50 protein-coding genes (2 of these 50 running past the window's edge) are annotated in these 56,788 nt (G+C 64.3%); 20 read left to right on the forward strand and 30 right to left on the reverse strand.

From position 1 onward, the window contains the following. Both BHD07_RS17255 and BHD07_RS17260 read right to left on the reverse strand, forming a co-directional pair. Positions 1–236 carry the 5' end (the start) of an isobutyryl-CoA dehydrogenase gene (locus BHD07_RS17255; protein ID WP_338281941.1) on the reverse strand. 907 nt of this gene lie to the left of the window's left edge, so 236 of the gene's 1,143 nt are visible here — the first part of the coding sequence; it begins with the start codon at positions 234–236; the stop codon falls past the left edge of the window. A gap of 123 nt (positions 237–359) precedes the next feature. Further along, a complete protein-coding gene (locus BHD07_RS17260) occupies positions 360–1,778 on the reverse strand; it encodes a helix-turn-helix domain-containing protein (RefSeq protein ID WP_338281942.1) in 1,419 nt (472 codons plus the stop codon). Positions 1,779–1,929: 151 nt separating this feature from the next. Here BHD07_RS17260 and BHD07_RS17265 point away from each other — a divergent pair, with 151 nt between their 5' ends. The 3 genes from BHD07_RS17265 to scpA all read left to right on the forward strand — a co-directional run bounded on the left by BHD07_RS17265 (position 1,930) and on the right by scpA (position 7,851). After that, a complete protein-coding gene (locus BHD07_RS17265; RefSeq protein ID WP_338281944.1) occupies positions 1,930–3,462 on the forward strand; it encodes an acyl-CoA carboxylase subunit beta in 1,533 nt (510 codons plus the stop codon). Positions 3,463–3,474: 12 nt separating this feature from the next. Then, the gene (locus BHD07_RS17270) at positions 3,475–5,487 is read left to right on the forward strand and encodes an acetyl/propionyl/methylcrotonyl-CoA carboxylase subunit alpha (RefSeq protein ID WP_338281945.1); all 2,013 of its coding nucleotides are present in this window, start codon (positions 3,475–3,477) and stop codon (positions 5,485–5,487) included. 225 nt (positions 5,488–5,712) lie between these two features. Further along, positions 5,713–7,851: a methylmalonyl-CoA mutase gene (gene scpA, locus BHD07_RS17275; protein ID WP_338281947.1), complete on the forward strand. Its 2,139-nt coding sequence runs from the start codon at positions 5,713–5,715 to the stop codon at positions 7,849–7,851. Between the two features lie 20 nt (positions 7,852–7,871). Here the strand turns inward: scpA and phnF are convergent, their stop codons facing one another. After that, positions 7,872–8,606, reverse strand: a complete 735-nt coding sequence (phnF, locus tag BHD07_RS17280; RefSeq protein ID WP_338281949.1) for a phosphonate metabolism transcriptional regulator PhnF — start codon at positions 8,604–8,606, stop codon at positions 7,872–7,874. A 126-nt stretch (positions 8,607–8,732) separates the two neighbouring features. Here phnF and phnG point away from each other — a divergent pair, with 126 nt between their 5' ends. From phnG to BHD07_RS17315, 7 genes are read left to right on the forward strand one after another with little or no spacing between them, the layout of a single operon-like run. Continuing rightward, entirely contained in the window at positions 8,733–9,197 is a 465-nt protein-coding gene (gene phnG, locus BHD07_RS17285; protein WP_338281951.1) for a phosphonate C-P lyase system protein PhnG, read from the forward strand. Next, the gene (gene phnH, locus BHD07_RS17290; protein ID WP_100671266.1) at positions 9,197–9,799 is read left to right on the forward strand and encodes a phosphonate C-P lyase system protein PhnH; all 603 of its coding nucleotides are present in this window, start codon (positions 9,197–9,199) and stop codon (positions 9,797–9,799) included. The genes phnG and phnH overlap by 1 nt, the downstream gene beginning before the upstream one ends. Positions 9,800–9,803: 4 nt before the next feature. After that, entirely contained in the window at positions 9,804–10,910 is a 1,107-nt protein-coding gene (locus tag BHD07_RS17295; RefSeq protein WP_338281954.1) for a carbon-phosphorus lyase complex subunit PhnI, read from the forward strand. Further along, complete coding sequence (locus BHD07_RS17300; RefSeq protein WP_100671262.1) at positions 10,907–11,800, forward strand: alpha-D-ribose 1-methylphosphonate 5-phosphate C-P-lyase PhnJ; 894 nt, start codon at positions 10,907–10,909, stop codon at positions 11,798–11,800. Before BHD07_RS17295 ends, BHD07_RS17300 begins: the two co-directional genes overlap by 4 nt. After that, positions 11,797–12,573, forward strand: coding sequence for a phosphonate C-P lyase system protein PhnK (phnK, locus tag BHD07_RS17305; protein WP_338281957.1), 777 nt, complete (start codon positions 11,797–11,799; stop codon positions 12,571–12,573). The genes BHD07_RS17300 and phnK overlap by 4 nt, the downstream gene beginning before the upstream one ends. Positions 12,574–12,606: 33 nt before the next feature. Continuing rightward, positions 12,607–13,314 carry a phosphonate C-P lyase system protein PhnL gene (gene phnL, locus BHD07_RS17310; protein WP_018096168.1) on the forward strand — a complete coding sequence of 236 codons (708 nt, stop codon included), beginning with the start codon at positions 12,607–12,609 and terminating at the stop codon, positions 13,312–13,314. Then, positions 13,311–13,925 (forward strand): DapH/DapD/GlmU-related protein, encoded by a 615-nt coding sequence (locus tag BHD07_RS17315; protein WP_338281960.1) that lies wholly within the window; start codon positions 13,311–13,313, stop codon positions 13,923–13,925. Before phnL ends, BHD07_RS17315 begins: the two co-directional genes overlap by 4 nt. Positions 13,926–14,031: 106 nt before the next feature. On the opposite strand, the gene BHD07_RS17320 is transcribed toward BHD07_RS17315, so the two are convergent. From BHD07_RS17320 to BHD07_RS17345, 6 genes are all read right to left on the reverse strand, one after another. Next, complete coding sequence (locus tag BHD07_RS17320; protein WP_338281961.1) at positions 14,032–15,750, reverse strand: dihydroxyacetone kinase family protein; 1,719 nt, start codon at positions 15,748–15,750, stop codon at positions 14,032–14,034. A gap of 16 nt (positions 15,751–15,766) precedes the next feature. Beyond that, positions 15,767–16,708, reverse strand: coding sequence for a sugar phosphate isomerase/epimerase family protein (locus BHD07_RS17325; RefSeq protein ID WP_100671256.1), 942 nt, complete (start codon positions 16,706–16,708; stop codon positions 15,767–15,769). A gap of 58 nt (positions 16,709–16,766) precedes the next feature. Beyond that, on the reverse strand, positions 16,767–18,305 hold the full coding sequence (locus BHD07_RS17330) for a tripartite tricarboxylate transporter permease (protein WP_018096164.1): 1,539 nt from the start codon (positions 18,303–18,305) through the stop codon (positions 16,767–16,769). A 34-nt stretch (positions 18,306–18,339) separates the two neighbouring features. Continuing rightward, complete coding sequence (locus tag BHD07_RS17335; RefSeq protein ID WP_338281966.1) at positions 18,340–18,840, reverse strand: tripartite tricarboxylate transporter TctB family protein; 501 nt, start codon at positions 18,838–18,840, stop codon at positions 18,340–18,342. A 107-nt stretch (positions 18,841–18,947) separates the two neighbouring features. Beyond that, positions 18,948–19,934: a tripartite tricarboxylate transporter substrate binding protein gene (locus tag BHD07_RS17340; protein ID WP_018096162.1), complete on the reverse strand. Its 987-nt coding sequence runs from the start codon at positions 19,932–19,934 to the stop codon at positions 18,948–18,950. A gap of 75 nt (positions 19,935–20,009) precedes the next feature. Next, positions 20,010–21,056, reverse strand: a complete 1,047-nt coding sequence (locus BHD07_RS17345) for a 4-hydroxythreonine-4-phosphate dehydrogenase PdxA (protein WP_324764524.1) — start codon at positions 21,054–21,056, stop codon at positions 20,010–20,012. A gap of 198 nt (positions 21,057–21,254) precedes the next feature. Here BHD07_RS17345 and BHD07_RS17350 point away from each other — a divergent pair, with 198 nt between their 5' ends. Further along, positions 21,255–21,941, forward strand: a complete 687-nt coding sequence (locus tag BHD07_RS17350; RefSeq protein ID WP_275599450.1) for a GntR family transcriptional regulator — start codon at positions 21,255–21,257, stop codon at positions 21,939–21,941. Positions 21,942–22,010: 69 nt separating this feature from the next. Here BHD07_RS17350 and BHD07_RS17355 read toward each other — a convergent pair whose 3' ends face one another. Then, entirely contained in the window at positions 22,011–22,556 is a 546-nt protein-coding gene (locus BHD07_RS17355; protein WP_338281971.1) for a Pycsar system effector family protein, read from the reverse strand. 129 nt (positions 22,557–22,685) lie between these two features. Here BHD07_RS17355 and BHD07_RS17360 point away from each other — a divergent pair, with 129 nt between their 5' ends. Together BHD07_RS17360 and BHD07_RS17365 are read left to right on the forward strand one after the other, a co-directional pair. Then, positions 22,686–26,303, forward strand: a complete 3,618-nt coding sequence (locus BHD07_RS17360; protein ID WP_338281973.1) for a FecR domain-containing protein — start codon at positions 22,686–22,688, stop codon at positions 26,301–26,303. Beyond that, complete coding sequence (locus tag BHD07_RS17365) at positions 26,303–28,252, forward strand: CHASE2 domain-containing protein (RefSeq protein ID WP_338281975.1); 1,950 nt, start codon at positions 26,303–26,305, stop codon at positions 28,250–28,252. The genes BHD07_RS17360 and BHD07_RS17365 overlap by 1 nt, the downstream gene beginning before the upstream one ends. A gap of 30 nt (positions 28,253–28,282) precedes the next feature. Here BHD07_RS17365 and BHD07_RS17370 read toward each other — a convergent pair whose 3' ends face one another. From BHD07_RS17370 to msuE, 10 genes are all read right to left on the reverse strand, one after another. Next, entirely contained in the window at positions 28,283–28,999 is a 717-nt protein-coding gene (locus BHD07_RS17370) for an ABC transporter ATP-binding protein (protein ID WP_338281977.1), read from the reverse strand. Further along, the gene (locus tag BHD07_RS17375) at positions 28,980–29,744 is read right to left on the reverse strand and encodes an ABC transporter ATP-binding protein (RefSeq protein ID WP_338281979.1); all 765 of its coding nucleotides are present in this window, start codon (positions 29,742–29,744) and stop codon (positions 28,980–28,982) included. The genes BHD07_RS17370 and BHD07_RS17375 overlap by 20 nt, the downstream gene beginning before the upstream one ends. After that, positions 29,741–30,742: a branched-chain amino acid ABC transporter permease gene (locus BHD07_RS17380; RefSeq protein ID WP_338282313.1), complete on the reverse strand. Its 1,002-nt coding sequence runs from the start codon at positions 30,740–30,742 to the stop codon at positions 29,741–29,743. The genes BHD07_RS17375 and BHD07_RS17380 overlap by 4 nt, the downstream gene beginning before the upstream one ends. 6 nt (positions 30,743–30,748) lie before the next feature. Beyond that, complete coding sequence (locus BHD07_RS17385) at positions 30,749–31,612, reverse strand: branched-chain amino acid ABC transporter permease (RefSeq protein WP_100671240.1); 864 nt, start codon at positions 31,610–31,612, stop codon at positions 30,749–30,751. Positions 31,613–31,738: 126 nt separating this feature from the next. Further along, positions 31,739–32,911, reverse strand: a complete 1,173-nt coding sequence (locus BHD07_RS17390; RefSeq protein WP_338281981.1) for an ABC transporter substrate-binding protein — start codon at positions 32,909–32,911, stop codon at positions 31,739–31,741. 177 nt (positions 32,912–33,088) lie between these two features. Beyond that, positions 33,089–33,859, reverse strand: coding sequence for an ABC transporter ATP-binding protein (locus BHD07_RS17395; RefSeq protein ID WP_275599458.1), 771 nt, complete (start codon positions 33,857–33,859; stop codon positions 33,089–33,091). Between the two features lie 10 nt (positions 33,860–33,869). Further along, entirely contained in the window at positions 33,870–34,862 is a 993-nt protein-coding gene (locus BHD07_RS17400) for an ABC transporter substrate-binding protein (protein ID WP_338281983.1), read from the reverse strand. Between the two features lie 96 nt (positions 34,863–34,958). Further along, the gene (locus BHD07_RS17405; protein WP_100671232.1) at positions 34,959–35,804 is read right to left on the reverse strand and encodes an ABC transporter permease; all 846 of its coding nucleotides are present in this window, start codon (positions 35,802–35,804) and stop codon (positions 34,959–34,961) included. A 16-nt stretch (positions 35,805–35,820) separates the two neighbouring features. After that, complete coding sequence (locus BHD07_RS17410; RefSeq protein ID WP_275600122.1) at positions 35,821–37,170, reverse strand: LLM class flavin-dependent oxidoreductase; 1,350 nt, start codon at positions 37,168–37,170, stop codon at positions 35,821–35,823. An 83-nt stretch (positions 37,171–37,253) separates the two neighbouring features. Next, positions 37,254–37,811 carry an FMN reductase gene (gene msuE, locus BHD07_RS17415; RefSeq protein ID WP_275599460.1) on the reverse strand — a complete coding sequence of 186 codons (558 nt, stop codon included), beginning with the start codon at positions 37,809–37,811 and terminating at the stop codon, positions 37,254–37,256. A gap of 180 nt (positions 37,812–37,991) precedes the next feature. On the opposite strand from msuE, the gene BHD07_RS17420 reads away from it, so the two are divergent. Continuing rightward, positions 37,992–40,613 (forward strand): malto-oligosyltrehalose synthase, encoded by a 2,622-nt coding sequence (locus BHD07_RS17420; RefSeq protein WP_338281987.1) that lies wholly within the window; start codon positions 37,992–37,994, stop codon positions 40,611–40,613. 10 nt (positions 40,614–40,623) lie between these two features. Here the strand turns inward: BHD07_RS17420 and BHD07_RS17425 are convergent, their stop codons facing one another. The 5 genes from BHD07_RS17425 to pcaD form a co-directional block, all read right to left on the reverse strand. Next, positions 40,624–41,679, reverse strand: a complete 1,056-nt coding sequence (locus BHD07_RS17425) for a 3-carboxy-cis,cis-muconate cycloisomerase (RefSeq protein ID WP_100671224.1) — start codon at positions 41,677–41,679, stop codon at positions 40,624–40,626. An 82-nt stretch (positions 41,680–41,761) separates the two neighbouring features. After that, positions 41,762–42,376, reverse strand: a complete 615-nt coding sequence (pcaG, locus tag BHD07_RS17430) for a protocatechuate 3,4-dioxygenase subunit alpha (RefSeq protein WP_338281991.1) — start codon at positions 42,374–42,376, stop codon at positions 41,762–41,764. 10 nt (positions 42,377–42,386) lie between these two features. Continuing rightward, positions 42,387–43,148, reverse strand: a complete 762-nt coding sequence (pcaH, locus tag BHD07_RS17435) for a protocatechuate 3,4-dioxygenase subunit beta (protein WP_275599464.1) — start codon at positions 43,146–43,148, stop codon at positions 42,387–42,389. A gap of 18 nt (positions 43,149–43,166) precedes the next feature. After that, positions 43,167–43,574 carry a 4-carboxymuconolactone decarboxylase gene (gene pcaC / locus BHD07_RS17440; protein WP_018096140.1) on the reverse strand — a complete coding sequence of 136 codons (408 nt, stop codon included), beginning with the start codon at positions 43,572–43,574 and terminating at the stop codon, positions 43,167–43,169. After that, positions 43,571–44,377 carry a 3-oxoadipate enol-lactonase gene (gene pcaD, locus BHD07_RS17445; protein WP_338281993.1) on the reverse strand — a complete coding sequence of 269 codons (807 nt, stop codon included), beginning with the start codon at positions 44,375–44,377 and terminating at the stop codon, positions 43,571–43,573. Before pcaD ends, pcaC begins: the two co-directional genes overlap by 4 nt. 93 nt (positions 44,378–44,470) lie before the next feature. On the opposite strand from pcaD, the gene pcaQ reads away from it, so the two are divergent. After that, a complete protein-coding gene (gene pcaQ / locus BHD07_RS17450) occupies positions 44,471–45,412 on the forward strand; it encodes a pca operon transcription factor PcaQ (RefSeq protein ID WP_026168720.1) in 942 nt (313 codons plus the stop codon). Positions 45,413–45,441: 29 nt separating this feature from the next. Here pcaQ and BHD07_RS17455 read toward each other — a convergent pair whose 3' ends face one another. The 3 genes from BHD07_RS17455 to pobA all read right to left on the reverse strand — a co-directional run bounded on the left by BHD07_RS17455 (position 45,442) and on the right by pobA (position 49,665). After that, entirely contained in the window at positions 45,442–47,331 is a 1,890-nt protein-coding gene (locus tag BHD07_RS17455; RefSeq protein ID WP_338281996.1) for a bifunctional sugar phosphate isomerase/epimerase/4-hydroxyphenylpyruvate dioxygenase family protein, read from the reverse strand. Between the two features lie 150 nt (positions 47,332–47,481). Then, positions 47,482–48,402, reverse strand: coding sequence for a LysR family transcriptional regulator (locus tag BHD07_RS17460; RefSeq protein WP_338281998.1), 921 nt, complete (start codon positions 48,400–48,402; stop codon positions 47,482–47,484). Positions 48,403–48,492: 90 nt separating this feature from the next. After that, positions 48,493–49,665 (reverse strand): 4-hydroxybenzoate 3-monooxygenase, encoded by a 1,173-nt coding sequence (gene pobA, locus BHD07_RS17465; RefSeq protein ID WP_338282000.1) that lies wholly within the window; start codon positions 49,663–49,665, stop codon positions 48,493–48,495. Between the two features lie 172 nt (positions 49,666–49,837). On the opposite strand from pobA, the gene BHD07_RS17470 reads away from it, so the two are divergent. Continuing rightward, positions 49,838–50,500, forward strand: a complete 663-nt coding sequence (locus BHD07_RS17470; protein WP_100671208.1) for a sulfite oxidase-like oxidoreductase — start codon at positions 49,838–49,840, stop codon at positions 50,498–50,500. 209 nt (positions 50,501–50,709) lie between these two features. Further along, positions 50,710–52,455 carry a gamma-glutamyltransferase gene (ggt, locus tag BHD07_RS17475; protein ID WP_338282002.1) on the forward strand — a complete coding sequence of 582 codons (1,746 nt, stop codon included), beginning with the start codon at positions 50,710–50,712 and terminating at the stop codon, positions 52,453–52,455. Positions 52,456–52,962: 507 nt separating this feature from the next. On the opposite strand, the gene BHD07_RS17480 is transcribed toward ggt, so the two are convergent. Further along, entirely contained in the window at positions 52,963–53,718 is a 756-nt protein-coding gene (locus BHD07_RS17480) for an IclR family transcriptional regulator (RefSeq protein WP_275600120.1), read from the reverse strand. 130 nt (positions 53,719–53,848) lie between these two features. Between BHD07_RS17480 and BHD07_RS17485 the strand changes: the two genes are divergently transcribed. The 3 genes from BHD07_RS17485 to pcaF are packed head-to-tail and all read left to right on the forward strand — an operon-like array spanning position 53,849 to position 56,711. Continuing rightward, the gene (locus BHD07_RS17485) at positions 53,849–54,709 is read left to right on the forward strand and encodes a CoA transferase subunit A (protein WP_338282005.1); all 861 of its coding nucleotides are present in this window, start codon (positions 53,849–53,851) and stop codon (positions 54,707–54,709) included. Between the two features lie 14 nt (positions 54,710–54,723). Continuing rightward, positions 54,724–55,509, forward strand: coding sequence for a CoA-transferase subunit beta (locus BHD07_RS17490; protein WP_338282008.1), 786 nt, complete (start codon positions 54,724–54,726; stop codon positions 55,507–55,509). Continuing rightward, positions 55,509–56,711 (forward strand): 3-oxoadipyl-CoA thiolase, encoded by a 1,203-nt coding sequence (pcaF, locus tag BHD07_RS17495; RefSeq protein WP_338282010.1) that lies wholly within the window; start codon positions 55,509–55,511, stop codon positions 56,709–56,711. The genes BHD07_RS17490 and pcaF overlap by 1 nt, the downstream gene beginning before the upstream one ends. Here pcaF and BHD07_RS17500 read toward each other — a convergent pair whose 3' ends face one another. Beyond that, on the reverse strand, positions 56,712–56,788 hold the final stretch of the coding sequence (locus tag BHD07_RS17500) for an acylphosphatase (protein WP_100671198.1). Its footprint extends 208 nt past the window's final position; the window shows 77 of its 285 coding nt (coding positions 209–285); its start codon lies off the right edge, out of view; the stop codon is at positions 56,712–56,714.

The raw sequence follows: 56,788 nt of genomic DNA on the forward strand, positions 1-56,788 counted from the left end.
CCGGTCGCGAGCGCCTCGATGATCATTGCCGCGTCGAGACGGGTAAGTCCCGTTCCGCCGACGTCGTCGCGGACATAGATGCCGGCCATTCCGAGCGCGGCCGCCGCGCGCAAAGTCTCCACCGGAAAATGCTTCTGCTGGTCCCAGTCGATTGCGTGGGGCGCGATCTCGTCCCGGGCAAAATCGAGCGCCATCGTGCGGATGGCCTGCTGTTCCTCGGAAAGGCGAAAATCCATATGCATGTCCTCCCTGACCCGCATATCGCTGCTGCAATGCTTAGTTACAGCAAAACCCGCACAGGCACAGACGCAAATGCACACAGTATCTGTTCAGAAACGAACAGGACGCTAGGCGCGGCTCTACGTCTCGCTAAGACGATACGGCAGAGCGCCGCGCATGTCATGATCGACGATGAGCTTGCGCTTCAGCGGCGGCACGGCACGGCTCGCACATCTGGTGCGCTCGCAGATGCGGCAGGAAATGCCGATCGGATCGTAGGCGGCGCGGTTCCCGAGATCCATATCGTCGGCATAAACGAAGGCATCGGCGTAGGAGATTTCGCAGCCCAGCGCCAAGGCATAGCGGGGATGCGCGGCCCGGTAACCGCCGCCGCCCTTGGTGATCTGGGTCGCGAGACAGAGGTAGCGCACGCCGTCCGGCGTCTCGGCAAGCTGGCGGATGATGCTTCCCGGTGTCTCGAAGGCCTGATGCACGTTCCAGAGCGGGCAGGCTGCGCCGAAGCGGGCGAATTGCAGCTTGGCGGCACTGTGGCGCTTGGTGATGTTGCCGGCCCGGTCGATCCGCGCGAAGAAGATCGGAATACCCTTCTGCCCCGGCCGCTGCAGCGTCGAAAGCCGGTGGCAGACCTGCTCCAGCGAGGCACCGAAACGGGCAGCGAGAAGCTCGACATCGTGGCGCAGGTCGCGTGCGGCTTTCGAGAACGGCTGGTAGGGGAAGATCAAGGCGCCCGCAAAATAGTTCTGCAGACCGATGCGGCAGATCTCATAGGCTTCCTCCGTTCGGAAGCCGGCGCTTCCCGCCACCCGGTCGATCTCCTCGCGGGCGTGCATCTGTGCGATCTGCAATGCGAGCTGGAAGTCGCGTGTCGCCGCCGGCGCGTAAGGATTGAGCGTGAGTAGGCGGGCGCGGGGATCGAAACGGCGGATCGCCTCGTCGCCCGCTGCCCCGCGCACGACACGTATTCCGTGGCGCGCCTCCAGATAGGCGGCGAGGGCCGCATGGTTGTCGCCATCGCCGAGGCCGAGCTCGCCCGCAAGCGTCTCGGCGAGCGTATCGATTTCATGAATATAGTTGTCGACGAAATGGAAGAAGTCGCGCACCTCTTCATAGGGCGTCGTCTCCACCAGGGACGCACCACGACCGATCGTGTCGTCGATGCTGGCGAGCTGCTCGCTGTTGCGCCGATAGGCCTGATGACAGGAGATCAGCGCATGGGCGAGCCCCGGCGCATTCTGGGCGACGAGCTTCAGCTCCTGCAGGCTCGGCGAATAGGTTTCGAAGAGCGGGTCGCTCAGAGCTTCCGACAGTGCCGAGAGCAATCGGTCGCTCTCGCCCGAGGAAAGTTCGGCGATGTCGATCTGGAACTTCTCCGCCAGTGCGAGCAGCACCGCCGCGGACACGGGACGCTGATTGTTCTCGATCTGATTGAGATAGCTCGTCGAAATTCCGATGCGCTCGGCGAACTGCCCCTGCGTCAGTCGCTTGCCATCCCTGAGATCCCTGACCTTGCGGCCGATATAGAGCTTCCCGATCGCCATCTTTGCACTCGTATTCGCAACTTTGCAGTTTGCGCTTCGCAATTTTATATATTCCACATTTGCACATCATCGGCGGTTTTTCCATCAGGCCTTCGGCGCTATTGCGAAGGCAGGCAAGCCTCTGCACAATCAGCAAAAATGGAGGAGAGCGATGCGCGCCGTACTTGAACAGGTGGAAGCCCGCCGGGCCGAAGCGAGGGCGGGCGGCGGTGAACGCCGCGTGGCCGCGCAGCACGGCAAGGGCAAGCTGACGGCACGCGAGCGCATCGACGTGCTTCTCGACGAGGGCTCCTTCGAAGAATACGACATGTATGTGACGCATCGCAGCGTCGATTTCGGCATGGCTGGCCAGAAGATCCCCGGCGACGGCGTTGTCACCGGCTGGGGCACCATCAACGGCCGCCAGGTCTATGTCTTCAGCCAGGACTTCACGGTCCTCGGCGGCTCCCTCTCCGAGACGCATGCCCAAAAGATCTGCAAGATCATGGACATGGCGGCGCGCAACGGTGCGCCGGTGATCGGCCTCAACGATTCCGGCGGCGCGCGCATCCAGGAGGGCGTGGCGTCGCTCGCCGGCTATGCCGAGGTCTTCCGCCGCAATGCGGAGGTGTCGGGCGTCATTCCGCAGATCTCGGTGATCATGGGCCCCTGCGCCGGTGGTGCGGTCTACTCGCCTGCGATGACCGACTTCATCTTCATGGTCCGCGACAGTTCCTACATGTTCGTGACCGGTCCCGACGTCGTGAAGACGGTCACCAATGAGATCGTCACCGCGGAAGAGCTCGGTGGCGCCCGCACGCACACGACGAAATCCTCGGTCGCCGACGGCGCCTACGAAAACGATGTCGAGGCGCTCGAGCACGTCCGCCTGCTCTTCGATTTCCTGCCGCTGAACAACCGCGAGAAGCCGCCGGTGCGGCCGTTCCATGACGATCCGGGACGCATTGAGATGCGGCTCGACAGCCTGATCCCGGACAGTGCCGCCAAGCCATACGACATGAAGGAATTGATCCTCGCCATTGCCGACGAGGGCGATTTCTTTGAACTCCAGGCAAGCTTCGCCCGCAACATCATCACCGGCTTCATCCGCATCGAAGGCCAGACCGTCGGCGTCGTCGCCAACCAGCCGATGGTTCTCGCCGGCTGCCTCGACATCGACTCCTCGCGCAAGGCGGCGCGTTTCGTCCGCTTCTGCGACGCCTTCTCAATCCCGATTCTGACGCTCGTCGACGTGCCCGGCTTCCTGCCCGGCACCGCCCAGGAATATGGCGGCGTCATCAAGCACGGCGCCAAGCTGCTCTTCGCCTATAGCCAGGCCACCGTGCCGATGGTGACGCTGATCACGCGCAAGGCCTATGGCGGCGCCTATGACGTCATGGCCTCCAAGCACATCGGCGCCGACGTGAACTACGCCTGGCCGACGGCCGAGATCGCCGTGATGGGTGCCAAGGGCGCGACCGAAATCCTCTACCGTTCCGAACTCGGCGATCCCGAGAAGATCGCAGCCCGGACGAAGGAATACGAAGAGCGCTTCGCCAATCCCTTCGTCGCCGCCGAGAGAGGCTTCATCGACGAGGTGATCATGCCGCACTCCTCCCGCCGCCGCATCGCCCGCGCCTTCGCCTCCCTGCGCAACAAGCAGGTCGAGACCCGCTGGCGCAAGCACGACACCATCCCGCTTTGACGGGAGAACCCGATGGGAAACATGTTCAAGAAGATCCTCATCGCCAATCGTGGTGAAATCGCCTGCCGCGTCATCCGCACCGCGAAGAAGCTCGGCATAGCGACAGCTGCCGTCTATTCGGATGCCGACCGCGACGCAATGCATGTACGCATGGCGGATGAGGCCGTCCATATCGGCCCCTCCCCCTCCAGCCAGTCCTACATCGTCATCGAGAATATCCTCGCGGCGATCCGCAGGAGCGGGGCCGATGCCGTTCACCCCGGCTACGGCTTCCTCTCCGAAAACCCCGCCTTCGCCGAGGCTCTGGAGAAGGAAGGTGTGACCTTCATCGGTCCGCCGGTCGGGGCGATCGAGGCGATGGGCGACAAGATCACCTCGAAGAAGCTCGCCGCGGAAGCGGGCGTTTCCACCGTTCCCGGCCATATGGGGCTGATCGAGGATGCGGACGAGGCCGCGCGCATCGCCGCTGAGATCGGCTTTCCCGTGATGATCAAGGCTTCCGCCGGCGGCGGCGGCAAGGGCATGCGGATCGCCTGGAACGAGCGCGAGGCACGGGAGGGCTTCCAGTCGTCGAAGAACGAGGCGAAAAGCTCCTTCGGCGACGACCGCATCTTCATCGAGAAATTCGTGACCGAGCCCCGCCACATCGAGATCCAGGTGCTCGGCGACAGACATGGCAATATCGTCTATCTCGGCGAGCGCGAATGCTCGATCCAGCGGCGGAACCAGAAGGTCATCGAGGAGGCGCCCTCGCCCTTTCTGGACGAGAAGACGCGCCGCGCCATGGGCGAGCAGGCCGTCGCGCTGGCAAAGGCCGTCGGCTATCACTCGGCCGGCACGGTAGAGTTCATCGTGGACGCCGGCCGCAACTTCTACTTTCTCGAGATGAACACCCGGCTGCAGGTCGAGCATCCCGTGACGGAACTCGTTACCGGCCTCGATCTGGTCGAGCAGATGATCCGCGTCGCGGCCGGCGAGAAGTTGGCTTTCACCCAGAAAGACGTGAAGCTCGACGGCTGGGCGATCGAAAGCCGGCTCTATGCGGAAGACCCCTATCGCAACTTCCTCCCCTCGATCGGCCGGCTGACGCGCTATCGTCCGCCGGAGGAAGGCGTGCGGGCCGGCGGTACCGTCATCCGCAACGACACCGGCGTCTGCGAGGGCGGCGAGATCTCGATGTATTACGATCCGATGATCGCCAAGCTCTGCACCTGGGGACCGGACCGGCCGACGGCCGTGCGCGCGATGGCGGATGCACTCGACGCGTTCGAAGTCGAAGGGATCGGCCATAACCTGCCCTTCCTCTCGGCCGTGATGCAGCAGGACCGCTTCCGCGAGGGACGGCTGACCACCGCCTATATCGCCGAGGAATTCAAGGACGGGTTTCAAGGGGTGGCGCCGGACGAGACTTCGGCACGCAAGCTCGCCGCCGTCGCGGCTACGGTCAACCAGACGCTCCAGGAGCGCGCCAGCCGGATCTCCGGCACCATCGGCAACCACCGCCGGATCGTCGGCCATGAATGGGTGGCGAGCCTCGACGGGCACGACATTCAGATCACATGCGAGGCATCCGCCGACGGCACCTATGTCCGCTTTGCCGACGGGACATCCGTTTCCGTCGCAACCGACTGGGCGCCCGGCCGCACCCGCGCCGCTTTCAATATCGACAATCAGCCCATGAGCGTAAAGGTCGAGCTCGCCGGCCCGGGCATAAGGTTGCGTTGGCAAGGGATCGACGTCGTCGCAAGGGTAAGAAGCCCTCGCGTTGCCGAGCTCGCCCGCCTGATGCCGAAGAAGCTTCCGCCCGACACGTCCAAGATGCTGCTCTGCCCGATGCCCGGGGTGGTGACCTCGATCAGCGTCAAGCCCGGCGACACGGTCGAGGCCGGACAGGCGATTGCCGTCGTCGAGGCGATGAAGATGGAGAATATACTGCGGGCGGAAAAGCGTGCGATCGTGAAGCGCGTGGCGATAGAAGCCGGCGCGAGCCTCGCGGTGGACGAGTTGATCATGGAGTTCGAGTGATGGTGCAGCGTTGAGGATGCGCTGAGATGCCGCCGTAAGGAGCGGCAGCTTTGCCCCTCACCCTAGCACTCTCCCCGCACGCGGGGAGAGTGGACTTAAGACTGCGCCGCGAGTCTCCTTCGCCCCGCCTGCGGGGAGAAGGTGCCGGCAGGCGGATGAGGGGCTTGCGGTTTCATCGGTACCGATGAGGGCCAGGCCCCGGCCAAAGCTATTCGGAGTGAAACAATGACCGAAAAGACCATCAAGGACTGGGAAGCCCTTGCCGAGAAAGAACTCAAGGCCTCCCCCGAAAACCTCGTCTGGCACACGCCGGAGGGCATCGACGTCAAGCCGCTCTATACGAGCGACGACATCTCCGGCATCGGTCACCTGAACGCGCTCCCCGGCTTTGAACCCTTCGTGCGCGGCCCGCGGGCCACCATGTATGCAGGGCGGCCCTGGACGATCCGGCAATATGCCGGCTTCTCGACGGCCGAGGCGTCCAACGCCTTCTATCGCAGGAACCTCGCCGCCGGCCAGCAGGGCGTCTCTGTCGCCTTCGATCTCGCCACGCACCGCGGCTATGACAGCGACCACCCGCGCGTCGAGGGCGATGTCGGCAAGGCCGGGGTCGCGATCGACTCGGTAGAGGACATGAAGATCCTGTTCGACGGCATCCCGCTCGACAGGATTTCCGTGTCCATGACCATGAACGGTGCGGTGATCCCGATCCTCGCCTCCTTCATCGTTGCCGGCGAGGAACAGGGCGTCAGCCGCGACAAGCTCTCCGGGACCATTCAGAACGACATCCTCAAGGAGTTCATGGTCCGCAACACCTACATCTATCCGCCGGAACCCTCGATGCAGATCGTCGCCGACATCATCGAATATACCGCGAAGGAGATGCCGAAGTTCAATTCGATCTCGATCTCCGGCTATCACATGCAGGAGGCCGGCGCGACGCTCGTGCAGGAACTCGCCTTCACCCTTGCCGACGGGCGCGAATATGTGCGCGCGGCACTCGCCAAGGGGCTCAACGTCGACGACTTCGCCGGCCGGCTCTCCTTCTTCTTCGCAATCGGCATGAACTTCTTCATGGAGGCAGCGAAGCTGCGCGCGGCACGGCTCCTCTGGACGCGGATCATGAAGGAGTTCAAGCCCGAGAAGACGTCCTCCCTGATGCTGCGGACCCATTGCCAGACGTCGGGCGTGTCGCTTCAGGAACAGGACCCCTATAACAACATCGTCCGCACCGCGTTCGAGGCGATGTCCGCCGTGCTCGGCGGCACGCAATCGCTTCACACCAATTCCTTCGACGAGGCGATGGCGCTTCCGACGGATTTTTCGGCCCGCATCGCCCGCAACACGCAATTGATCCTGCAGCACGAGACCGGCGTGACGAATGTCGTCGACCCGCTTGCCGGCTCCTATTACGTCGAGAGCCTGACGAACGAGCTTGCCGAAAAGGCCTGGGCCCTGATCGAGGAAGTGGAGGCGCTGGGCGGCATGACGAAGGCCGTCAATGCCGGCCTGCCGAAGCGGCTGATCGAAGAGGCCGCGACCCGGCGCCAGGCGGCCGTAGACCGGGGCGAGGAGGTCATCGTCGGCGTCAACCGGTACCGGCTCGATAACGAGCAGCCGATCGACATTCTCCAGATCGACAATGCCGCGGTTCGGGCGGCTCAGATCAAGCGGATCGAGGAAACGAGGCGCCGGCGGGACTCACGGAAGATGAAGGATGCGCTGGACGCGCTGGCCGACGTGGCGCGCAGCGGCAAGGGCAATCTGCTCGCCGCCGCCGTCGAGGCCGCCCGGGCGCGCGCCACCGTCGGCGAAATCACCGATGCCATGCGGGAGGCTTTCGGCGATTACACCGCCATTCCGGAAGTCGTCACCGACATCTACGGCAAGGCTTATGAAGGAGATCCGGAACTCGGCGTACTCGCCGGACGGCTCGGGGAAGCGACGAAGCGGCTCGGCCACAAGCCGAAGATCATGGTAGCCAAGCTCGGCCAGGACGGGCACGACCGCGGCGCCAAGGTGATCGCATCCGCCTTCGGCGATATCGGCTTCGATGTCGTCGCAGGCCCCTTGTTCCAGACGCCGGAAGAAGCCGCCGATCTGGCGCTCGCCGAAGAGGTCACCGTAATCGGCGTTTCATCGCTTGCCGCCGGCCACAGGACGCTGATGCCGCAACTCGCAGAGGCACTGAAGAAGCGCGGCGGCGAGGACATTATCGTCGTCTGCGGCGGTGTCATTCCCCGGCAGGACTATGATTATCTGATGGAGAACGGCGTCGCCGCCGTCTTCGGACCCGGCACCCAGGTGCTCGACGCCGCGCGCGCCGTGCTGGATCTGATCGAAGGCAGGCGGCGAAACGTGTAGTCCGCGCCGTCCGGCCGAGTTCAAGTCTCGATCCGGAGCTTCATCCGGTCGGCGGCAAAGCGCGTTCGCGAATATTCGACCGGGCGGCCTCCGAGATCCGCATTGATCGATTGCGTCTCCATGACGATCGCCCCCGGCGAGAGTTTCAGAAGCGAGAGTTCCTCTGCGTCCGCGTGCCGCGCGACGATCTCCGTCGAGACCCGGACGTAGTCGTCGAGCCCATGCACGACAAAGGCCTTGGTGACCGATCCGAGCCGCCCATATTCCTCCGCCATCCTCGCAAAGCGCTCGGCGGGGTAGTAGCTGACCGCCGTCGAAAGCGGCCGCCCGTCGCCGCTGCTGACGGTGCTGAGCTCGATGAGAGGGGTGCCCGGGGGAACGCCAAGCGCAGCGGCGATTTCGCCGCTTGCCGACACTTGGCGATGCCCCCGGAGCTCGGTTCCGATTTCCTTCACCTGGCGGCCGAGACCTTGCGAGAAGCGAGTGCGCCGCGAGATCGGATAGCTCACACGATCCTTGCGCTCGATCATCGTGCCGCGCCCCTGCACCGCGCGCACCAGACCTTCTTCCGCGAGTGCTGCCAGCGCGCTGCGCACGGTGTGGCGATTGACGCCGAATTCCGCTGCAAGGGCCGTCTCCGGCGGCACCATGCCGGTCGCGTCATAGTCACCGTTGCTGATCGCCAGCCGTATCCTGTCGGCAATCTGCCGCCATAGCGCCACACCCATCTGCCGTTCGACGACCTTCGCCACCATCTTCTTCGCCCCACTTCTTCCGCCGCCGGTTTCTTGGCAAATGTCACAAGCCTGTCATTTGCGAAGGCTATGGAAAGGTATAAGATGTATAGTTGTCTAGATCAATAGACATTTTGGAGTGAGATGATGGACGCAGCTAAGACAAGTGATGAAGGCATCGCTCAGCGCCGGGAAGGCATGCGGCTTCTGGCGCGCGCCACGCTCGGCGAACTTTCCATGGCCTGGGATGCGATCGAGGACAAGCCGGAGGTCGCGCCGGTGCGCGGTCCGGAAACCGGGCTCGTCATGGTGCGCGGCAAGATCGGCGGCGGCGGCGATCCTTTCAACCTCGGCGAGGCCACCGTTTCACGCGCCACCGTGCGGCTTGCGACCGGAGAGATCGGCCATGGGCAACTGCTCGGCACCGACAAGGCACGCGCCCGCTTTGCCGCGATCTTCGACGCGCTTTTTCAGAGCGCTGCGCATCGCGCAAGCGTCGAGGCGCTGCACGAGCAGGTGGCCGCTCGCCTTGATGCGGAAGACCGTCGCAAGGCCGAGGAAACGGCTGCGACCCGCGTCGACTTCTTCACCATGGTCCGCGGAGAGGATTGATGACGGCCAAATCGCAAATCTATAGCGGCGCCTTCGCCGATCCTGTCTTCGAGGCGCAGTCCGTGTTCCGCAGCCTGATGGACTGCTTCGCCCGCCCGGGTACCGTCGGCCGGCTTTCCACTGCTGCAGCCCCTCCGGCGCCACTCGGAGAGGCAAGCGGAGCTGTCGCGCTCACGCTCTGCGACCACGACACGCCGGTCTGGCTATCGCCGGCGCTCTCCAAATCCTCCGCGCCGAAGTGGATCGCGTTTCACACCGGCGCGGGCGTCACCGAGGCGAAGGACGAAGCCCGCTTTGCCTTCTTCGAGAAGGACGCGGCTGTGCCGGGCTTCGACCAGTTCTCCCTCGGCACGCAGGAATATCCCGACCGTTCCACCACGCTCGTCGTCGAGGTGGAAGCGCTCGAGGGCGGGCAGCCGCTGATCGGCCGGGGACCGGGAATCAAGAACGGGATCGTCGTCGCACCGAAGGGCCTGCCCGACGTGTTCCTCGACCTCTGGGCCGCCAACCGGGCGATCTTTCCACGCGGCATCGATCTCGTCCTGACGGCGCGCGAGGCAGTGCTTTGCCTGCCGCGCACCACCAAACTCGAACGGGAGTAAGCGCATGTATGTAGCCGTCAAGGGCGGAGAAGCCGCCATTGCCAATGCTCACCGGCTGCTGGCCGACCGCCGGCGCGGCGACCGGACGCTGCCCGCGATCACCATAGAACAGGTCGTCGAGCAGCTCGGGCTCGCGGTCGACCGCGTGATGGCCGAGGCCTCGCTTTACGACCGTGCGCTTGCGGCGCTTGCCGTGCGCCAGGCGCGCGGCGACATGATCGAGGCGATCTTCATCCTGCGCGCCTACCGCACGACCCTTCCGCGCTTCGGCTATTCTGAACCGGTCGACACCGCGAAAATGAAGGTCGAACGGCGCGTCTCGGCCACCTACAAGGACCTCCCCGGCGGCCAGCTGCTCGGCCCCACCTTCGACTATACGCACCGGCTTCTCGACCCGTCGCTCATCGGCGAACAGCCGGTCGATGAGCCGGCGCTCAAGGAGCCGGGCGAACATGTCATGCGCGTCTCCGACATTCTCGACGGCGAAGGCCTGATCGAGGGCGACGGCCGGATGCCGGAAGCTCACGTGGCGGGCGACCTGACGCGCGAGCCGATGGAATTTCCGATGGCGCGCGATCTCCGCCTGCAGGCGCTTGCCCGTGGCGACGAGGGATTCCTGCTGGCGCTCGCCTACTCCACGCAGCGCGGCTATGGCCGCACGCATCCCTTCGTCGGCGAGGTCAGGATAGGCGAGGTCGAGGTCGAACTGGAGCTGCCGGAGCTGGGCTTTGCCGTTTCACTTGGGGTCATCCGCGTTACCGAATGCCAGATGGTCAACCAGTTCAAAGGCTCGGCCAAGCAGCCGCCGCAATTCACCCGCGGCTACGGACTCGTCTTCGGCCAGAGCGAGCGCAAGGCGATGTCGATGTCGCTGGTCGATCGGGCTCTCCGGACCGACGAATTCGACGAGGACATCGTCGCCCCCGCCCAGGATCAGGAATTCGTCATCTCGCATGCCGACAACGTCCAGGCGACCGGCTTCGTCGAACATCTGAAGCTGCCGCATTACGTTGATTTCCAGGCCGAGCTCGACCTGGTCAGGCGCATGCGCCGGGAACACGACGCCGCCCAGGCCGGCGGCAGGGACGGCATGAAGGAGGCCGCCGAATGAACGACCTCGCAACTTACAACTTCGCCTATCTGGACGAGCAGACGAAGCGGATGATCCGCCGCGCGATCCTGAAGGCGATCGCCATCCCGGGCTATCAGGTGCCCTTCGCCTCCCGCGAAATGCCGATGCCCTATGGCTGGGGCACCGGCGGCGTGCAGGTGACCGCCTCCATCCTCGGGCCCGACGACGTGCTCAAGGTGATCGATCAGGGCGCCGACGACACGACGAACGCCGTTTCGATCCGCGCCTTCTTCCAGAAGGTCGCCGATGTCGCCGTCACCACGAGGACGACGGAGGCGACGATCATCCAGACGCGGCACCGCATTCCCGAGGAGCAACTGAGAGAGGGGCAGACGCTCGTCTACCAAGTGCCCATTCCGGAACCGCTGCGCTTCCTCGAGCCGCGCGAAACCGAGACGCGCAAGATGCATGCGCTCGAGGAATACGGGCTCATGCATGTGAAGCTCTACGAGGACATCGCCCGCAACGGCCATATCGCCACGACCTACGCCTATCCTGTGAAGGTCGAGGACCGTTACGTGATGGACCCCTCGCCGACGCCGAAATTCGACAATCCGAAGATGCATATGTCGGAGGCCCTCCAGCTCTTCGGCGCCGGCCGGGAGAAGCGCATCTATGCGGTGCCACCCTATACCGAGGTCGTCAGCCTCGATTTCGAGGATCACCCCTTCGAGGTCCAGAAATTCGACAAGCCCTGCGCCCTTTGCGGCGCCGAGAACGTCTATCTCGACGAGGTCGTGCTCGACGACAAGGGCGGGCGCATGTTCGTCTGCTCCGACACCGACCATTGCGAGGATCGCCGGGCGCACGGCCATGCCGGTGCCATGCTCGCCCCCGCCGCGAAAGAAAGCCAGGAGGCTGCAGTATGAGCGCCGTGCCGCTTCTGAAAGTCAGTGACGTTTCGAAATTTTATGGAAGTCGCATCGGCTGCCGCAACGTCTCCTTCGAGCTCTATCCGGGCGAGGTGCTCGCCATCGTCGGCGAATCCGGCTCGGGGAAGACCACGCTGCTCTCCTGCCTCTCGACCCGGCTGATGCCGACATCCGGCATCGTCGAATATCACATGCGCGACGGCCAGTACCGGGATCTTGCGCGCATGAGCGAGGCCGAGCGTCGCTTTCTGATGCGCACCGACTGGGGCTTCGTGCATCAGAACCCGGCAGACGGGCTGAGGATGACGGTGTCGGCCGGTGCCAATGTCGGCGAGCGCTTGATGGCGGTCGGCGACCGGCACTACGGAAATATCCGCGCGGCGGCAGGCGACTGGCTGAGGCGCGTGGAAATCGAAGAGGACCGGATCGACGATCAGCCGCGCGCCTTCTCCGGCGGCATGCGCCAGCGCCTGCAGATCGCCCGCAATCTGGTCACCTCGCCCCGCCTCGTCTTTATGGACGAGCCGACCGGCGGCCTCGACGTCTCGGTGCAGGCACGCCTGCTAGATCTGGTTCGCGGCCTCGTCCACCACCTCGGCCTTGCGGCGGTCATCGTCACCCACGACCTCGCCGTGGCGCGCCTCCTTTCGCACCGGATGATGGTGATGAAGGACGGCGCCGTCATCGAACAGGGTCTGACCGACCGGGTGCTCGACGATCCGCGCGAGCCCTACACGCAACTCCTCGTTTCCTCGATTCTTCAGGTGTGACGCATTGACAATGCGCAACGGAAAGTAAAGACCATGCCAACTCCCCTCGTTGTCTCGGAAGTCGCGAAAAGCTTCACCATGCACCTTCGCGACGGCGTGCGCCTGCCGGTGGTCGCGAACGTCTCCTTCTCGGTGAAGGCCGGCGAATGCGTCGTGCTCGGCGGCCCCTCCGGCGTCGGCAAGAGCTCGATCCTCAAGATGCTCTACGGAAATTACGGCGTCGACGAAGGCCAGATCCTGGTGGAGCATGACGGCCGCCTGGTGAACCTCGCGACGGCCGAGCCGCGCACCGTGCTCGAAGTGCGCCGCACGACGCTCGGCTATGTTAGCCAGTTTCTGCGTGTCGTGCCGCGCGTCTCCGCCCTCGACATCGTCGCCGAGCCCTTGCAGGCGCGCGGTGTGACGGCGGCCGAAGCGCGGGAGCGTGCGGCCGAACTGCTTTCGAGGCTCAACCTGCCGAGGGAACTCTGGGCCCTGCCGCCGGCCACCTTCTCCGGCGGCGAACAGCAGCGGGTCAATATCGCGCGCGGCTTCATCACCGACCATCAGATCCTGCTCCTCGACGAACCGACGGCCTCGCTCGATGCGAAGAACCGCGCAGTGGTGGTGGAAATGATCGCCGGGAAGAAGGCGGCCGGCACGGCCCTGATCGGTATTTTTCATGACGAGGAGGTACGCGAGGCGGTCGCCGACCGCATCATCGACGTATCGGAATTCTCTCCGAGGAAATACGCAGCATGAGCCAGAAACTCGGCCTCGAACCCGCCATCCATGCGACAGCGAGCGTCGTGAATTCGACGCTCGGCCGCTACACCGAAATCCGGGAACGCTCGCGCCTCGACGAGGTGGAGTTCGGTGATTATTCCTACATCATGCAGGACGGCTCGATCTGGTGCGCGACGGTCGGCAAATTCGTCAACATCGCCGCAGCCGTGCGCATCAACGCCACCAACCATCCCACCTGGCGGGCGACGCTGCATCACTTCACCTATCGCGCACCGATGTATTGGGACGATGCGGAGCCCGACCACGATCTCTTCGCCTGGCGCCGGCAGAACCGGGTGACGATCGGCCATGACGTCTGGATCGGCCATGGCGCGACGATCCTGCCCGGCGTGAGTGTCGGCAATGGAGCCGTGATCGGCGCCGGCGCCGTCGTCTCCAAGGACGTCGCACCGTACACGATCGTCGGCGGGGTACCTGCGAGACTCATCCGAGATCGCTTCACGGCCAGGGTCGGCGAAGCCATGGATCAGCTCGCCTGGTGGGATTGGGACCACACCAAGCTACGCCATGCGCTGGACGATTTCCGGGAACTGACGGCGGAGGAGTTCCTTGTGCGGTATAGCTAGGCGCCGCGCGTATGATGCCCTCATCCCGCTGCCGCGATCTTCTCCCCGTTTCGAGGGGGAGAAGGGACAAGCCGGGGAGAGGGGCAAATCCGCCGCCGCAAGCGTATCAGGCGGCCGCAGCTTCCATCAAAAACGCACCCGCGACCCGAGCCACCAGCGCCAGCGAAACCGCACCCGCATCCGGGTGGCCGATGCTCTTTTCGGCCAGCGGCCGGGCGCGGCCGAGTTTCGGGGTCAGCGCGGAGGTCGCATCGGCGGCCTCTTGAGCGGCCTTGGCCGCCGCGCTCCAGGCTTCCACAAGCGGCCTGCCGGCGGCGGATTCCCTTTCCAGCGTCTCCACGAAAGGCACCAGCGCGTCGACCAGCGTCTTGTCGCCCACGCGCGCGCGGCCGAGACGCGTGACGCCGTCGAGTGCGAGGCGGGAGCCCTTCGCGATCGCCGCGTCGCTCACCTTATCCTCATCACTGAAGGCATTGCTCCAGGAGCGCAGGGCCAGGCCCCAGATCGCGCCCGAGGTGCCGCCGGCGCGGTCCGCCCAGGCGTCGCCCGCGGCAGCAAGCACGCTTGCGGCCCCTGCCCCAGCCGCGGCCGCCGCCTTTGCTGCGTCGAATGCGGCGGCCGAACCGCGGCGCATCCCCTGGCCGTGATCGCCGTCGCCGGCAAAGGCGTCGATGCGGCCAAGTTCCTCCTCCGCGTCCTTCAGCGCCTCGGCAATGTTGCCGATCAGCCGGGCTATGCATTTGCCGCTTTCCTTCGAGGCTTCCGCTGCGGGGCCGAAAGACTGCGGGCCGTCGGCGTCTACGATCTCGTCGGTCGCGGGTTCGGCGGCAATGATCACACCCTTTCGCAGCACCGGCGCATCCGTGGGCGCGCGCCAGAGCGCCTCCAACTCTTCGTCCAGCCAGAGAAGGGTGAGCGAGCAGCCCTGCATGTCGAGGCTGGTGACGAATTCGCCGCATTCGGGGTCGACGATTTCGAGGCCCGCATCGCTGAGCTGTCTGGCGATCGCCGTCCAAAGCACGAAAAGTTCTTCATATTTGGTCGAGCCGAGACCGTTCAGCACGGCCGCCACCTTCCTGGAGCCTGCGGGGCGCTCGGCAAGAAGCTTGCCGGTTAGAAGCTTCGCGAGATCGCTCGCCGTCGCAATCGTCTCTTCGCTGACGCCCGGTTCCCCGTGAATGCCGAGGCCGAGCGCCATCTGGCCCTTCGGCACGGTGAAAAGCGGACCGGTGGCGCCCGGAAGCGTGCAGCCGCCGAAGGCGACGCCGAAGGATACCGTCCGCTCATTGGCGTGACGCGCGAGCCGCTCGACCTCGTCGAGCGATTTGCCAGCTTCCGCTGCCGCGCCGGCGATCTTGAAGACGACGAGGTCGCCGGCAATCCCGCGGCGCTTGGCCGACGTCTCCGCGGGCGCACTCGCCACGTCATCGGTCACGGGCAGGATGCGCACGTCGATGCCTTCGGAGCGAAGCCGTTCGGCCGCAACCCCGAAGTTCAGAACGTCGCCCGCATAGTTGCCGAAGCCGAGCAATACACCGCCGCCCTGGTCGGCATGGCGGCAGACGCGGGCTACCGCGGCCGTCGAGGGCGAGGCAAAGACATCGCCGGCGACCGCCGCGTCGGCGAGCCCCGGTCCGACATAGCCAGCGAAGGCCGGGTAGTGTCCCGAGCCGCCGCCGACCACGACGGCGACCTTGCCCTTCGGCACCTTGGTCGAGCGCACGACGCCGCCCTTCACCAGGCGGACGTTGCGCTGATAGATCGCTGCAAAACCTGCGAGTGCGGTCGTGGCGAAATCTTCCGGAGCGTCAAAGATCGTGGTCATCGCTTCAATGTCCCCTTCAATGTCCTTCTTGTCGAGGCAGGATGCGCCTCAGATAGTCCCGATTGGCGGCGCTGACGGAAAGGCCGTCACCGCCGTAATGCTCGCAGAGGAAGGGACTGTCGAAGCCATGCGCCAGCGCCATGCGAATTGCCGCCCGATAGTTGATGAGGCCGAATTCGAGCGGGGCCGGATGGGTGACGATGACGCCGGATGCCGGATCTTCCGTGCGGTTGTAGTTCTTGACGTGCCAGTATTTGGCAAAAGGCGCAACCTTCGCCATCATTTCCTGCCAATGTTCCACGGGCCGGTGCAGGCGGATGAGATTGCCGAGATCGGCATTGATGCCGACATTGGCGAGGCCTACCTCCTGAACGAAGCGCACGGAACTGTCGGCCGTGCCCAGATAGGTATCCTCGTACATCTCCAGCGAGACTTCGATGCCGAGTTCTTCGGCATGGCGGCCGAGTTCGCGAACACGCGAAACCGCCAACTGCCAGGTTCCCGCATCGTCGGGGTTCTTCACGCCGTCAACCGTCCAGAACCAGAGGACTTTCTTCTGCGCCTCCGTCAGCGGGCCGAAGAAGCCGAAGGACACCGAGCCGGCGCCTACGGCGGCAGCCGCCTCGACGACCCGGTGTCCGTAAGCGAGGTATTCCTCGCCATGTTCCGGGTCGATGAGGCTGCGCCGCGAGGTGGAGATCGCCGGTATCGTGAGGCCGAGAGACCGTGTCAGGCCCACGAACTGATCAAGACGCTCCGCCGAAAGGTCCGCCAGCCGTATCCAGCTGTCGGTCGGATCCAGTTCGGTGAAGCCGGCATCCACCACGTCGGCGAGCGTCGCCGCCCACTCCTCGACCGGCTGGTCCTGCACCGAACGGCCGTCCGGCAAAAGGTTGGGATACTGGATCATCGCGGCCGCAATCGGCCAGTTGTCACGGTTCCATTTGCGCGGCGCCATGGCGGACTCCTCGGGATTTGAAGAAATTGGATCTAGGGGTACGGGACGAGGCGGCCGGTCAGGCCGCCGCGTTGCCGTCGCCGCTCGAAGCGGCAACCTCGTTCTTGCGCCTGCGCAACGTGCCGATCAGCCAGAAGAAGAGCGGGGAGAGAAGCAGCGCAAGGGCAACGGCCATCAGGGCAGAGACAAGGCCGTTCGACCAGAAGATGTTGAGGCTGCCGCCCGACATCAGCATCGACTGGCGGAAGGCGTCTTCCGCCTTGTCGCCGAGCACCATGGCGAGAACCAGCGGCGCCAGCGGATAGTCCAGCTTCTTGAAGATATAACCCAGGAGACCGAAGCCGATCACCATGAAGATGTCCGAGACGGAGTTCGCGACCTGGTAGGCCCCCGAGAAGATGACCGCGACGATGATCGGTCCGATGATCGAGAACGGCACGCGCAGGATCGAGGCGTAAAGCGGCACCGTCGCGATCACGAGGAAGACGGCGACGACATTGCCGAGATACATGGAGGCGATCAGACCCCAGACGAAGTCCGGGCGATCGGTGAAGAGCATCGGGCCGGGCGTCAGGCCCCAGATCATCAACCCGCCCATCATCACCGCGGCGGTGGCGGAGCCCGGGACGCCGAGCGCCAGCATCGGCAGCAGGGCCGATGTGCCGGCGGAATGATCGGCCGTCTCGGGCGCGACGATGCCGCGCGGATCGCCCTTGCCGAACATCGATTTGTCGCGCGCCGAGCGCCGGGCAACGCCATAGCTCATGAAGGAGGCGGCGGTCGGGCCGGCCGGCGTGATCCCCATCCAGATGCCGATGATCGTCGAGCGGGCGATCGTCAGCCAGTAACGCGGGATCTCGATCAGCGTCCTGCCGATCTCGGAGAGACGCACCCGCGCCTTGATGCCTTCGAAGCGCAGCCCCTCTTCCGTCGTCAGCAGCAGTTCGCCGATGCCGAAGAGTCCCATGACGGCAATCAGGAAGCTCACGCCCTTGATCAGTTCGGGGATGTCGAAGGTGAGCCTCAGATTGCCCGAGATCGTATCCATGCCGATCGAGGCGAGCGCGAAGCCGAGCATCATCGAGACGAGCGTCTTGAAGGGTGACTGCGCGCCCATGGAGATGAAGCTCGCAAAGGCGAGGAAATAGACGGCGAAATATTCGGGCGAGGAGAATTTGAGCGCAAAGTTCGCCACCCAGCCCGAAAGCAGCGTGATCATGACGACGCCCGCAAGCGCGCCGAGGCCGGCCGAAACGAAGGCAAGCGTGAGCGCCCGGCTCGCATGACCGGCTTTCGCCATGGGATAGCCGTCGAATGTCGTGGCGACCGAGGAGGGCTCGCCCGGAATGTTGAAGAGGATCGACGTCGTCGAGCCGCCGAAAAGCGCGCCCCAATACATGCAGGACAAGAGGATGATCGCCGAGATCGGGTCCATGGAAAAGGTAAGCGGCAGAAGCAGCGACACGCCGTTCGGCGCACCGAGGCCCGGCAGCACGCCGACGAGGATGCCGAGCGTCACGCCGACGATCATCAGCAGGATGTGGTTCCAGCTGAGGATGTGGCCGAAGCCATCGATCAGAAGACCGATATTTTCCATGTCATTCCTCCCGCAAGCACTGCACCCTTGCGGGTCAGTAAATTCCGAACCAGGCTTCGACCGGTCCCTTCAGCAACGGAACCTGGAAGCCGATTTCGAAAACGATGAAAAAGAAGATCGAGACGCCGAGTCCTGCGGGGATCGCGATCCACCATTTGTAACGCCCCTGGAAGAGCATGGTCGCGGCGATGTAGAGTGCCGTCCCGACATAGAGTCCCAGCCAGGCGGAAACGGCGGCGAAGGCCGCAACCGGCAGCAGGAAAGAGGCGACCACCCTGGCGCGGGCGCCGTCGAGGAAGATCTCGCCTGTACCGCGATGCTTGAAGAATGCATGCGCGATATTGGCGAGGCTGCCGAGAACGATGAGCAGACCGATATAGAAGGGGAAATAGCCCGCATCCGGACCCATGTCGGTCCAGCCCGCACCGATGTCGAGGGAGCCGTAGTAGACAGCGATGCCGAAGGCACCCGTCAGCGCGGCAACGCCGAGTTCCACCGCAAAGCGGCTGATCCCATTCGCACTGTTCTCACTCATGATCGTGACCTTTCCAAGCGGAGAACGGGCGTCCGAGAGGCCGGGATGAGGATGCGGTTCTGCCCGCATCCTCATCCCCCGGGCCCCAGGCGCCCGTCGACCGGTCCTTAGTTGGCGAGCCAGCCTTCGCGCTTCAGCACTTCGCCGATCGTCGCGCCATCCTTTTCGATGACGGCTTTGAGTTCGTCGCCGGTCATATAGCCGGGAGACTGCGAGCTGTCGGCGAGATATTTCGCCCATTCCGGGGTCTCGGAGACCTTGCGCAGGACATCCGCATAGAACTGGACGACCTCAGGCTCGACGCCGGCCGGCAGCCAGACGGTGCGCGGCATCGAGTAGTTCTCGATCGGAATGCCGGCTTCCTTGCAGGTCGGGATATCGCTCCAGGCCTTGTCGCCGGCGACCTTGGCGTCGCTCGTGAACTTCGCGCTCTTGAAGACGCAGAGTGGCTTGATCATGCCGGCCTGCCATTGACCGAGGTTCTCGCTCGGATTGTTGACATTGGCGTCGAGGTGCTCGCCGGCAAGCTGAACGGCCGCCTCGCCGCCGCTCTTGAAGGGGATGTAGTTGATCTTGGCGCCGGTTGCGTCGTTGATCATCGAAGTCAGAATCTGGTCGGCGTCCTTGGACTGGCTGCCGCCGATCTTCAGGCCGCCTTCCTTCGCTTTAGCCACGAAATCGGCAGCCGTCGCGTAGTCCGCCTTGCCATTGACCCAGAGCACGAACTCGTCGGACGCGAGCGAGGCGACCGGCGTCAGGTCCTCGGACGTATAGGGCACCTTGGCGCGGACCGGCAGCAGATAGGCATTGTTGGTACCGAAGGCGAGCTTGTAGGGATCACCCTTGTAGCCAGCCGTGTAGACGAAGCCTTCCGCGCCGCCGGCGCTGCCCTTGTTGGTGACGACGACCGGTGCCTTCATCAGCTCGTACTTGCCGATGATCGCCTGGATTGTGCGCGCGAAGATATCGGTGCCGCCGCCGGGGCCGGCGGTGACGACGAATTCGACCGGGCGGTTCGGCTCGAAGGCCGATGCCGGCGCGGCAAGGCCGAAAGCGGCGGCCGCGATTACTGCGATGGAGACGGATTTTTTCATGCGTGGTCCTCCCTTTGAGCTGGATTGCGGCGCGAGACCTCCCCTCACGCCGGTATTCATCGAAAGCGTGCGAATTCAGGCAGCAGCCGAAAGCGTCCTCTTTTTCTTCGCCATGCGGGCAGCAAGCAGGATCGCCTCGCGTGTTGCGCCTATATCGGCGATCCCCTTGCCGGCGATGTCGTAGGCGGTGCCATGGGCGGGCGTGCAGAGCGGGAACGGCAGTCCGCCCATCATCGTCACACCCTTGTCGAAGCCGATGATCTTCATGGCGATCTGACCCTGGTCGTGATACATGGTCATCACCGCGTTGAAGCCTTCCTTCAGCGCCCGGAGGAAGACCGTATCGGCCGGGAACGGCCCCTCGACGTTGAAGCCGAGCGCCTTGGCCTTCTCGACCGCCGGCTCGATAATGTCGATCTCTTCCATGCCGAAGCTGCCGCCGTCGCCGGCATGCGGATTGAGTCCCGCAACCGCGATCTTCGCCTCCTCGTAGCCGGCATCCTTGAGGCAGGCCTGAGTCAGTTTGAGTTCGGCCAGGATCGCCTCCACCGACAGGTGGGACGCCACGTCCTTGAGCGGGATATGCGACGTCACCCGCGCGTTCCACACTTTTTCGAGAACATTGAATTCACGAACTTTTCCGGTGAAGGAAAGCACATCGGCGACGAAGCGGATCTCGTCGTCATAGCCGGGATAGGCAAAGCGCATCGCCTTCTTGTTGAAGGGGGTGAAGCAGACGGCATCGGCCTTGCCCGCATGGGCGAGTTCGAGGGCGGTGCGGAAATTACGCGTGGCGAAGGTGCCGCCGGCAAGCGTCGCCTCGCCGCGAACCACATCGGCCGGATCGAGATGGGCGAGATCCACGAAGACGTGGCGGACGGTGCCGGCGTCGTCGAGCGCATCGAGCGAAGCGGCTTCCAGATCCAGCGTGACGCCGGCCACCCGGGCGCCCTCGTCGAGGATGCGGCGATCGCCGATGGCGATGATGTGCGCCGCGTCGCGGATGTCGGAAAGAGCCAGAAGCTGCGCCGTCAGTTCCGGGCTGATTCCCGCGGGGTCGCCCATGGCCAGCGCAATCACAGGGCGCCGCTCCTTCGTTCCGTCCGCTCCAGATGTCGTCATTCGAGATGTCCTCCGCTTCATGCTTGAATGTCTCATACGTCATTCAAAATTCTGCATCAAGTCTTTTGTATTCTGTATGCAGCATTTTTTGTTGACGACTTCCGGGGCAGTCTCCATGCTTGAATGAACGGCGCTGATTCAATCGCGCACACTCAAGGGGAAGGGCCGCGCGGCGGGCCCAAGGTTCAGACGAGAAAAATGAACGAACTCAAATCACTGGAGCAGCGACCCATAGGCGGCCCGGGCCCCATCCGGCGCACCGCACTGCACGACACGCTGGTCAGTCATCTGCGCGACATGATCATCGAGGGCGACCTTCCGCCCGGAACCCGTCTGCACGAGGGGCAACTGGGCGAGCAGCTCGGCGTATCGCGCACGCCGCTGCGCGAGGCGATCAAGTATCTTGCGAGCGAAGGCCTGGTGGAGCTCGTCCCGAGCCGCGGCGCCGTCGTCAAGCGCTTCAGCGCCAAGGACGTTCAGGACATGCTCACCGTGCTGCAGACCCTGGAGGAGCTCGCTGGCAGGCTTGCCTGCGAGGCCGCGACGGATGCGGAGATCGCCGAAGTGCGGGCGCTCCACGACGAAATGGTGCGCCGCTACGAGGCGGGCGACCGGATGCAATATTACAAGCTCAACCAGGACATTCACACCGCCATCGCCCGGCTTTCGGGCAATGCGGCCCTCGCCGACATGCATGCCATGCTGCAGACGCGACTGAAGCGCATCCGCTTCATCGGCCATGAAGGCCCGGAGAAATGGGCCGCCGCGGTCGCCGAACATCAGGAAATGATCGCCGCACTCGAAGCGCGCGACAAGGCCAGGCTATCGAAAGTGCTGGGGCTTCATCTGACGAAGGCCTGGGAACGGGTGCGCGACGCGGTCTAGAGCGTCGACGCAAAAGCGAAATACCCCCTCTGGCCGGCAGGCCAGAAGGGCATCACCGCTCGGCGCCCATCATTTCACCGCCAGCAGGCAGATATAGGAAAGCACCGTTACCAGCAGGCCGCGGAAAGCAAAGCTGACACAGCGGTATTTGCCGCAGGCGATTGCCGCAAGCGCGTCCGCATTCTCGGCATATTGGCGGAAGAGATAGGCCTGATCGCCGGTCTCCGCCGCTCGGATGAAGCTGTCGCGATGACGGGACCAGGCGCCCCAGAACAGCGTCGTGGAGGTGGTGCTCTTCCTCGGCAGCACCACGAGTATAGCCGACACGATGGAGAAGACCGAAGCAAGCGCAAGCATTGCCGACAGGGCCAGCGCCATGCCGCCGCCTTCGGCGTAACGCTGCCAGGAAAAGACGCTCCGCCCTTCTTGCGAAGTGACGAGAAAGGCGAACATGAACGTGAAGATATAGGCCGCCTTCTGGTCCGACGTCTTTATCTGATCGGCGAAGACATCGTTGACCTTCCTGATGTGATCGTAATAGGCGCCGAGTGCCACTTCCGGCCCGGCTCCTTCACTTGGCAGATCGAATTTGTACAGATTACCCCCGGCTTCCATTCGCCACTCCCCTTTATTCGTCTCCTCTTTATTACACTCGACGAGTAAAAACATCCGCCCAAAACTGGGCTCTTGACATTTCTCCCCTCTAAATTCACTGGATTCAGTATAACGAGGGGTGACACGAGAATGCGGGGAAGAAGAACGGGAGCATTGCTTGCCGCGGCGACGTTTTTTGCGCCCTTGTCTGCGCAAGCCGAGCCCGTTCCGCGCCCCTCGCCGGCCGCCGGCTCCGTCATCGCCCGCAAGTCCGGCGAGGAGGTGCGCTTCGTCGACGTTTCCAACTGGCGGGTCGTCGACCTCGCTCAGGATCTCATTCCCGGCGATGTGCTGCGCACCAATGCCACCGGCGCGCTCGCGGTCCTCTTCAGAGATCACACGCAGATAAGACTGGGGCGCAATACCGCGCTGCGCGTTAAGGAAATCGGCGCGGGCGACACGAAATTCGGGCTGGAATCAGGGACGATCTGGGCCCGGGCCGAGCGCGGCGGCGAGGGCCTGGTCATCGACACGCCGGCCGCGGCCGCCGCCATTCGCGGCACCGATTGGACGCTGACGGTCGGCCCCGACGGCAAGACCTCGCTCGTCGTCCTCGAAGGTGTCGTCGAACTCAGCAATGCGTATGGCAGCGTGACTGTGAAGCAGGGCGAAGGCGCCGTTGCGGCGATCGGCAGCGCACCGACGAAGATCGTGATCGTCACCCCGAAGGACCGCGAGCAGATGCTCTTTCATCTGTCGCTCCGCAACGCCTTCGTCTGGATGCCGGCCACGCCCTTCAGCGTTCCCGAAATGCGTCGGGAGCGCGCGCGCGTCGAAGCGAAACCCGCAGGCTCGCGCACGACCGAGGAGTGGCTGACGCTTGCGGAAATTTATCTTTCGCTCGATGGCCGCCACAAGGCTCAGGCCGCGCTCGCGGAAGCGGCGGGACGGGGCCTGAGCCGATCCCAGGCAGCGCGTGCCGATCTCGTGCGCGCATTGATCGCCGGCTCGTCCAACCGGTATGAAGAGGCGGCGCGCTTGTTCGCCAGGGCCGAACGCGGCCTCGACCCGAGCCGCCGCACGATCGCGGCCTATGGCGGCTATTTCTCGCGCGGGCTCGCGAACCCCGAACGCGTCGAGGAGCCGCCGCGCAATGCCAGCGGCCGCTATGCGGGCATGGTCAGGGCCTGGACCGCCGGCTTCCGCGAAGACATTCCGGCGGCGATCGCAGTGATCAAGAGGGCCGAGCAGCAATATCCCGACGACCCGACCCTGCCTGCGGCACGCGCGCAGCTCGCCCTGCTGCTGGACGATCGCGACGAGCTTCGCGACGGCGTCGAGCGGGCGCTTGCGATCGACCCTGAAGACCCGACGGCGCTCGAGGCGCGCGCACATTACCGCTCTTACATCGAGAACGATCTCGATGCCGCCCTTGCCGACCTGAACAGGGCGCTCGAGACTGCCCCAGGCTCCTCGTCGATCTGGAACGCCCTCGGGCTGGTCCAGGGCGCGCGCGGCGACAACCGTGCAGCGGAGGCCGCCTTCAACCAGGCGATCGCGCTCGATCCGCTCGATCCCGTCTCGCACGCAAACCTTGCAATACAATACATGGACGAGATGCGGATGGCCGAGGCGAAGCGCGAGATCGACGCCGCGCTTTCCGTCGATCCCTCCTTCGACGTGGCGCTCGTGGCGCGCGGCCGCTACCACATGCAGAACGGCGAGGCCGACAAGGCGGTGGAAGACCTGCTCGCCGGCTCGACGGCCAACCCGGCCTATTCGAACGCACAGCTGCTGCTCGCAGCCGCGCATTACGAGAAGGGCGACCGCGTTCCGGCAGCTCAGGCGCTCGACAATGCCGACCGGCTCGACCCGAACGATCCCGTCGTGGCGACGGTCAGAACCGCGATCGCGATCGATGCCTATGATGCGGACGCGGCCATTCGCAATGCTCAGGAAGCCCTGCGCCGCACCCGCGCCAAGGGCGGCGACACGGCGGCACTCGGCGCCAACCAAGAGCAAGGTTCGACGCTCAACGACGCCTTCCGGCTGCAGGGGTTGGATGCCTGGGGTCAATATTACGGCGACGCCGTCTTCGATCCCTTCACCGGCGCCAGCTATGTCGACCAGGCGGTGCGCGGCAGCGTCAATCCCTTCTTCAACGCTTACGATTTCACCGCCAACGCCGTCGCGAACACGGTCAATACCATAAGCTTTTCCGCTCTCATCCAAGGGCTTCTGATCGAGCCGCATATGCTCGCCAGCCGCGAGCGAACGGTCAATCTGCTGCGTTCGCCCTTTTTCGAGACGGAGCTCGGCGGCGGGTTCATCGCCAATGAGGACCATACCGGATGGGTCGGGGAAGCTGCGGTTCGGGGATTTACGGTCTCACCGTTCCCCATCAGCGTCTACGGTACGTTCCAGTGGGAGGAGCCGCGGGATACGGTCGAATCCGGAGGCGCGCGCCTGGAACGTGACCTGCGGATAATCGGAGGCAACGGCTACGTTACGGCCAGTCCGACGCCCGATGACCGCATTGTAGCCTTCGCGAACTATTCCGATATCGAGGAGACCCAGCAATTTCTGCCCGTTCCGCCTGACCTTGAGATAGGGGACGAGTCTTCCGGCCTCATTTCCGGGCTCGCATGGAGCCATACATTCGGATACCGCAACGTCGGAAACGCCGCACTCTTCTTCAAAGAACTTCGCTCTGGGGACAGCCTGCGCATTCTGGATGGGGCGGGCACTGAAACGAATCTCGATCTGGACGCAAGAGAGCGGACTTACATCGCGGCCCTTAACCATCTGTATGGAGATGGCGACCTGACGTGGCGCTATGGCGTCGAGGGCGGGAAGATTCGAGCAGACACCCGTACCCATTTCAGTTTGGTCCTACCGCCCCCGTCAGAAGTTGTGGACGACTATGAATATGATTCTGACACGCACGCCGTGGCTAAGGCGTATATCGACGGCCTGTACGAAATTACCCCCGACCTCAAGATAGAAGGCGCGCTGTTTGCCCGTTACATAGAGGACGTTAACGACGACGACATCCGGCTCGAACCGAAGCTCGGGGTCGCCTGGGCACCATCGGAGGGCCATTGGTTGCGCGCCGCCATTCAGCGCGAAGGGTATAATTTCGGCTCTGCTACGCTTGCGCCGGTCGGCATCGTCGGGCTGCAGCCCAACCAGTTCCTTATCGGCACGGAAGGCTATGCCGACACGCTGGCCTTGCGCTGGGATGCCGAATGGAGCGACTGGCTCTTCACCGCTGTCGACTACCAGCACCAGGAAATCCGCGACGGTTCGATTGCCACCCCAGTTACCAGCCCCTTCCTCCCACTGACTGATTTCCACTTCGACAAGGGCCGTCTCGACCGCGTGGCAGTAACCGCCAACATGGCGCTCGGACATGGATTCGGCCTGTCGGCGACGGTGGCCCGGATCGAAAGCGAGGACCTCTCGACCGGCGCCGGCGGCGATCTACCCTTTCTGCCTGAATATTCAGGCCAGGTGGCACTCACCTTCGTCAGCACAGCCAATGTCAAAACGACCGTCGCCGCCAACTATATAGGCGAGCGTACCGACGGCACCACGACACTCGACGACTTCTGGACGCTCGACGCCGCTCTCCAATGGGAGCCCTTCGACAAGCGGTTCGAAGTCGAGCTCGCCGGCTTCAACCTTCTGGACGAGGAGTTCGAGGTGCGCGACGGGCTGCCCGGCTGGGGTCCCACGGTCAAGGGCACCGTCAAAGTGCGGTTCTGATGAACGACTCGCGCGAGCTTCGCCTTTCCTCCCGGCGGGTAAAGCTTGCCGCCCTGACGGCTTTCGTGGCCGCCCTCGTCTCGGCTGTCTCGCTGACCGGTACGTGGTCGCTGGTGGACCTGCGCGCCTATGACTATCTTTCGATCGTCGGCCGGCCATCGCTACCGGAAGACGGCCCGGTCATCGTCGCTATCGACGAACCCTCGATGGCGGAGATCGGCAGTCAATGGCCCTGGCCGCGCGCGCTGCACGCCCGCCTGATCGAAGCCCTGAGGGCCGCCGGCGCCCGGGCGATCGGCCTCGACGTGATCTTCGCCGAACCGGCCGCCGCGCCGGAGAACGATCAGGCGCTCGCCGAAGTTCTCGGGCCCGATGTGGTGCTTGCCGGCGACGAGACGCTGATCCGGACACCGCAGGCAGAGCAGTTCGTCAGGACCGAGCCCCTTCCCGCCTTTCTGGCACGGGGCGCGAAGGTCGGCATCGCCTCGGTCGGCCTCAGCGGCGACGGAGCGCTCCGGCAGATCCCCGCCTATCCGGACGGTTTCGCCGCAACGCTCGCGACCGTCGCCGGCGCCGAGCTGGCGGTGCCGCCGAGAAGGGCGCTGATGCAGACCTTCGGCCCGGCCCGGACCTATCCGACCGTTTCCTATTATCAGGCGCTCGACCCCGAGAATTTCCTGCCGGAGGGCACCTTCCGCGACAGGGTCGTCATCGTGGGCCTGAGCCTGCAGAACGCGCCCACCATCGCGGGCGGTGGCGTCGATGCCTTCCCCACCTCCGACACGGTCTTCTCCCGCGGCCGCGTCGCCGGTGCCGAAATCCAGGCGACCATTTACGACAATCTCGTGCACCGGCTGTTCGTCAGGCAGGCGGGCGCGGGCATTGCCATCGCGGCGATCATCCTCGCCAGCCTGGCCGCAGCCCTTGCCGTTCTCAGGTCGACCAGCTGGAAGACGCTCGGTTACGGCGCCCTCGCCCTTACTCTGATCTTTCTTGCAAGCTACGGCCTGATGCGCCTCGGCCATGCGTTCGTCTCGCCCCTCGCCCCGGCACTTGCCTTTCTCGCCGTGGCGGTGGGGCAGGCGGGCCTCGACTACGCGGACGAACGGCGGCGGCGGCGGGAAATCACGCGTGCCTTCGCGCAGTATCTCTCGCCGGCCCTCGTCGAGCGGCTGGCAAGCGACCCATCCCAGCTGAAGCTCGGCGGCGAAAGACGGACGCTCACGGTGCTCTTCTGCGACGTTCGCGGCTTCACCACCATATCGGAGGACATGAAGGACGATCCCGAGGGACTGACGACGCTCGTCAACCGGCTCCTGACCCCTCTTTCGGAGGCGGTGCTCAACCGACGCGGCACGATCGACAAATATATCGGCGACTGCCTGATGGCCTTCTGGAACGCTCCCCTCGACGATCCGGACCATGCCGTCCATGCCGTTCAGGCGGCGCGCGACATGCTTGCCGCCCTCCGCGGTCTCAACGCAGAGCTGGAAGCCGAGGCGAAAGCGGCGGGGCGTCCGCCGAAGGCGCTGAGGATCGGCATCGGCATCAACACGGGCGAATGCGTCGTCGGCAATATGGGCTCGGCCCGCCGCTTCGATTATTCGGCGTTGGGCGATGCGGTCAATCTCGCCTCCCGCCTCGAAGGTGCCTCCAAGGACTACGGTGTGCCGCTGCTCCTCGGCGAACGTACTGCAACACTCGCCGCCCGGAAATTTGCGGTTGCCGAGCTCGACCGCATCACCGTCAAGGGACGCAGCACGGTCTCCCCCGTCTTCACCTTGGTCGACGGGGCTTCGGAACCGACGCTCGCACGCCACCGCGCCTATCTCGCCGGGAAATACAGCGGCGAGATCGCTGCCGATGACGGTTTGTTCGATGAACTCAAGGCGGCGCTGCCGTCGCTCGCGCGCTATTACGAGCGCGAGCGGGAACGGCTGCTGAAATAGCGGATAAGGGGCAAATCACGGGCTTGGCGCTCAATGCAAGCCACCGACCCCCAGCAGCCGCTCGACCGTGGCCTGCTCCTTCGCCAGCGCCTCCGGCGTTCCGCTCCAGGCGAGCCTGCCGCGCTCCACGATGATCACCCGGTCGGCGAAATCGAGGGCGCTCTGGATGCGCTGCTCCACCAGCAGGATGGTCATGTCGCCGGTCTTCGCGAGCTCGGCGAAAGCCTTCATCAGTTCCTCGCAGATGACCGGCGCCAGTCCTTCGAGCGGCTCGTCGAGCAGCAGGACCGAGGGCCGGCCGAGGATCGAGCGGGCGGTTGACAACATCTGCTGCTCGCCGCCGGAAAGCTGCAAGCCGAAGTTTCGGCGCCGCTCGTAGAGGCGCGGGAACATCTCATAGGCCTCGCTCAGCGCCGTCTTCGGCCGGCCCTTGAGACCGATGAAGAGATTTTCCTCAACCGTCAGCGACGGAAAGACGCAGCGCGCCTGCGGCACGAAGCCGAGGCCTTTCAGCGCGCGTGATGCGCTCGGCAGCGTGGTGACGTCGGCCTCGCCGATACGGATGCGTCCGTCGTATCGGCGCGTCTGGCCGGCGAGCGTAGCGAGCAGCGTCGTCTTTCCCATGCCGTTGCGGCCGAGAACCGCAAGCCGCGCGCCGGCAGGCACCGAAAAGGAAATCCCCTCCAGCACCCGCGTCGGCCCATAGCCGGCGGAGAGATTGTCGACCTCAAGCGGCGCTGCCGGCATCAGCATAGCTCCCGAGATAGGCTTCGCGCACACGCGGATCTTTGGTGACGTCGGCTGGAGAGCCGTCGAAGATGACCATGCCGGCAGCAAGCACGATCACGCGCTTGGCGAAGCGGAAGACGAGATCCATGTCGTGCTCGATCATCAGGACGGCAAGGTCATCGGGAAGTTCGGCGAGCGCCTGCTCGATGCGGCCCGTGTCGCTCTGCGGCACGCCGGCTGCCGGCTCGTCGAGCAGCAGCACCTTAGGTTTGAGCGCCAGCGCCACCGCGATCTCCAGCAGCCGCTGTTGGCCGTAGGCGATCTGGCGCACCGGCCGGTGCGCCAGATCGCGCAGGCCAAGCTTGCCAAGCAGGCTACCGGCCTCTGCCATCACCCCGGGCATCGCCAGGAAATTGCCGAACATGCGGCCCGCCCGGCCGTCGCGCTGCAGGATCGCGAGCGCCACGTGCTCGGCGGGCGTCATGTCTTGGAAAAGGCGCGTCACCTGGAACGAACGCACGAGGCCGCGGCGGACGCGGCCGATCGCGTCGATATGGGTGACGGTTTCGCCGCCGATCCGCACCTCTCCGGCATCCGGCTTCAGATTACCGGTGACGAGATTGACGAAGGTCGTCTTGCCGGCACCGTTGGGGCCGATCAGGGCGACGCGGTCGCCCCGTGCCATGGAAAGGCTGACATCGTTGGTGACGGCGAGACCGCCGAAGGAGCGCTTGAGATTTCTGGCTTCGAATATGGCGCTCATCGGCCCGCCCCCCGTCGCCGCGCGAGGATTTCTGCAACCGTGCCGTAAAGCCCTTTCGGCGCAAAGAGCACGACCGCGATCAACAGGGCCCCGACCATGGTCAGCCAATGGAAGGGGTTGGCCGCCGAGACGAGATCTTCGAAGAACATGAAGACGATCGTGCCGGTAAGCGCCCCGAAGAGCGAGCCGGTACCGCCGAGCACGAGCATGACCAGACTTTCGGCCGAGAGCGTGAAGGAGAGGCTGTCGAGACCGACGACCTGCGTCGAGACGGCGTTGAGCGCCCCGCCGACGCCGGCGACCGCGCCGGAAATCACATACATCTTGAGGAGGGCGATCGTCGGCGACGCGCCCATCGCCCGAATGCGGATCGGGTCCTCCTTGATGCCGCGGCAGAGCATGCCGAAGGGCGAGCGCACGACGAGGCGCAGGAGCACGAAGACGATTGCGAGCAGCACGACGCCGAAGACATAGGCCGTGCGGCCCCAGAGGTCGAAGGCGAAGAGACCGATGAGCGGATCGGGCGCGATGCCGGCCAGTCCGTCGCTTCCCCCCGTCCAGGACGAGGCCTTGTTGGCGAATTCATGGAAGAGATGGATGAGCGCTATCGAGAGCACGAGCTGCGGGAGACCGTGCGCCCGAAGGATCACGACCCCGCAGGCGAGCCCCGCCACCGCACTGCCGAGAATACCGGCGGCGAGCATGAGGAGCGGATCGGTAATGCCGAAATGCACGGCCGCGATCCCGGCGGCATAGGCGCCGCTGCCGAACAGCGCGGCATGTCCGAGGGTCGCGACGCCGCAATAGCCGGTGACGAGATCGAGCGAGAGGACCAGCAGCGCGATCGCTATGATGCGGGTGAGCAGCGCGAGATTGTTCGGAAAGAGGAGGTAGCCGATGGCGGCCAGCACGAGGATCACGGCGAGGCCGGCAAGATCGCGGCCGAGCCCCCGCCTGCCCGCAGAAAGTGCCGTGGCTGCTTCGTTCATCGTTGCCATGGTCACCTACTTCATCCTCCCGGCAAGGCCGCGCGGAAACACGCAGACGATGGCGATGACGGCGAGATAGAAGAAGAACTCTCCGAATTCCGGCATCAGATACCGCCCCGTCGTATCGATGCCGCCAAGCAGGAGGCAGGCGGCAAGTGCACCCGGGATCGACCCCGCACCGCCGACGGAAACGACCACCAGGAAGGTGACCATGTATCTGAGCGCATAATAGGGCTCGACCGGCAGCAGTTCCGCGCCGACGACGCCGCCGAACGCGGCAAGCCCCACAGCCACGGCGAAACTCACGGCATAGACGACCTCCGTGCGCACTCCGAGTGCCGCCGCCATCGCCGCATCGTCGACGGCGGCGCGGAGCTTGACCCCGAAAGCGGTTTTCTCGATGGCAAACCAGAGGGCTCCGGCAACGGTGAGGCCGCAGACGATCGCGAAGATCCGGTGCACGGCGATCGAGCGGAAGCCGAGATCGGCGGAGCCCTCGAGGCTCGGCGGCAGCGGGATCGTCTTGAGAGTCGGGCCGAAGACGTAGTTGGCAATGCCGATAATGCAGAAGGTGATACCGATCGTCATCAGCACCTGAGTCAGCTCCGGCTGACCGTAGATGCGGCGGTAGAGCAGGCGCTCGATCGGGATGGCGATGACGATCGTGCCGAAGACCGCGATCAGCACCGCGACTCCGTAGCCGAGCCCGAGATCACGCGCCGCATAGGATGCGATATAGCCGCCGATCATCGCAAAGGCGCCGTGGGCAAGATTGACGACGCGCATGAGGCCGAGCGTGACCGAAAGGCCGATCGAGATCACGAACAGCACCATGCCATAGGCGAGCGCATCGACGGCTATGCTGGAGATGGTTTGCATGAGCGCATCCTAACGGTGTGGCACGGCTTCACCCTCGGTCCTCATTCCGGAAGGCTTCCGCCAAACCAGCAATGCAGCCGTTGCATATGGCGGCTCCGATGAACCGGTCGAGATGATGGCCGCCGATCATTTCACCGCGGCAAGACCCGGATCGCCCTGTTTCTCGAAGGTCTGGATCTCCTTGTTGTAATAGGTGCCGTCATCGGCCTTGGCGACCTCGCGCAGATAGATGTTCTGAGTGATATGGCGCGATTCGGGATCGATCGACACCGGCCCGCGGGGGCTTGTCCAGGAGAGCCCCTTCACGGCATCGACCGCCTTCTGGGCATCCTGCTCGCCCCCCGTCGCCTCTATCATCTTGTAGATGATATGCAAGCCGTCATAGGCCCCGACCGCGGGGAAGGAGAGCTCGGCCGGACTGCCGATCGCCTTGGCGGCCGCCTCGACGAAGGCCTTGTTTTCCGGCGAGTCATGCGAAACGGCATAGTGAAAGGTCGTCTGCAGGCCGAGCGCGGCGTCGCCCAGCGCCGGCAGGTCGGACTCCTGGGTGAGGTCGCCCGGTGCGAAGAACTTGATGCCGCCATCCTTGAGGCCGTTTTCGTTGAACGCCTTGACGAAGCCGAGCGTCGTCGGGCCGGACGGCAGGAAGGCGAAGACGCCTTCGGCACCGGAATCCTTGATGCGCTGCATGATCGGCGAGAAATCGTTGGTCGACAGCGGCATGCGGATCGCCTCCACGATCTCGCCGCCCACCGCCTCGAAGCCGGCCTTGAATGCGTTCTCCGCATCGACACCCGGACCGTAATCGCTGACCACGGAGATGATCTTCGAGACGCCGGCATCCTTCGCCACCTTGGCGATCGGCGTGGATGTCTGCCAGAGCGTGAAGGAGGTGCGCACCACGAGCGGGCTCTTGGTGACGATCGCCGACGTGGCGGCATTCATGATCACCAGCGGCACGTTCGCCTGCTCGAGCAGCGGCGTGACGGCCATCGCGTCGGGCGTGAAATAGAAGCCGGCGAGATATTGCACGCCTTCCTTTACGACCAGCTCCTGCGCCAGCGCCTTGGACTGGGCCGGGTCCGCCTGCGGCACGTCGCGGTATAGGATTTCGATATCGTCGTCGCCGACCTTGGCGCCGTTCACCGCCATATAGGCGTCGATGCCTGCCTTGAAGTTCTTGCCCTGCAGCGCAAAGGGACCGGAAAACGGTCCGACGACGCCGACCTTGATCGTATCCGCCTGCGCCGCGACGCTCGTTGCCAGAGCCGCGAGCGCGGCCAGAATGAGCCTTGTCATATTTCCTCCCCCGCGACGCCGCTACTCCCGGCCGGCATCGCTTCCTTTTACATCAATCGCAATCGACAGCGGGCAGTCTGCCATGTCAAACGGTGATGCAAAAATGAAATATGGGCGGAAATCCATAATCCCCCGGTTATTGTTTTGTCCACGGGTTATGGAGGAAGCGCGCGTGCGTCAGTGCAGCCCGAATTCCCGAAGCAGTTCCTGCCTGTAGCGCACGAAGCGTGCGCCGCTGCGATCGCGCGGCCGGGGCAAGTCGATGTCGATCACTCTCGGCGCTCCGTCCTGTTGCTTCGGCAGTACCAGGACACGATCCGCCAGATAGATGGCCTCCTCGAGATCATGCGTGACCAGAACCATCGTCACGTTCTCCTCCCGCCAGATGCGCTCGAGCTCCTGCTGCATCGTCAGTTTCGTCATCGCATCGAGGGCGCCCAGCGGCTCGTCCAGCAGCAGGATTTCGGGCTTTACCGTCAGCGCTCGCGCAAGCCCGACCCGCTGCGCCATTCCACCGGAAAGCTGCTTCGGATAGGCATCCTGGAAATCCGCAAGGCCGACAAGCGAAATGTAGTGACGTGCAAGCTCCTCGGCGCGTCCGGAATCCTCGCCTCGCACCTTCAGGCCAAAGGCCACATTGCCGAGAACCGTCAGCCAGGGAAGCAGCCGCGGCTCCTGGAATATGACCGCGCGCTCCTTGCCGACACCGGCAACCGGCCGGCCGTCGATCAATACCCGGCCCGCATCGGCCGTCTCGAGACCCGCGAGAACCCGCAGCAATGTCGTCTTGCCAGATCCGCTCGCCCCGACGATCGCAAGGCATTCCCCGGACCGGATGTCCAGATTGAGGTTCCTGAGGACGCTGAGCCGCCGCCCGTTGATCCGGAAGGATTTCGAGAGATCGCGCAACGCCACCTCCCCTTTGCGCAGGCTTCTGACTTCAGCCATTTTCACCCCCTCAATTCGCCGCGGCGGACGTCGCGTCCGGCCGGAACAGAAGATCGGAAGCCTTGTATTTGCCCTGCGGCAGGCTGCCCTCGCGTTCGAGAACGCCGATCCAGAAATCCAGATCGCGCTCGGTCGCTTGCGCGCCCTTTCGTAGACCGAATCCCGTCCAATGCCTCGCGAGATCGCCGTTTTCGCCGCGCTCGGTCAGAATACGGGCGAGCACGGCGCGCGCTTCTTCCGGATGCTCGCGTGACCAGTCGGCGGCGCGCGCGGATTGTTCAACGAAGTTTTTGGCGGCCTCCGGATTCTTTTCCACGAAATCCCGCCTGAGAACCGCAAAACCGCCGGCAATTTCGCCGAGCACATCCGTGTCGTCGAAGACCGCGCGCACCCCGCCGTGATCCAAGATCTGGCCGTTGAAGGTCGCCTGCCAGTATCCCACGGCGGCGATGTCGACCTGGTTCGACCGGAGCGTCTGTTCGAGCTGCGGCCCGGGTACGACGACGAGGTTTGCTGCGTTTTCGGGCAAACCCTTGCTGTGCAGCGCCTCGCGTACCGCATAGTCGAGATGCGCCCCGAGCGTATTCACCGCAATCGTCTTACCTGCGATATCCTCGATGGACCTGATCGGGCTGTCTTCGAGCACGTAGAATATGCTCTTGACCTGCTCGTTGATGCCGTTGGTCGGAAAGGCCGCGACGAAATCGTTTCCGCCGGCGATCGAGTTGATGACGGCTGCGGTCGCCGCCGAGCCGATGTCGACGCTGCCGGAGGCAAGCGCGAACAGGGATGCGGGCCCGCCTCCCGCATAACCGACATTCTCAAGCCTGATGCCGAGGCTGTCGAAATAGCCGAGCTCATAGGCGAGTTCGTGCGGCGACAGGCTGCCCTGGCTCGCGAGGAACCGCAGCGTCACCGGTTCCGGAGCTTCTGCTGCTGCAAGGCTGGAAAGCCCGATCGACAACAGGCTGCCGAATGCGAGGGCGCGAATGGAAATCGTCATATGTCACCTTTTCCATGATCTGGAAGTTTCGAATGTCGAGGCCGTTTTGCCGCAATTCCGGGCGGAAGGCCGCTGCGCACTTTTTCTGGAATTGCTCTAGTTCGAGGCGTCGCTCCAGCGGCAGAGGCGGCGCTGCGCAAAGACCAGCGCGTAGTTGGAGACGAGCCCCAGCCCGGCGAGAATGAAGATCGCCGCGAACATCAGGGGAATCTGGAAATTGTACTGGGCGTTCATGACCTGGAACCCGATGCCCTTATTGGCCCCGATCATCTCGGATGCGATGAGCAGCAGCAGGGCAGTCGTCGCACTCAGGCGCAGGCCGACGAAGATCGAAGGAACGGCGCCCGGAAGAACCACGCGACGGAACACAGTGAGACGCGACGCGCCATAGACGCGCGCCATCTCGATCAGCTTCGAATCCACTTCCTTGACCCCGTTGATGGTATTCAGAAGCAACGGGAAGAGCGTCGCCCAGAAGATGACGAAGACTTTCGACGCCTCGCCGAGTCCGAGAAGCAGAATGAAAACTGGATAGAGAGCGAGCGCGGACGTCTGGCGGAAAAGCTGGAGGACGGGATCGAGCGCGTTCTCGATCGGACGCACCTGCCCCATCAAGAGACCGAGCGGTATGGCTAGGACCACCGCCCCGACGAAGGCGGTTCCGGAGCGCTGAAGACTGATCGCGATGTCGTCGAGCAAGGCTCCGCCGGAAATTCCCGTCCACAGGGCGGAAAGGATGGCACCGACGGACGGAAACACGGCCGGATTGATCCAGCCGGCGGTGCTGGCCGCCTGCCAGAGCGCAAGAAAGGCGATGAGCAGTCCGTAGCGCGACAGCCAGCTGCCGGCGGCGGCGCCTGACCGGCGGAGATACTCGTCCGCTTTTGCGCTGACGCTGCCGCCTTCGTGGAGGATCGACCTGTCGAGTTCCTGCAAGCTCATTTTCGTGTCTCCCCTCTTACTCGGCCGCCTGAACGGTCGCGCGCGCCAAAGTCCACGGGTTCGCCGGACGGGGAAGTCCGAGATTTTCCCGCAGCGTCCGCCCCTCGTAGGCGGTGCGGAACAGGCCGCGTCTCTGCAGTATGGGGACGACCAGATCGACGAAATCGTCGAGCGCGCCCGGAAGCCATGGCGGCAGGATGTTGAAACCGTCGGCGGCTTCGCTCAGGAACCACTCCTCGAGCTGATCGGCGACCTGCTCGGCGCTGCCGACGACGGTGCAGTGACCGCGTGCGGTCGCGATCCACTGATAGAGCTGGCGGATGGTGAAGCCATGCTCGTCCGCGATCTTTCGGATCAGCGCCTGCCGGCTTTTCATTCCTTCTGTCTCATTGCTGACGGGCAAGGGCCCATCGAGCGGATATCCCGTCAGGTCGAGCGTGCCGCCTGTCAGGCCATTCAACAGCGCCACGCCGTCCTCCGGCACGATCAACGCATTCAGCTCTTCATATTTGGAGCGCGCCTCCTCTTCGGTCCGGCCGACAAAAGGAGCCACCCCCGGCATGATCAGCACATGGTCGGGGTTGCGCCCGGCGTGCTTCACGCGTGCCTTGATGTCGCGGTAGAACTCCTGCGCCGAAGCGAGGTTCTGATGGGCGGTGAAGATCACCTCGGCACTGGCCGCCGCAAGCCTGCGTCCGTCCTCGGATTGCCCTGCCTGCACCACGACCGGATGTCCTTGGACGGGACGCGGCGCGTTCAGCGGTCCTTTGACGCTGAAATGCTTGCCCTTGTGGTCGATGTCGTGAACCCGGCCGGCATCGAAGAAGCGGCCGGTCGCCTTGTCGCGGATGAAGGCATCATCTTCCCAGCTGTCCCATAGAGCCTTGACGGTCTCGACGTGCTCGTGTGCGCGCTCGTATCGGTCGGCGTGGCTCGGCTGCGTTTCTCTGTTGAAGTTGCGCGCCGTCTCGTCCCCGGCGGAGGTGACCACGTTCCAGCCTGCCCGCCCGTTGGACAGAAGGTCCAGCGAGGCGAACTTGCGGGCGAGCGTGTAGGGCTCCTCATAGGTCGTCGATGCCGTGGCGATGAAGCCCAGATGGGTCGTCAGCGGCGCGAGTGCTGCAAAGAGAGTGACAGGCTCGAAACCGGCGATCTTCGCATTGCCGCCTTCGCGGCCGCCAAGCCCGACGGAGAGGTTGTCGGCGAGAAAATAGGCGTCGAACAGGCCGCGCTCCGCGGTCTCGGCGAGCCTTCTGTGGAATTCGAAATTGGTGGCACCATCTGCCGGAGCGCCCGGATGCCTCCAGGCGGCAATATGCTGGCCGCCGCCGGGAAGAAAGGCTCCAAGCTTGATCTGTCTGGTCATCGCTGCCTCCGTTGGATTTGCTTCGCCGGCCGGCGTCACTCGCCTCGATTGCCGACGCAAACCGGGTTGGGTTGAAATTGCGGTTAAGCCGCCAGGCTTGCCCTGGCGGTGCGCGCGAGCGCCTGCGTTGCCTCGCCGACCGCCCTGCCGACGCGTTCATGGATCGCCTCGGAGGCGAGAGAGCCGTCGGCAAAGTCCTTGTCGGAAGCGTAGATCGCGGTCGGGATCGCCAATGCCTCGAAGAAGCCGAACAGTGGCCTCAACTGATGCTCCACCATCAGCGAGTGGCGTTCCCCGCCCCCGGTGGCGGCGAGGATGACGGGCTTGCCGCGAAGCGAGGAGGGATCAAGCAGGTCGAAGACGTGCTTGAAGAGGCCGGTATAGCTTCCCTTGAAGGTCGGCGACCCCACCACCAGAATGTCGGCTGCAAGCATCTGGCCGACGACATAGCGCGCTTCCGGTGCGAGTTCGTCGAGCCTTCTCGCAGGGGGCAGCGACGCCCCGAAGTCCTCGATATCGAAGGTCTGCGCCGACGCCCCTGCATCGACCGCCAGCCGGTGGACGATATGGTCCACGAATGCGCGTGTCCTGGACGGACGCGTGATATTGCCTGAAATACCCACCACTCGTGTCTGCGGCATCGCTTTAGCTCCTCGTGAGATCCGTGCTCCTGTGATACTCATCAAAATCTATAATCTTAGTAGACTAAAGGAACGCCGTTCTATTCCCGATGCGCGAACAAGAAGACTTTGCTTTCGAGGCTTCCCTGGGGGAACAAAGCACCGGCCGCGGTGTTACCGCCAGACAAGTGCAAGACCGCCATGCATCTGCCCGACGCAACCTACCGTCTCCAATTCCGCAACGGGATGGACTTCGCAAAAGCCGTGGAGTTGATCCCGCACCTCGTCGGGCTCGGCATATCTCACCTCTACGCCTCGCCCGTTTTCACCGCGGTCCGCGGGTCAACCCATGGCTACGACATCGTCGACTACAACGAGATCGACCCGGCCCTGGGCGGCTACGACGGATTTGTGCGGCTCGCTCATGCGCTGAAAGCCGAAGGACTCGGTCTCATTCTGGACATCGTCCCGAACCACATGGCCGCGCATCTCGAGAATGACTGCTGGCACAGCGCGATCGAATGGGGCGGCCTTAGCGAATTTGCCGACTATTTCGACGTCGACTGGCGGGAGCCGCTTACGCTGCCCTTCCTCGGGCGCTCGTTTGAGGAAGAGGTCGCAGCCGGCAATCTGCGCCTTGCATACGACCACGGGCACCGCTGCCTGGCGCTCCGCTATTACGAGGCTCTCTATCCGCTCAATCCCGCCAGCTATGCGGCGATACCGCGCAACGGCAATGCCATGCTCGAAAGGCTCGCGGCTGTCGCCGGCACGGCCGAACGGAAAACCGCCGCACAATTCCACGCGGAAATCGCCTCTGTCGTCGCGACGCCATCGCTCGCTGCCGAGCTCGACCAATGTCTCGCCCGGTTCTCCGCAGACACACTCGACCGGCTGCATCGGAGGCAATCCTGGCGGCTGATGAACTGGCAGACGGCCCGGGACAAGCTCAGCTACCGGCGGTTTTTCGAGGTCGCCGGCCTCATCGGCATGCGCGTAGAAGATGACGCGGTCTTCACGGATACTCACCGACTTGCACTCGCCCTCGTCGGGGAAGCCCTGATCGATGGGCTCAGGATCGACCACATCGACGGCCTGGCCGATCCCAAGGGCTATCTCGACCGGCTCCGCCGGGAGGCCGGCGACGGCACCTATATCATCGTCGAGAAAATACTCGGCGAGAACGAAACGCTGCCGTCCGACTGGCCGGTCGACGGAACCACGGGCTACGAGTTCATATCGGCCCTCGCGGATCTCCTTTCCGACGACACTCCGTCTTCGTGGCTTTCGAGCGAGGAAAGGCGATCGGCGGCCGAAGAGGCGGTCACGGGATGCAAGCTCCAGGTCCTGAGCCGCAATTTCAATACGGAAGTCCGGCGGCTGACCGGACTGGCCACTCGCTTCACAGGCGATGGGGCTCCGGATCAGAACGAGCGGACCGGTGAGGCCATTTCCCAGCTGATGGCTGCACTGCCCGTCTATCGGACCTATGTCGGCGACCGGGGGGCCGGAGCGCGCGACAGCCACATCCTCGACGCAGCCGCAGCGAAGGCAGCGGCGCGCGCGAGCGCCGTCGGCGCCGAGATCGCAGCGATCGTTCCCGCACTCAGGCTGCCGATCGACTCGGCCGACGGCAAGCTGCGGTCTGAATTCCGTACGCGCTTTCAGCAGTTGAGCGGCGCGGTCATGGCCAAGGCGGTCGAGGATACCTTCTTCTATCGGAGAGGCGATTACCTCGCGGCGAACGAGGTGGGTGCCTCCCCCTTATGGACGCCCGGCGGCGTCGGCCGCTTTCATGCGACGATGCAGGATCGCGCAAGCCGGATGCCGCACGGCCTGTCGGCTACTTCCACGCACGACACCAAGCGGGGTGAAGATGCGCGCGCCCGGCTGCACGTCATCGGCGAGGCACCGGACGTCTGGGCCGCAGCGGTGGACCGCTGGCACGGGATGAGTGCGGAAAACATGGGCCGACTCCCGGCCGGCGAGGAACCGGACGCTTCGGTCGAGCAATTCCTCTATCAGAGCCTGCTCGGTGCCTGGCCCATCGCGCCCCTTGGTGACGAAGGCGACCTGATCTTTCTGCACGAGCGGATGGTCGATTTTGCCGTGAAGGCGCTGCGGGAGGCAAAGCTCAGGACAAGCTGGGACGATCCGAACGAGCGCTATGAAGCAGCGATCAAGGCCTTTCTCGGCGATCTCCTGGATCGCCGGAACCGGTCCTTTCTCGGCGATTTCGAGAAAACGGCCGCACCGTTCATCCATGCCGGCCTGATCAACAGCCTCTCGCAAACGCTGGTGAAGCTAACCGCGCCCGGCATTCCCGATATCTATCAGGGCAGTGAACGCGTCGACCTTTCCCTCGTCGATCCTGACAACCGCCGCGGCTTTTCACCGCGCCCTTCACCTTCCCGGCTGCCGCAAGCGCCGCCGATCGGCGATTTCGAGGACTGCAAGCAGACGCTGATCTCGATAGGCCTGAACTATCGCCGGGGGCGCGGCGCGGATTGTCTTGCGAGAGGCGACTATCGCGCGGTGCGCGTCGAAGGTCCGGGCGCCCGTCACGCCGCCGCTTTCATGCGTCGCAGCAGGAATGGCTTTGCGCTCACAGTCGTCCCACGGCTTGTCTTCGGCCAGACGGTCGACGGCCGCCTGTCCATCCGTCCGGAACTGTGGCGAAACGCCTTCCTCGCCTTGCCCGAGGGCTGCCAGTTCAAGCCCATGTGCAATCTCCTGACCGGCGGCATCACCGAGCCTCGGCCTCTTCTTGCCGTGGCGGACATCCTGCGGGACTTCCCTGTCGCCTTGCTGGTCGAGGCGTGAGGGATCAACCTCACACCCGCCCCAGCCGCCGGACATTGCCGGCGAGCTCGGCGGCGAGCCTCAATGCGGCCGCCGTAGCGCCGACCATCTGCGGCAGGATCAGCCATTCGAGCGTCCAGGCGGAGCCCGACCGCTCCTGCTCGTGCACCAGCGACTGGTGGATGGCGGAAATCTGCGTCGCGTTGAAGCGGGCGAGCGTCACCAGCACCTCCGCGGCGACCGGGTTCTGCTTGTGCGGCATGGCCGAGGAGCCGCCGCCGCCAGCAAGCACGATCTCGTCTCCCGCCTGCGCCATCAGCGCCACGTCCTGACCGAACTTGCCGAGGCTGCCGGTGACGAGCGACAGGAGGTGGGCGAAATCAGCGATCGGCAGGCGCTGGCTGTGCCATTGCGGGCAGTCGACCAGCGCGAGTTCCTCCGCCAGCGTCGCGCGGACGATATCGGCCTTGCCCTTGAGCTTTTCGAGCGTGCCGGCGGCTCCTCCGAACTGCACCGTAAAAATGTCCGTTCCCGTGGCATCCAGCCTGTCCTGATGGTCGAACAGCGGCTCGATCCAGCTCCGCAGGCGGTCGGCCACTGTAATCGGGATCGCCGGCTGCATCCGCGTATGGGCGGTCAGCGTACGCTCGCCCCAGTGCCTCCCGCAAGCTTCGAGCGCCGTCACGACGTCGCCGATCCGGCCGGAGAAAAGTTCCGCGATCGCCTTCAGCCTCAGCATGAGGCTGGTATCGACCACGTCCTGGCTGCTGGCTCCGAAATGGACATGTTCCGCCGCCTCTTCGCCGACCGCCCGGCGTAATTGTCGCACGAGCTCGGGAACGACGACACCGTCGATGGCAGTTGCCCGGCGCATGGCGCCGACGTCCGGAGAGAAGCCACGGCATGCCTCGGCAATGCGATTGGCGGCCGCCTCGGGGATGACGCCGTGGCGCGCCTCGGCCCGCGCAAGCGCCGCCTCGAAGGCCAGCATGGCGCGAACATCGGCGACGACGGAGAATTCCGCCGCCACTGCTTCGTCTCCCAGAAGGCCGGAAAGATAAGGGTGATCGAAGGCCGAATAGGTCATGCCGCATCTCCAGCTCTCGCGCCCTTCGATTCGAAGGGAGCCTCACACGCATGCGGCAACGCGGGGGCGGGCTGCCGAACGATCATATATCCAGGAAGACCGTTTCCTTCTCGCCCTGGAGATGAATGTCGAAGACATAATTAGGCGCCTGACCCGCCGCGACAAGCGTCTTGGCCCGGTGGCGGTGCTCGATGCGGGCAAGCAACGGATCTTCGGCATTCGCCGCCGCCTCGTCTGGGAAATACATGCGCGTGTGAAGGCCGATATTGATGCCGCGCGCGACGATCCAGAAGCTGACATGCGGGGCCATCAGCCGGCCGTCGTGGAATGGAACGCGCCCCGGCTTCACCGTCTCGAAAGTGAAGACGCCGTCCTCGTCGCTCGTCGGTGAGCGTCCCCAGCCGGTAAAGTTCGGGTCCGCCGTACCGCGCAGCTCCGACGGGGAATTGTAGAGCCCGGCTGCGTCCGCCTGCCAGATTTCGAGAAGTGCGTCCCTGAGCGGCATTCCGGCGCCGTCGATGACGCGACCGGTCACGGTGATGCGCTGCCCGAGCGTCTTGTCGTTGACCATCGAAGCGCCGAGGTCGCCATCATATACGCCGCCGATGCCGCAGAAATTCGGCGTCAGGCCGATATGGACATAGGGCCCGGCGGTCTGCGACGCCGTTTCCTTGAGGGTGCCTGGATCCTGAACCATCGGTGCCTCCTCAATTCCCTTCCGGCCTGTTTTCGAAGAAGGTCGAGCGGCGGCCACGCAGTACGATGTCGAACCTGTAGGCGCGCGCATCCATGGGCACCGTGTTACCCCAGTCGAGAGCCGCGATCAGTTGCTCGATCGCCCGGCGGTCGGGGATCGTGCCGACGATCGGACATTTCCAGATCATCGGATCGCCCTCGAAATACATCTGCGTGATCAGGCGCTGGGCGAAACCGTGGCCGAAGACCGAGAAATGGATATGGGCGGGCCGCCAGTCGTTGACGCCGTTCGGCCAGGGATAGGCTCCGGGCCTGACTGTGCGGAACCAGTAACGGCCTTCCTCGTCGGTGATCGTTCTGCCGCAGCCGCCGAAATTCGGATCCAGCGGCGCGAGATAGCTTTCCTTCTTGTGACGGTAGCGTCCGCCGGCGTTCGCCTGCCAGAACTCGACGAGCACACCCCGAACCGGATGGCCGCGTTCGTCGAGGACGCGGCCATGGACGATGATGCGTTCGCCGATCGCGCTTTCACCGGGACTGGCGAAGTTATGGATCAGATCGTTGTCGAGCTCGCCAAGCATCGAATGGCCGAAGGCCGGGCCGGTGATCTCGGATATGGTCCCGTCGAGCGACAGCAGCGCCTTCTGCGGCGAACGCAGCACGGAGGTCTTGTAACCGGGCGCGAAGGCCGGCGGGTGCCAGGCGCGGTCGCGGGCGAAAAAGGCGCCCGTTTCGGGCTGGGCCTTCCGTCTGCCATTTTGATTGTCGGACATCGTCCTTCTCCCTCGCCCCTATCGAGCAGCCGTGCCGGCATCCATTTCCGCGAAAACCTGCTTGACGATCTTGATCGCGTGATTGGCCGCCGGAACGCCTGCATAGATGGCAACATGCAGCAGTGCCTCGCAAATATCCTCGCGCGTCGCCCCGGTATTGGCCGTGGCGCGGACATGCATGGCCACCTCCTCGTCCTGTCCAAGGGCGGCGAGCAGGGCGATGGTGACGATCGACCGCTCCCGCTTCGTCCAGCCGGGACGCGACCAGACATGCCCCCATGCCGCCTCGGTGATCAGCTCCTGGAAAGGACGGTCGAAATCGGTCGATGCCGACTCCGCCCGGTCGACGTGATCGTCGCCTAGAACGGCGCGTCGCGTCGCCATTCCCTGTCGGTAGCGCCCGGAAGGCGCAAGGGCATCGCTCATGGTTTGCCTCCAGACAACACGGATCGGAAGAAGCGTTTCAGCACCGACGTCAAGGCTTCCGGCTGCTCGACGCAGGGGATATGTCCCGCTCCGCGGATCACTTCGAAGCGCGCGCCCGCAATGAGATCGGCCGTCGAGCGGACCAGGTCGGGCGGCGTCGAACCGTCCTGGTCGCCGACGACGCAGAGCACCGGAACCGCGATCGTGCCCGCGGCTTCCGTGAAATCGGCGTCACGAATGGCGGCGCAGGTGCCGACATAGCCCGGCACCGGTTGACGGACCAGCATGTTGCGGTAGCCGGTGAAGGCGAGGTTTTCGGGTCGCCGGAAGGCCGGGGTGAACCAGCGTTCGAGCACGCCGTCGGCGACCGCCTCGATGCCATGCGCCTCGATCGCCGCGATGCGGGCGTCCCAGAACTCGGCGGTGCCGATCTTGTGGGCGGTGTCGGAAAGCACGAGCGCCCGCACGAGGTCGGGGCGGCGGCCGTAGAGCGATTGCGCGATGAGACCGCCGACCGAAAGTCCGCAAACAATCGCCTGTTTCACGGCGAGGCGATCGAGGAGCCCGGCGAGATCGGTCGCATGGTCCTCGATGGAATAGGGAACCTGGCCGATATCGGACAGCCCATGACCACGCTTGTCATAGAGCACGATGGCAAAATCGCCGGCCAGTCGGAGGACGACATCGCGCCAGATGCGGAAATCCGTGCCGAGCGAGTTGATGAAGACGAGCGCGGGCCTTTCCGTGACCGCGCCGACCACGCGATAGTGAAACGTGACGTCGTTGATGCGGGTGAATTGCACGGCAGCTCTCCTCCGTCGTCAAATTGGATGTTTCATCTGGTTAGGTAAAATGATATTTCGTGGCTTTCCCTTAACCAGAGGGTTATGCGATCCGTGATCGACGCTCGCGTTAAGTTTCGCCATCTGCAGACATTTGTCGAGGTCGCGCGCCAGAAGAGCGTGGTGAAGGCGGCCGAACTCCTGCATGTCACGCAGCCGGCGGTCACCAAGACGATCCGGGAACTCGAAGAGGTTCTGGGCGTCGCAGTTTTCGAGCGCGAGGGGCGCGGCATCAAGATCACGCGCTACGGCGAGGTCTTTCTGCGCCATGCAGGCGCCGCGCTGACGGCGTTGCGCCAAGGCCTGGATTCCGTCTCGCAGGAGCGGTCCGGCGAAGGCCCGCCGATCCGCGTCGGTGCGCTTCCGACCGTTTCGACCCGCATCATGCCGCGCGCCATCGCACTCTTCCTGAAAGAGAAGACCGGCGCACGCATCAAGATCGTCACCGGTGAAAACGCAGTGCTTCTCGAACAATTGCGCGTCGGCGATCTCGACCTCGTCGTCGGCAGGCTCGCCGCTCCGGACAAGATGACCGGCTTCTCGTTCGAGCATCTCTACTCGGAACAGGTGGTCTTCGCGGTGCGCGCCGGACATCCGCTCATCTCCGGCAAACAATCTGTGTTCGCGCATCTGAGCGACTATCCGGTGCTGATGCCTACCCGCGCCTCGATCATCCGCCCCTTCGTCGAGCATTTCCTGATCGCCAACGGCATCGCCGGCCTTGCGAACCAGATCGAGACCGTTTCCGACTCCTTCGGCCGGGCGTTCGTGCGCTCCAGCGACGCCATCTGGATCATATCGGCGGGCGTCGTCGCCACGGATATCGCGGATGGTGTGTTGGCGGCGCTGCCGGTCGACACGAGCGAGACGAGGGGACCCGTCGGGCTTACCATGCGGACCGACGCTATCCCGTCGCTGCCGCTCTCGATCCTGATGCAGACGCTGCGCGAGGCGGCCGGGACGGCGATGGCTGCGGAAGCAAAGAGGACGGCGTAGCACCCGGGGTAGTGAACCCCTCGCCAACCCTAAAGAGCCGGCATTCCGGCGGGTCGAAGCGAGCGCTTCTGAGCGGCGATGCGGAAGGGCGCGTTGGCTGCGCCGTAGCCGCGATAGCCGGCGCGCCGCTCGACAATTTCGAAGAAGAAGCCTTCTCCATAGGTCGGGCCGTAGATCTGGAAATACTCGCCTTCCTCATCGCGATCATAGAGGATGCTCTCTTCCCTTAGTCGATCGACGAAGTCAGGTTCGAGCCCGAACCGCACCTCGATGTCGTCATAGTAGTTGCGCGAGATTGCCAATGGGCGAAAGCCGCTGCGGCGCATATGGTCGGCGGCCGCAAAGATATCGTCGGTGCGGAAGGCCACATGCTGGACACCCGAGCCAAAGCTCTCTGCTATGAAGTGGCCTGCCAGCGTGCGGTGGTTGTCCGCTCCGTTCAATGTCAGCCGGAGCGTCCCGCTCGCATTCTCCACGACCTGGCTGCGGATCAGACCGGCAGGATCGACGATATCGACCTCTGCCGATTTGTCGGCATCGAGGATGGACGTGTAGAAAAGCAGCCAGCTCGGGAGCTCCTCCGCCTGCATGGATTGCGCCACATGGTCGATGGCGACGAGGGGCGATGATCCCTGAGGCGCCTTTCCCGACCGGACGAACTCGCGCGACCAGACGTCGTCGGCCTCGTTCAGGAAATAGATCAAGCCGCCGCCGATGCCGCGGATTGCGGCCATCGCCCCCTCGCCTTCGTTTGCCTCGGGCCGGAATATTTCGGCCCCGAGCGCGCCCGAGCGTTCGACGGCGGCCGCGGCATCGGGCACTTTCAGGCCGATCGCATAGGCCGATGCCCCGTGCACTAGGTAGCTCGAATGAGCGAAGCCATGCTGCTCGGTGTTGATGACGATGTTTACGCCTCCACGATCGCGACCCTGGCGCCAGAGCGCCACCGATTTCTCGCGATGTGAGGCAACCGCGTGAAAACCCATGGTTCCCAGAAGCGACCCGAGCGCCTCCGCCTCTGCCCGATCGGCGGTGAACTCCACGAACTCGACGCCCAGCACCTCGACGCGGTCGGGCATTGCCTCCGCGCTCTTCGCGACCGGTTCGCGCCGCTTCACCCGATCCATCAGGTAGACCAGGGAACGATGTCCATCCTCGGCGATCGCCCTGGGTGATCCGCCCCGGAACTGGTCGTTGAAGATTTCGAGCGATAGGGCGCCGTCATAGCCGGTCGCGGCGACAGCCTGCATGAAATCGACGACCGGAAGATCGCCTTCGCCGGGCATGTTGCGGAAATGGCGGCTGAGATAAAGCAGATCCATGTCGATTCGCGGCGCGTCCGCGAGCTGAACGATGAAGATGCGGTCCCCCGGAATGGAGCGGATCGACCGCAGGTCGATATTGCGCGACAGGGTGTGGAAACTGTCGAGGATCAGCCCGATACTCGGGTGGTCCGCCCGCCGCACGATTTCCCAAGCATCCCGATGATCGTTGACGTGGCGGCCCCAGGCAAGCGCCTCGTAGCCGACACGCAAGCCGCGCTTGGCCGCCCTCTCGCCCAGTTCCCGAAGGTCGTCGGCAGCGCGATCGATGCCGCCCAATGCGAGCGGGGAAACGCTGGAACAGACGAGCATCAATTCCGTTCCAAGCTCCTGCATCACGTCGAACTTGCGCTCCGCCCGGTCGAAAGCACGCGACCGGTGCGGTTCCGGCAGGCCTTCGAAATCGCGGAACGGCTGAAAAAGCGTCACCTCCAGGCCGTGATCGCCCACCATGCGGCCGACCTCCGCCGGCGAGCCGTCGAAGGTCAGGAAATCGTTCTCGAATATCTCCACGCCATCGAAGCCTGACGCAGCGACGGCGGCGAGCTTCTCCGAAAGAGTGCCGCTGATCGAAACGGTCGCGATCGAGGTCTTCATGCCGATCTCCTCTCGCCGGCCTCGTCCTTTGCCGGTCCGCGTGGCAGGGCCGGCTTGCTTCCGCAAAAAGGCGAAGCGTCGAAGGCTTGATGATGGTCACTTCTTACCTATACCGCAAATACCGTTTTTTTCGTCCTCCATAACCTGTTGCTATGTATCTCGGCCGCCGCGCGAACGGCGGGTCGATTCATCCATGACGCGGCGCAGCGTCGTGACCAGCCGCTCGGCATAGCTGGAGAGCGCGGCGTCGGCGCGATAGGCGACATAGGTCTGGAACTCCGTATCCTCGCTGATCGGAATGACGGCCAGTTCCTGGTCGGCGATACCGCCCACGGTGAAGGCGTCGATGACCGCGATGCCGAGATTCCGCTTGACCAGCGCACAAACCGTCGTGCCGAAACGCGCCCTGATCGGGGTACGATATTCGAGCTTCTCCCCCTCGAATATGCCCGCCATGATCGCCCCGTAGGGATCGCGTGGGTCGATACCGATGAGCGGATGCGCGGCGATCTCGCGGGCGGAAATTTCGGTCCGGCCGGCAATCGGATGCTCCCTGGCGGCGATGCAGACGAGGTGCCCTTTGGACAGGGGCTCGAACGTGATCGAGGGATGGGTGAGATGATAGCTCATCGCGACCAGCTCTCCCTTGCCGAGCAACAGGTAATCGATCGCCTCCTCTATCCTCAGAATATCGAAATTGATGCGGATGTCCGGGTAGCGCCGCATAAGCCCGGCGATGGCCTGCGGCATCATCGCATTCGCAATGCTCGGCACCGAGCCGAGCGCAAGTTCAACACCTCGTCCTCGCTCCAGCTGACGGATGGAAAATTGCAGGTCGTCGACCTTGCGATGGACCTCCTGGAGCTGGGCGAAGATGTCGCGCGCTTCGTCGGTCGGCACGTAACGTCCAGCCTTCTTGACGAAGAGCTTTATCCCCAGCGCGCTTTCGATATGCTTCATCGTCCGGCTGACCCCCGGTTGGGCGACATTCATCAGACGCGCCGCGCCGGCGATCGTGCCGGCGATCATCACCGCCCGGATCACTTCGATCTGGCGTAGCGTAAGCCCCATCGCACCCTCCCTGGCGGCTGCCTCACCGGCGGCAGTCGAGCAGAGCCGGTATCCGCGCGCAAGTAGCGTCCAGGGAGTTTGCGTGCGGCCTCAAAACGGCAGCCCCACATAGTTCTCCGCGAGCGCGGTCGCCGCCGCGCGCGAGCGGGTGAGATAATCGAGTTCCGCCTCCTGGATTCGCTGGTCGAAGTCGCTGGTCTCCGGAAAGCGGTGCAGCATCGTCGTCATCCACCAGGAGAAGCGCACCGCCTTCCAGACGCGGGCGAGTGCGCGGGCCGAATAGGCGTCGATGCCGGCATTCGAGCGGTCCCGATAGTGTTCGAGCAATCCCTCGAACAGATAGTGCACGTCGCTCGCCGCAAGGTTCAGGCCCTTGGCGCCGGTCGGCGGAACAATATGGGCGGCATCACCCGCCAGGAACAGCCGGTTGAACCGCATCGGCTCGGCGACGAAGGAGCGGAGCGGAGCGATGGACTTCTCGAAGGAGGGACCCGTCACCACGCGCTCGGCGTGATGGGCGGGCAGGCGGCGGCGCAATTCGTCCCAGAAGCGCTTATCGTCCCAGTCCTCGATCTTCTCCTCCAGCGGGCACTGGATGTAATAGCGGCTGCGCGTGTGCGAGCGCATCGAACAGAGCGCGAAGCCGCGCGGGTGGTTGGCATAGACCAGTTCGTGATCGACCGGCGGCACGTCGGCAAGGATGCCGAGCCAGCCGAAGGGATAGATCTTCTCGAAATTGCGGATGGCCCTTTCCGGCAGGCAACGTCGGCTCACCCCGTGAAAGCCGTCGCAGCCGGCAATGAAGTCGCAGTCGATGCGCTGCGCAATCCCGTCCTTCTCAAAGGCGACATGCGGTGTCCGCCCGTCGAAATCCCGCGGCATCACGTTCGCCGCTTCGTAAATCGAGAGCGCCCCGACCCGTTCCCGATGGTCCATCAGGTCGCGGGTGAGTTCCGTCTGCCCGTAGATCATCACCCTCCTTCCGCCGGTCAGGCCGAAGAGGTCGATGCGATGGTCGCGCCCGTCGAAGGCGAGCGAGAAGCCGTCATGGGGGAGGCCCTCGGCATGCATGCGGGCGCCGCAGCCCGCCTCCTCCATCAGCCGCACCGTGCCTTCCTCCAGAACGCCGGCGCGCACACGGCCGAGAATGTGATCCTTGGTCGCGCGATCGAGGATCACATTGGCAATCCCCGCTCCCGTCAGCAATTGCCCGAGCAGGAGCCCCGAAGGCCCGGAGCCGATAATGACGACCTGAGTGCGCATGATTGTCCTCCCACTTCCCCCCGGGAAATTGCAGTTGACCGGCCGGTATCGGCACGCGAATTCTTTCCGCTATCGTACATCGCCGGCGGCTCGGCTGTAGCGCTTTGATCTGCTGCATGCTTTTTTCCGTCAATCGCGATACGATCGAAGGAAACATGAGGGGAGAGCAGTCGTGGCCGACGAAACACAGGCGCCGGAAACCAAGTTGACTTCCACGAAGCGCCGCTGGGCGGCCGACGGCAAGTTTCTCACCGGCCGCATTGCCCGTCCGGAGACGGACCGCCTGCCGCCCGGTCAGCATCTCGTCAGGGACTGGCCGGTTCTCGATCTAGGGCAGCAGCCGCACCTGACCCACGAGACGTGGCGGCTCGACGTCACCGGCCTCGTCGAGAACCCGCTCTCGCTCGACTGGAACGCCTTCCAGGCGTTGCCTCAGAGCGACAGCCTCTCCGACATCCATTGCGTGACGACCTGGTCGCGCTATGACAACAATTGGCGTGGCGTATCCACGCGCGATCTTCTCGATCGCGTCATGCCGAAGCCGGAGGCCGCCTTTGTCATGCTGACGAGCTTTGACGGTTACACCACCAACCTGCCGCTCGCCGACTTTGCCGCCGAGGATGCGATCCTCGCGACCGCCTGGGAGGGCGCGCCGATTACGCGGGCCCATGGCGGGCCGGTGCGCCTGGTGGTCCCGCATCTCTATTTCTGGAAAAGCGCCAAGTGGCTGCAGCGCATCGATTTTCGCGCGGCCGATTCGGCGGGTTTCTGGGAGCGGAACGGCTACCACATGCGGGGCGATCCGTGGCTCGAGGAGCGCTATTCCGGCGATTGACGCCAGCGCGGGATGAGTGTGGTTTTCCGTCCGGGATTGCGGAAAAGCAATTAGAGAGTGTCCGCGATTCGGAGAAAAACGGAAATGCTCTGACGCTCTCGTCTTCGACTGCAACTCGTGATTTTTGATGCTACAGTCCCCGGTTGAGGGGGGCGGTAACGCATCCCCGCGCCGAACTTGAAGCCAACATTCCTGTCCGGGAGGAAAGCATGCGCAGTCCCTGCCTGAAATCCCTGTCCATTACCCTGATCGTCGCGCTGAGTACGTTCTCGCCGCGGCCGGTCCTGGCGGCCTCGCCAGAGCCGGTCAAGGCCGAGCACGGCATGGTCGTGACCGCCCAGCATCTTGCATCCGACATCGGCGTCGAGGTCCTGAAGAAGGGCGGCAATGCGATCGATGCGGCGGTTGCGGTCGGCTATGCCCTCGCCGTCGTCTACCCGACGGCCGGCAACATCGGCGGCGGCGGCTTCATGACCATCCGCTTCAAGGACGGCAAGACGACCTTCCTCGATTTTCGCGAGCGCGCGCCTCTCGCCGCCACCAAGACCATGTATCTCGACGACAAGGGCGATCTCGTCGAGGGATTGAGCACCGAAGGCTATCTCGCAGTCGGCGTGCCCGGACCGGTCATGGGGTTCGAGTTCGCCCGCAGCCGTTACGGCACAAGGCCGCTGAAGGAGCTGATCGATCCGGCGATCAAGCTCGCGCGCGAGGGCTTCGTGCTCGAACAGGGTGACGTCGAGTCATTCGACGGCGAGACCGAGCGGCTCGCCAGGGATCCGGCGGCCGCCGCCATCTTCCTGAAGCCCGACGGCCAGCCTTTTGCAGCCGGTGACCGGCTGGTCCAGACCGATCTTGCCGCTTCGCTTTCGAGCATCGCCGAAAAAGGCACGGACGCCTTCTATAAGGGTGCGATCGCCGACGCGATCGTTAAGGCGAGCACGGATAAGGGCGGCATTCTCGCCAAGGAGGATTTCGAGCGCTATCAGGTTCGCGAGCTCGAGCCGGTCAAGTGCAACTACCGTGGCTATGACATCGTCTCCTCGCCGCCGCCATCGTCAGGCGGATTGATCATCTGCGAGATTCTCAACATCCTCGAGGGCTACCCGCTCGCCTATCTCGGTTACGGCTCGGCCGAGACGGTGCATGCTATGATCGAGGCGATGCGCCATGCCTATGTTGATCGCAACACCGCGCTCGGCGATCCGGCCTTTGTCGAAAACCCGGTCGCAAAGCTCGTCGACAAGAGCTACGCGAAAGACATCCGCGCCAAGATCGACCCGTTCAAGGCCGGCGTTTCCCAGGAGCTGATGCCGGCGGGCTTTACCGAAAGCAAGGAGACGACCCATTATTCCATCATCGACGACGAGGGGAATGCGGTTGCGGTGACCTACACGCTGAACGGCTCCTTCGGCGCGGGCGTCGTCGCGCCCGGCACGGGTATCCTCCTCAACAACGAGATGGACGATTTCACCGCCAAGCCGGGCACCCCCAATCTCTATGGCCTCGTGCAGGGCGAGGCGAATGCGATCGAAGCCGGCAAGACACCGCTCTCATCGATGAGCCCTACGATCATCTCGAAGGACGGCAAGCCCTTCATGGTGATCGGCAGCCCCGGCGGCGCCCGCATCATCACCATCACGCTGGAAGCGATCATCAACGTGATCGACCACGGCATGAACATCCAGGAGGCCGTCGACGCGCCGCGCGTCCACCATCAGTGGCTTCCGGACAAGGTCTTCATGGAGCCCTATGCTCTCTCGCCCGATACGCGCAAACTGCTTTCCGCCATGGGCCATGACGTTCAGGTCGACGAGAACTGGATGATCTGGGGTCAGGCAGCGGGCATCCTCGTCGGCGGCGAGAACGTTGCCGAGATCGAGGCGGGCGGCGGCGCCCGCTACAACGGCGCCGTCGACAGCCGCATCGGCGCAGGTGCGGCACGAGGATATTGAGGGCGATGGCTAAAGCGGGATGAGGAAAAATGCGTGCGGTTTTCCGCCCCCATCCCGCTCGTAGCCGGTCAATGGACAAAACATGCAGCAGCTCAAAGGGCTACAGTGACCTTTGCTCGTCTCATAAGACGCGCGGCGCTGCAGGAAACTTTTCGGAGGGCTGCAATCTCTCCTCATCCTCATCTCTGTGCTTGTCACAGAGATCCAGCAGCGCCGCGTCTGCGGCGCGGAAGAGCCTTTCCAGCCCAAAGACTTGGGCTGGCTGGATTCCTGTGACAAGCACAGGAATGAGGGACCGGGGATACGTCACGCAATGAAAGGTTACGTCTACATTCTCGCATCGAAGCGAAGCGGGACGCTATATACGGGCGGGACCCGCGCCGCCTCGCTAACTTCACGGTTTATGAAGCGCGCCGAGGAACCGCACCCTCTCCACCCTCGCCCCTGTGCTCGTCACAGGAATGAGGAAATCAAACAACCCGCCGCGGGTATCCGATCTCAACACGCCTAGCGCAATACAAGCCGCAATGCGGCTTGTGTTTCCCTGAGCAGAGGCAGAAAGCGCTCCGCCATCTCGCGGGCCGGCACATGGGCGGCGGATGCGCCGATGTTCACGGCCGCGAGCACCTGCCCGCGATCATTGGCGACCGGTACCGCGATCGAGCAGAGGCCGAGCTCCAGTTCCTGGTCGATAACCGCATAGCCCTCGTCGCGAACCCGCCGCAATTCCGCCACCAGCTCTTCCGGGTCGGTTCTCGTCAGCGGTGTGTTCGCCTTCAAGTCGGAACGTCCGAGTATTTCGCGTGCCTCGGTCTCGGGTAGTGCGGCCAGCAACACCCGCCCCATCGAGGCGCAATAGGCGGGAAGACGCGAGCCGGGCGTCAGGTTGATCGACATCACCCGGCGCTGCGACGCGCGTGCCACATAGACGATCTCGGTCCCGTCGAGCACCGAGGCGGAAGCGCTCTGCCCGGCTCTTTCCGCGAGCTGGTCCAGGTAAGGCTGGACAATGGCCGGCAGCGGCGTCGCCGAAAGATAGGCATGGCCGAGCCTCAGGATCTTCGGTGTGAGCGTGAAGAACTTGCCGTCGTAATTGGCATAACCAAGCTGCGACAGCGTCAGCAGGGATCGCCTGACGGTCGCCCGGTCGAGCCCGGTGATCTTCGCGGCGTCGGCGATCGAAAGCCGCGGCTGCGACTCGCCGAAGGCTTCGATCACCCTCAGACCGCGCGCAAAGCCGCTGACGAAATCCGTTTCCCGCATCGTGTCTCCCGCCGGTTTCTGGCCTGCGATTTTGTGCGGCATACGAACAAATGTCAAATTTCGCACAAAAGAAATTGACGCCTGGGAGGAACAGGCGCTTATTCGGCTCGAACATCACTGGAGGAAAACGATGGCGCGGATAGTGTCTCTCGCCGAGGCGGTGGCGGAGAATGTCAGGGATGGCGACACGGTGGCGATGGAAGGCTTCACGCACCTGATCCCCTATGCCGCGGGACACGAGGTGATTCGCCAGGGCCGGAAGGACCTGTTCCTCGTGCGCATGACGCCCGACATCCTCTACGACCAGTTGATCGGCGTCGGTGCGGCGCGGGGCATAAAGTTTTCCTGGGGCGGCAATCCGGGCGTCGGCTCGCTGCACCGCTTCCGGGATGCGGTCGAGAACCAATGGCCGCGGCCGATCGAGATCGAGGAACATTCGCATGCGGCCATGGCCAATGCTTATGAGGCGGGTGCCGCGAACCTGCCTTTTGCGTCCTTCCGCGGCTATATCGGCGCCGACCTGCCCAAGGTGAACCTCAATATCAGAAGCGTGACCTGCCCCTTCACCGGCGAGGTGCTCGCCGCGGTGCCTGCAATCCGCCCGGACGTCACGATCATCCATGCCCAACGCGCCGACCGCAAGGGCAACGTCCTGATCGAGGGGATCGTCGGCGTGCAGAAGGAAGCGGTGCTCGCCGCCAGGCGCTCGATCGTAACGGTCGAGGAGATCGTCGACGAACTCGACCCGCCCTCCCCCAATTCGGTGGTGCTGCCGGAGTGGGCGGTGACCGCCGTCGCGCATGTGCCGGGGGGCGCCTTCCCGTCCTATGCGCATGGTTACTATCCCCGCTCCAACGCCTTCTACATCCGTTGGGACGAGATTGCGCGCGAACGGGGAACCTTCAACGCATGGATCAGGGAGAACGTCCTTGCCGCCAAACCCGAGGACTTCGCCCGCCACGCCGCGAAGACAGCGGCCAAGGTTGCTTGAGGGGAAAGCGAAGAATGACTGATTTCACCCCCACCGAGATGATGACGGTCGCCGCGGCGCGCGCGCTCTCCAACGACGACGTCTGCTTCGTCGGCATCGGCGCTCCGTCAGCCGCCTGCAATGTGGCGCGGCTGACGCATGCGCCGGATATCACGCTGATCTATGAGAGCGGCACCGTCGGCACCAGGCCCGACGTACTGCCGCTCTCGATCGGCGACGGAGAGCTCTGCGATACCGCGCTTTTCACCGTCTCGGTGCCGGAAATGTTCCGCTACTGGCTCCAGGGCGGCCGGATAACCACGGGCTTTCTCGGCGGCGCGCAGATCGATCGTTTCGCCAATCTCAACACGACCGTCGTCGGCCCCTATGACCATCCCAAGGTGCGCCTGCCGGGAGGCGGCGGCGCGCCGGAAATCGCCTCCAATTGCGGCCGCATCTTCATCACCATGGCGCTGACGAAGCGCGGCTTCGTGGAAAGGCTGCCCTTCGTAACCTCCATGGGACACGGCGAAGGCGGCAATCATCGGGAGCGGCTTGGATTGACGACCAGCGGCCCGACCCGCGTCGTCACCGATCTCTGCATTCTGGAGCCGGATGCGGAGACGAAGGAATTGACCGTCGTTTCCCTGCACCCCGGCGTCACCCGGGATCAGATCGCCGGAAATTGCGGCTGGCCGATCAAATTCGCGGAGACCGTCATCGAAACACCGGCACCGACCGAGACCGAGCTTGTCGTTCTGCGCGACATCAACGCCCGCACCAAAAAAGCCCACGAGGCCGCGGGAAGAGAGGCCACCTGATGCGCGAAGCCTGTATCTGCGACTATATCCGCACTCCGATCGGCCGCTTCGGCGGCTCGCTCGCGTCGGTGCGCGCCGACGACCTCGGCGCCATTGCGCTGAAGGCGCTGATGGCCCGCAACAGGTCGGTCGACTGGGAAGCGGTCGATGACGTGATCTTCGGCTGCGCCAACCAGGCGGGCGAGGACAACCGCAACGTCGCGCGCATGTCGCTGCTACTTGCGGGGCTGCCCGTCGCCCTTCCCGGCACGACGATCAACCGGCTCTGCGGATCCGGCATGGATGCCGTGATTGCGGCCGCCCGGGCGATCAAATGCGGCGAGGCCGAACTGATGATCGCCGGCGGCGTCGAATCCATGTCGCGGGCGCCTTTCGTGCTGCCGAAGGCCGAGAGCGCCTTTTCGCGCAACGCCGAAATTCACGACACGACGATCGGCTGGCGCTTCGTCAATCCGCTGATGAAGGCACAATATGGGGTCGACTCAATGCCGGAGACCGGCGAGAACGTCGCCGAAGACTATAAGGTCTCGCGCGAGGACCAGGACGCTTTCGCCCTGCGCAGCCAGGCAAAGGCCGCGGCCGCCCAGACGAACGGCCGCCTTGCGAGCGAGCTCGTCCCCGTCACCATCCCTCAAAGGAAAGGCGAACCCGTCGTCGTCGACCGCGACGAGCATCCGCGCGCCACGACCATCGAAGCGCTCGCCAGGCTCAAGGCTCCCTTCCGGGAGGGCGGCACCGTCACCGCCGGCAACGCTTCGGGCGTCAATGACGGCGCTGCGGCGCTCATCATCGCCTCGGAGGAGGCTGCCAGTAAATATGGGCTGCGACCCATGGCCCGCATCCTCGGCGGCGCTTCGGCAGGCGTGCCGCCGCGCATCATGGGCATGGGACCGGTGCCCGCCTCGCAGAGACTCATGACACGGCTCGGCGTGACGCAGGAGCGGTTCGACGTCATCGAACTCAACGAGGCTTTTGCCAGCCAGGCACTTGCGGTCCTGCGCGCGCTGGGAATCGCCGACGGCGATCCCCGCGTCAACCGCAACGGCGGCGCCATCGCACTCGGCCATCCGCTCGGCATGTCGGGTGCGCGCATCACCGGAACGGCAGCGCTGGAGCTCGCCGAGACGGGTGGCCGCGCCGCGCTCGCCACCATGTGCATCGGCGTCGGTCAGGGCATCGCGGTGGCGCTGGAGCGGGTGTAGTTATCGTGTAATGCGAAATCCCGCGGGCGCTTCGACGGAAGAAGCCTCCTCGCTTGCGACATCGGCGACGGAAGCGC

This window comes from Sinorhizobium sp. KGO-5, from assembly GCF_036245905.1.
GTDB lineage: Bacteria > Pseudomonadota > Alphaproteobacteria > Rhizobiales > Rhizobiaceae > Sinorhizobium > Sinorhizobium meliloti_A.

What these genes read in the sequence shown, in the direction of transcription:
- BHD07_RS17260 (WP_338281942.1), bottom strand. Translation starts at nt 1,778, where the DNA reads ATGGCGATCGGGAAGCTCTATATCGGCCGCAAGGTCAGGGATCTCAGG.
- BHD07_RS17380 (WP_338282313.1), bottom strand. Translation starts at nt 30,742, where the DNA reads ATGGCAACGATGAACGAAGCAGCCACGGCACTTTCTGCGGGCAGGCGG.
- BHD07_RS17410 (WP_275600122.1), bottom strand. Translation starts at nt 37,170, where the DNA reads ATGACCAGACAGATCAAGCTTGGAGCCTTTCTTCCCGGCGGCGGCCAG.
- BHD07_RS17455 (WP_338281996.1), bottom strand. Translation starts at nt 47,331, where the DNA reads ATGAAGACCTCGATCGCGACCGTTTCGATCAGCGGCACTCTTTCGGAG.
- phnH (WP_100671266.1), top strand. Translation starts at nt 9,197, where the DNA reads ATGACGGCCAAATCGCAAATCTATAGCGGCGCCTTCGCCGATCCTGTC.
- BHD07_RS17460 (WP_338281998.1), bottom strand. Translation starts at nt 48,402, where the DNA reads ATGGGGCTTACGCTACGCCAGATCGAAGTGATCCGGGCGGTGATGATC.
- BHD07_RS17395 (WP_275599458.1), bottom strand. Translation starts at nt 33,859, where the DNA reads ATGGCTGAAGTCAGAAGCCTGCGCAAAGGGGAGGTGGCGTTGCGCGAT.
- BHD07_RS17370 (WP_338281977.1), bottom strand. Translation starts at nt 28,999, where the DNA reads ATGCCGGCAGCGCCGCTTGAGGTCGACAATCTCTCCGCCGGCTATGGG.
- phnK (WP_338281957.1), top strand. Translation starts at nt 11,797, where the DNA reads ATGAGCGCCGTGCCGCTTCTGAAAGTCAGTGACGTTTCGAAATTTTAT.
- pcaC (WP_018096140.1), bottom strand. Translation starts at nt 43,574, where the DNA reads ATGAGCGATGCCCTTGCGCCTTCCGGGCGCTACCGACAGGGAATGGCG.
- pcaH (WP_275599464.1), bottom strand. Translation starts at nt 43,148, where the DNA reads ATGTCCGACAATCAAAATGGCAGACGGAAGGCCCAGCCCGAAACGGGC.
- msuE (WP_275599460.1), bottom strand. Translation starts at nt 37,811, where the DNA reads ATGCCGCAGACACGAGTGGTGGGTATTTCAGGCAATATCACGCGTCCG.
- BHD07_RS17385 (WP_100671240.1), bottom strand. Translation starts at nt 31,612, where the DNA reads ATGCAAACCATCTCCAGCATAGCCGTCGATGCGCTCGCCTATGGCATG.
- pobA (WP_338282000.1), bottom strand. Translation starts at nt 49,665, where the DNA reads ATGCGCACTCAGGTCGTCATTATCGGCTCCGGGCCTTCGGGGCTCCTG.
- scpA (WP_338281947.1), top strand. Translation starts at nt 5,713, where the DNA reads ATGACCGAAAAGACCATCAAGGACTGGGAAGCCCTTGCCGAGAAAGAA.
- pcaG (WP_338281991.1), bottom strand. Translation starts at nt 42,376, where the DNA reads ATGGTTCAGGATCCAGGCACCCTCAAGGAAACGGCGTCGCAGACCGCC.
- BHD07_RS17405 (WP_100671232.1), bottom strand. Translation starts at nt 35,804, where the DNA reads ATGAGCTTGCAGGAACTCGACAGGTCGATCCTCCACGAAGGCGGCAGC.
- BHD07_RS17295 (WP_338281954.1), top strand. Translation starts at nt 9,804, where the DNA reads ATGTATGTAGCCGTCAAGGGCGGAGAAGCCGCCATTGCCAATGCTCAC.
- BHD07_RS17485 (WP_338282005.1), top strand. Translation starts at nt 53,849, where the DNA reads ATGGCGCGGATAGTGTCTCTCGCCGAGGCGGTGGCGGAGAATGTCAGG.
- phnF (WP_338281949.1), bottom strand. Translation starts at nt 8,606, where the DNA reads ATGGTGGCGAAGGTCGTCGAACGGCAGATGGGTGTGGCGCTATGGCGG.
- phnG (WP_338281951.1), top strand. Translation starts at nt 8,733, where the DNA reads ATGGACGCAGCTAAGACAAGTGATGAAGGCATCGCTCAGCGCCGGGAA.
- BHD07_RS17360 (WP_338281973.1), top strand. Translation starts at nt 22,686, where the DNA reads ATGCGGGGAAGAAGAACGGGAGCATTGCTTGCCGCGGCGACGTTTTTT.
- BHD07_RS17330 (WP_018096164.1), bottom strand. Translation starts at nt 18,305, where the DNA reads ATGGAAAATATCGGTCTTCTGATCGATGGCTTCGGCCACATCCTCAGC.
- BHD07_RS17265 (WP_338281944.1), top strand. Translation starts at nt 1,930, where the DNA reads ATGCGCGCCGTACTTGAACAGGTGGAAGCCCGCCGGGCCGAAGCGAGG.
- BHD07_RS17425 (WP_100671224.1), bottom strand. Translation starts at nt 41,679, where the DNA reads ATGACCTATTCGGCCTTCGATCACCCTTATCTTTCCGGCCTTCTGGGA.
- BHD07_RS17315 (WP_338281960.1), top strand. Translation starts at nt 13,311, where the DNA reads ATGAGCCAGAAACTCGGCCTCGAACCCGCCATCCATGCGACAGCGAGC.
- BHD07_RS17420 (WP_338281987.1), top strand. Translation starts at nt 37,992, where the DNA reads ATGCATCTGCCCGACGCAACCTACCGTCTCCAATTCCGCAACGGGATG.
- BHD07_RS17355 (WP_338281971.1), bottom strand. Translation starts at nt 22,556, where the DNA reads ATGGAAGCCGGGGGTAATCTGTACAAATTCGATCTGCCAAGTGAAGGA.
- BHD07_RS17325 (WP_100671256.1), bottom strand. Translation starts at nt 16,708, where the DNA reads ATGGCGCCGCGCAAATGGAACCGTGACAACTGGCCGATTGCGGCCGCG.
- BHD07_RS17345 (WP_324764524.1), bottom strand. Translation starts at nt 21,056, where the DNA reads ATGACGACATCTGGAGCGGACGGAACGAAGGAGCGGCGCCCTGTGATT.
- BHD07_RS17270 (WP_338281945.1), top strand. Translation starts at nt 3,475, where the DNA reads ATGGGAAACATGTTCAAGAAGATCCTCATCGCCAATCGTGGTGAAATC.
- BHD07_RS17335 (WP_338281966.1), bottom strand. Translation starts at nt 18,840, where the DNA reads ATGAGTGAGAACAGTGCGAATGGGATCAGCCGCTTTGCGGTGGAACTC.
- BHD07_RS17480 (WP_275600120.1), bottom strand. Translation starts at nt 53,718, where the DNA reads ATGCGGGAAACGGATTTCGTCAGCGGCTTTGCGCGCGGTCTGAGGGTG.
- pcaF (WP_338282010.1), top strand. Translation starts at nt 55,509, where the DNA reads ATGCGCGAAGCCTGTATCTGCGACTATATCCGCACTCCGATCGGCCGC.
- BHD07_RS17365 (WP_338281975.1), top strand. Translation starts at nt 26,303, where the DNA reads ATGAACGACTCGCGCGAGCTTCGCCTTTCCTCCCGGCGGGTAAAGCTT.
- BHD07_RS17350 (WP_275599450.1), top strand. Translation starts at nt 21,255, where the DNA reads ATGAACGAACTCAAATCACTGGAGCAGCGACCCATAGGCGGCCCGGGC.
- BHD07_RS17320 (WP_338281961.1), bottom strand. Translation starts at nt 15,750, where the DNA reads ATGACCACGATCTTTGACGCTCCGGAAGATTTCGCCACGACCGCACTC.
- phnL (WP_018096168.1), top strand. Translation starts at nt 12,607, where the DNA reads ATGCCAACTCCCCTCGTTGTCTCGGAAGTCGCGAAAAGCTTCACCATG.
- BHD07_RS17400 (WP_338281983.1), bottom strand. Translation starts at nt 34,862, where the DNA reads ATGACGATTTCCATTCGCGCCCTCGCATTCGGCAGCCTGTTGTCGATC.
- ggt (WP_338282002.1), top strand. Translation starts at nt 50,710, where the DNA reads ATGCGCAGTCCCTGCCTGAAATCCCTGTCCATTACCCTGATCGTCGCG.
- BHD07_RS17340 (WP_018096162.1), bottom strand. Translation starts at nt 19,934, where the DNA reads ATGAAAAAATCCGTCTCCATCGCAGTAATCGCGGCCGCCGCTTTCGGC.
- BHD07_RS17300 (WP_100671262.1), top strand. Translation starts at nt 10,907, where the DNA reads ATGAACGACCTCGCAACTTACAACTTCGCCTATCTGGACGAGCAGACG.
- BHD07_RS17490 (WP_338282008.1), top strand. Translation starts at nt 54,724, where the DNA reads ATGACTGATTTCACCCCCACCGAGATGATGACGGTCGCCGCGGCGCGC.
- BHD07_RS17375 (WP_338281979.1), bottom strand. Translation starts at nt 29,744, where the DNA reads ATGAGCGCCATATTCGAAGCCAGAAATCTCAAGCGCTCCTTCGGCGGT.
- BHD07_RS17390 (WP_338281981.1), bottom strand. Translation starts at nt 32,911, where the DNA reads ATGACAAGGCTCATTCTGGCCGCGCTCGCGGCTCTGGCAACGAGCGTC.